48 protein-coding genes and 1 pseudogene are annotated in these 57,259 nt (G+C 69.4%); 19 read left to right on the top strand and 30 right to left on the bottom strand.

Annotated elements, in window-relative coordinates; genetic code table 11:
- Positions 1-231 precede the first annotated feature (231 nt).
- Together ACWD02_RS34325 and ACWD02_RS34320 are read right to left on the bottom strand one after the other, a co-directional pair.
- Positions 232-1,065 carry a PIG-L family deacetylase gene (locus tag ACWD02_RS34325; protein ID WP_451217985.1) on the bottom strand — a complete coding sequence of 278 codons (834 nt, stop codon included), beginning with the start codon at positions 1,063-1,065 and terminating at the stop codon, positions 232-234.
- Between the two features lie 231 nt (positions 1,066-1,296).
- On the bottom strand, positions 1,297-1,965 hold the full coding sequence (locus tag ACWD02_RS34320; protein ID WP_451217982.1) for a class I SAM-dependent methyltransferase: 669 nt from the start codon (positions 1,963-1,965) through the stop codon (positions 1,297-1,299).
- A 197-nt stretch (positions 1,966-2,162) separates the two neighbouring features.
- On the opposite strand from ACWD02_RS34320, the gene ACWD02_RS34315 reads away from it, so the two are divergent.
- Both ACWD02_RS34315 and ACWD02_RS34310 read left to right on the top strand, forming a co-directional pair.
- Positions 2,163-3,605 carry an FG-GAP repeat protein gene (locus ACWD02_RS34315; RefSeq protein ID WP_451217979.1) on the top strand — a complete coding sequence of 481 codons (1,443 nt, stop codon included), beginning with the start codon at positions 2,163-2,165 and terminating at the stop codon, positions 3,603-3,605.
- Positions 3,606-3,662: 57 nt separating this feature from the next.
- Positions 3,663-5,138 carry an FG-GAP-like repeat-containing protein gene (locus ACWD02_RS34310; RefSeq protein ID WP_451217976.1) on the top strand — a complete coding sequence of 492 codons (1,476 nt, stop codon included), beginning with the start codon at positions 3,663-3,665 and terminating at the stop codon, positions 5,136-5,138.
- A 29-nt stretch (positions 5,139-5,167) separates the two neighbouring features.
- Here the strand turns inward: ACWD02_RS34310 and ACWD02_RS34305 are convergent, their stop codons facing one another.
- Both ACWD02_RS34305 and ACWD02_RS34300 read right to left on the bottom strand, forming a co-directional pair.
- Complete coding sequence (locus ACWD02_RS34305; RefSeq protein WP_451217973.1) at positions 5,168-5,833, bottom strand: response regulator; 666 nt, start codon at positions 5,831-5,833, stop codon at positions 5,168-5,170.
- Positions 5,830-7,794, bottom strand: coding sequence for a sensor histidine kinase (locus tag ACWD02_RS34300; RefSeq protein WP_451217970.1), 1,965 nt, complete (start codon positions 7,792-7,794; stop codon positions 5,830-5,832). Before ACWD02_RS34300 ends, ACWD02_RS34305 begins: the two co-directional genes overlap by 4 nt.
- A gap of 259 nt (positions 7,795-8,053) precedes the next feature.
- Here ACWD02_RS34300 and ACWD02_RS34295 point away from each other — a divergent pair, with 259 nt between their 5' ends.
- On the top strand, positions 8,054-8,836 hold the full coding sequence (locus tag ACWD02_RS34295) for a hypothetical protein (RefSeq protein WP_451217967.1): 783 nt from the start codon (positions 8,054-8,056) through the stop codon (positions 8,834-8,836).
- On the opposite strand, the gene ACWD02_RS34290 is transcribed toward ACWD02_RS34295, so the two are convergent.
- Positions 8,827-10,836, bottom strand: coding sequence for a sensor histidine kinase (locus tag ACWD02_RS34290; protein WP_451217964.1), 2,010 nt, complete (start codon positions 10,834-10,836; stop codon positions 8,827-8,829). The genes ACWD02_RS34295 and ACWD02_RS34290 overlap by 10 nt on opposite strands.
- A gap of 197 nt (positions 10,837-11,033) precedes the next feature.
- On the opposite strand from ACWD02_RS34290, the gene ACWD02_RS34285 reads away from it, so the two are divergent.
- Positions 11,034-11,483 carry a hypothetical protein gene (locus ACWD02_RS34285; RefSeq protein ID WP_451217962.1) on the top strand — a complete coding sequence of 150 codons (450 nt, stop codon included), beginning with the start codon at positions 11,034-11,036 and terminating at the stop codon, positions 11,481-11,483.
- Between the two features lie 110 nt (positions 11,484-11,593).
- Here the strand turns inward: ACWD02_RS34285 and ACWD02_RS34280 are convergent, their stop codons facing one another.
- The 3 genes from ACWD02_RS34280 to ACWD02_RS34270 are packed head-to-tail and all read right to left on the bottom strand — an operon-like array spanning position 11,594 to position 16,720.
- Entirely contained in the window at positions 11,594-13,798 is a 2,205-nt protein-coding gene (locus tag ACWD02_RS34280) for a protein kinase domain-containing protein (protein WP_451218482.1), read from the bottom strand.
- A gap of 2 nt (positions 13,799-13,800) precedes the next feature.
- Entirely contained in the window at positions 13,801-16,095 is a 2,295-nt protein-coding gene (locus tag ACWD02_RS34275; protein WP_451217959.1) for a protein kinase domain-containing protein, read from the bottom strand.
- Between the two features lie 13 nt (positions 16,096-16,108).
- On the bottom strand, positions 16,109-16,720 hold the full coding sequence (locus tag ACWD02_RS34270) for a hypothetical protein (RefSeq protein ID WP_451217956.1): 612 nt from the start codon (positions 16,718-16,720) through the stop codon (positions 16,109-16,111).
- Between the two features lie 457 nt (positions 16,721-17,177).
- Between ACWD02_RS34270 and ACWD02_RS34265 the strand changes: the two genes are divergently transcribed.
- The 4 genes from ACWD02_RS34265 (at position 17,178) to ACWD02_RS34250 (ending at position 23,495) form a co-directional block, all read left to right on the top strand.
- A complete protein-coding gene (locus ACWD02_RS34265; protein WP_451217953.1) occupies positions 17,178-20,207 on the top strand; it encodes an AfsR/SARP family transcriptional regulator in 3,030 nt (1,009 codons plus the stop codon).
- A gap of 227 nt (positions 20,208-20,434) precedes the next feature.
- Complete coding sequence (locus tag ACWD02_RS34260) at positions 20,435-21,358, top strand: bile acid:sodium symporter family protein (RefSeq protein WP_451217950.1); 924 nt, start codon at positions 20,435-20,437, stop codon at positions 21,356-21,358.
- Positions 21,359-21,415: 57 nt separating this feature from the next.
- Positions 21,416-22,324 carry a hypothetical protein gene (locus ACWD02_RS34255; protein WP_451217947.1) on the top strand — a complete coding sequence of 303 codons (909 nt, stop codon included), beginning with the start codon at positions 21,416-21,418 and terminating at the stop codon, positions 22,322-22,324.
- Positions 22,325-22,526: 202 nt separating this feature from the next.
- Positions 22,527-23,495, top strand: a complete 969-nt coding sequence (locus ACWD02_RS34250) for an NAD(P)-dependent alcohol dehydrogenase (RefSeq protein WP_451217944.1) — start codon at positions 22,527-22,529, stop codon at positions 23,493-23,495.
- A 142-nt stretch (positions 23,496-23,637) separates the two neighbouring features.
- Here ACWD02_RS34250 and ACWD02_RS34245 read toward each other — a convergent pair whose 3' ends face one another.
- Positions 23,638-23,772: a hypothetical protein gene (locus ACWD02_RS34245; RefSeq protein ID WP_451217941.1), complete on the bottom strand. Its 135-nt coding sequence runs from the start codon at positions 23,770-23,772 to the stop codon at positions 23,638-23,640.
- Positions 23,773-24,086: 314 nt separating this feature from the next.
- Here ACWD02_RS34245 and ACWD02_RS34240 point away from each other — a divergent pair, with 314 nt between their 5' ends.
- Positions 24,087-24,788, top strand: coding sequence for an HNH endonuclease family protein (locus tag ACWD02_RS34240; protein WP_451217938.1), 702 nt, complete (start codon positions 24,087-24,089; stop codon positions 24,786-24,788).
- A 166-nt stretch (positions 24,789-24,954) separates the two neighbouring features.
- Here the strand turns inward: ACWD02_RS34240 and ACWD02_RS34235 are convergent, their stop codons facing one another.
- On the bottom strand, positions 24,955-25,617 hold the full coding sequence (locus ACWD02_RS34235) for an O-methyltransferase (protein WP_451217935.1): 663 nt from the start codon (positions 25,615-25,617) through the stop codon (positions 24,955-24,957).
- 71 nt (positions 25,618-25,688) lie between these two features.
- On the opposite strand from ACWD02_RS34235, the gene ACWD02_RS34230 reads away from it, so the two are divergent.
- Positions 25,689-26,345 carry a TetR/AcrR family transcriptional regulator gene (locus ACWD02_RS34230; RefSeq protein ID WP_451217932.1) on the top strand — a complete coding sequence of 219 codons (657 nt, stop codon included), beginning with the start codon at positions 25,689-25,691 and terminating at the stop codon, positions 26,343-26,345.
- Positions 26,342-26,713 carry a hypothetical protein gene (locus ACWD02_RS34225; protein WP_451217929.1) on the top strand — a complete coding sequence of 124 codons (372 nt, stop codon included), beginning with the start codon at positions 26,342-26,344 and terminating at the stop codon, positions 26,711-26,713. The genes ACWD02_RS34230 and ACWD02_RS34225 overlap by 4 nt, the downstream gene beginning before the upstream one ends.
- Positions 26,714-27,008: 295 nt before the next feature.
- Here the strand turns inward: ACWD02_RS34225 and ACWD02_RS34220 are convergent, their stop codons facing one another.
- The 7 genes from ACWD02_RS34220 to ACWD02_RS34190 form a co-directional block, all read right to left on the bottom strand.
- Positions 27,009-27,191, bottom strand: coding sequence for a hypothetical protein (locus ACWD02_RS34220; RefSeq protein WP_451217926.1), 183 nt, complete (start codon positions 27,189-27,191; stop codon positions 27,009-27,011).
- Positions 27,192-27,450: 259 nt separating this feature from the next.
- Entirely contained in the window at positions 27,451-28,647 is a 1,197-nt protein-coding gene (locus tag ACWD02_RS34215) for an MFS transporter (RefSeq protein ID WP_451218479.1), read from the bottom strand.
- Positions 28,648-28,950: 303 nt separating this feature from the next.
- On the bottom strand, positions 28,951-30,066 hold the full coding sequence (locus ACWD02_RS34210) for an AI-2E family transporter (protein WP_451217923.1): 1,116 nt from the start codon (positions 30,064-30,066) through the stop codon (positions 28,951-28,953).
- A gap of 196 nt (positions 30,067-30,262) precedes the next feature.
- Positions 30,263-31,063: an MBL fold metallo-hydrolase gene (locus ACWD02_RS34205; protein ID WP_451217920.1), complete on the bottom strand. Its 801-nt coding sequence runs from the start codon at positions 31,061-31,063 to the stop codon at positions 30,263-30,265.
- A 59-nt stretch (positions 31,064-31,122) separates the two neighbouring features.
- Entirely contained in the window at positions 31,123-32,217 is a 1,095-nt protein-coding gene (locus ACWD02_RS34200) for a sensor histidine kinase (protein WP_451217918.1), read from the bottom strand.
- Positions 32,210-32,878: a response regulator transcription factor gene (locus ACWD02_RS34195; RefSeq protein WP_451217915.1), complete on the bottom strand. Its 669-nt coding sequence runs from the start codon at positions 32,876-32,878 to the stop codon at positions 32,210-32,212. Before ACWD02_RS34195 ends, ACWD02_RS34200 begins: the two co-directional genes overlap by 8 nt.
- A gap of 72 nt (positions 32,879-32,950) precedes the next feature.
- Positions 32,951-33,409 carry a MarR family winged helix-turn-helix transcriptional regulator gene (locus ACWD02_RS34190; protein WP_451217912.1) on the bottom strand — a complete coding sequence of 153 codons (459 nt, stop codon included), beginning with the start codon at positions 33,407-33,409 and terminating at the stop codon, positions 32,951-32,953.
- A 63-nt stretch (positions 33,410-33,472) separates the two neighbouring features.
- Here ACWD02_RS34190 and ACWD02_RS34185 point away from each other — a divergent pair, with 63 nt between their 5' ends.
- Entirely contained in the window at positions 33,473-33,841 is a 369-nt protein-coding gene (locus ACWD02_RS34185) for a VOC family protein (protein WP_451217909.1), read from the top strand.
- Positions 33,842-33,925: 84 nt separating this feature from the next.
- Here ACWD02_RS34185 and ACWD02_RS34180 read toward each other — a convergent pair whose 3' ends face one another.
- Both ACWD02_RS34180 and ACWD02_RS34175 read right to left on the bottom strand, forming a co-directional pair.
- Positions 33,926-34,384, bottom strand: coding sequence for a DUF6650 family protein (locus ACWD02_RS34180; protein WP_451217906.1), 459 nt, complete (start codon positions 34,382-34,384; stop codon positions 33,926-33,928).
- 158 nt (positions 34,385-34,542) lie between these two features.
- Complete coding sequence (locus ACWD02_RS34175; protein WP_451217903.1) at positions 34,543-37,446, bottom strand: glycoside hydrolase family 48 protein; 2,904 nt, start codon at positions 37,444-37,446, stop codon at positions 34,543-34,545.
- A 279-nt stretch (positions 37,447-37,725) separates the two neighbouring features.
- Between ACWD02_RS34175 and ACWD02_RS34170 the strand changes: the two genes are divergently transcribed.
- The 4 genes from ACWD02_RS34170 to ACWD02_RS34155 all read left to right on the top strand — a co-directional run bounded on the left by ACWD02_RS34170 (position 37,726) and on the right by ACWD02_RS34155 (position 42,752).
- Positions 37,726-39,216, top strand: coding sequence for a cellulase family glycosylhydrolase (locus ACWD02_RS34170; RefSeq protein ID WP_451217900.1), 1,491 nt, complete (start codon positions 37,726-37,728; stop codon positions 39,214-39,216).
- A gap of 70 nt (positions 39,217-39,286) precedes the next feature.
- Positions 39,287-41,011 (top strand): glycoside hydrolase family 6 protein, encoded by a 1,725-nt coding sequence (locus ACWD02_RS34165; protein ID WP_451217897.1) that lies wholly within the window; start codon positions 39,287-39,289, stop codon positions 41,009-41,011.
- Between the two features lie 281 nt (positions 41,012-41,292).
- On the top strand, positions 41,293-42,498 hold the full coding sequence (locus ACWD02_RS34160) for an alpha/beta hydrolase family protein (protein ID WP_451217895.1): 1,206 nt from the start codon (positions 41,293-41,295) through the stop codon (positions 42,496-42,498).
- 20 nt (positions 42,499-42,518) lie between these two features.
- Positions 42,519-42,752 carry a hypothetical protein gene (locus ACWD02_RS34155; protein ID WP_451217892.1) on the top strand — a complete coding sequence of 78 codons (234 nt, stop codon included), beginning with the start codon at positions 42,519-42,521 and terminating at the stop codon, positions 42,750-42,752.
- Positions 42,753-42,767: 15 nt separating this feature from the next.
- On the opposite strand, the gene ACWD02_RS34150 is transcribed toward ACWD02_RS34155, so the two are convergent.
- From ACWD02_RS34150 to ACWD02_RS34140, 3 genes and pseudogenes are all read right to left on the bottom strand, one after another.
- The gene (locus ACWD02_RS34150) at positions 42,768-43,046 is read right to left on the bottom strand and encodes a DUF1905 domain-containing protein (RefSeq protein ID WP_451217889.1); all 279 of its coding nucleotides are present in this window, start codon (positions 43,044-43,046) and stop codon (positions 42,768-42,770) included.
- Between the two features lie 250 nt (positions 43,047-43,296).
- A pseudogene (gvpJ, locus tag ACWD02_RS34145) lies at positions 43,297-43,587 on the bottom strand (gas vesicle protein GvpJ); the annotation flags it as partial.
- Positions 43,588-44,211: 624 nt separating this feature from the next.
- Positions 44,212-44,982 carry a methyltransferase domain-containing protein gene (locus tag ACWD02_RS34140; protein WP_451217886.1) on the bottom strand — a complete coding sequence of 257 codons (771 nt, stop codon included), beginning with the start codon at positions 44,980-44,982 and terminating at the stop codon, positions 44,212-44,214.
- A 225-nt stretch (positions 44,983-45,207) separates the two neighbouring features.
- Here ACWD02_RS34140 and ACWD02_RS34135 point away from each other — a divergent pair, with 225 nt between their 5' ends.
- Positions 45,208-45,954 (top strand): phosphotransferase family protein, encoded by a 747-nt coding sequence (locus ACWD02_RS34135; RefSeq protein WP_451217883.1) that lies wholly within the window; start codon positions 45,208-45,210, stop codon positions 45,952-45,954.
- A gap of 169 nt (positions 45,955-46,123) precedes the next feature.
- Here the strand turns inward: ACWD02_RS34135 and ACWD02_RS34130 are convergent, their stop codons facing one another.
- Positions 46,124-46,609 carry a phospholipase gene (locus ACWD02_RS34130; protein WP_451217881.1) on the bottom strand — a complete coding sequence of 162 codons (486 nt, stop codon included), beginning with the start codon at positions 46,607-46,609 and terminating at the stop codon, positions 46,124-46,126.
- Between the two features lie 267 nt (positions 46,610-46,876).
- A complete protein-coding gene (locus tag ACWD02_RS34125) occupies positions 46,877-48,346 on the bottom strand; it encodes an MFS transporter (protein ID WP_451218477.1) in 1,470 nt (489 codons plus the stop codon).
- Between the two features lie 152 nt (positions 48,347-48,498).
- Between ACWD02_RS34125 and ACWD02_RS34120 the strand changes: the two genes are divergently transcribed.
- Positions 48,499-49,065, top strand: a complete 567-nt coding sequence (locus tag ACWD02_RS34120) for a TetR/AcrR family transcriptional regulator (protein ID WP_451217878.1) — start codon at positions 48,499-48,501, stop codon at positions 49,063-49,065.
- 67 nt (positions 49,066-49,132) lie between these two features.
- Here ACWD02_RS34120 and ACWD02_RS34115 read toward each other — a convergent pair whose 3' ends face one another.
- The 5 genes from ACWD02_RS34115 to ACWD02_RS34095 all read right to left on the bottom strand — a co-directional run bounded on the left by ACWD02_RS34115 (position 49,133) and on the right by ACWD02_RS34095 (position 55,426).
- A complete protein-coding gene (locus ACWD02_RS34115) occupies positions 49,133-50,602 on the bottom strand; it encodes an NAD(P)/FAD-dependent oxidoreductase (protein ID WP_451217875.1) in 1,470 nt (489 codons plus the stop codon).
- A 298-nt stretch (positions 50,603-50,900) separates the two neighbouring features.
- Complete coding sequence (locus ACWD02_RS34110; RefSeq protein ID WP_451218474.1) at positions 50,901-52,040, bottom strand: lipase; 1,140 nt, start codon at positions 52,038-52,040, stop codon at positions 50,901-50,903.
- 259 nt (positions 52,041-52,299) lie between these two features.
- Positions 52,300-52,899, bottom strand: coding sequence for a GOLPH3/VPS74 family protein (locus ACWD02_RS34105; RefSeq protein WP_451217872.1), 600 nt, complete (start codon positions 52,897-52,899; stop codon positions 52,300-52,302).
- 380 nt (positions 52,900-53,279) lie between these two features.
- The gene (locus ACWD02_RS34100) at positions 53,280-53,624 is read right to left on the bottom strand and encodes a hypothetical protein (protein ID WP_451217869.1); all 345 of its coding nucleotides are present in this window, start codon (positions 53,622-53,624) and stop codon (positions 53,280-53,282) included.
- 878 nt (positions 53,625-54,502) lie between these two features.
- Positions 54,503-55,426 (bottom strand): NmrA/HSCARG family protein, encoded by a 924-nt coding sequence (locus ACWD02_RS34095; RefSeq protein ID WP_451217866.1) that lies wholly within the window; start codon positions 55,424-55,426, stop codon positions 54,503-54,505.
- Between the two features lie 202 nt (positions 55,427-55,628).
- On the opposite strand from ACWD02_RS34095, the gene ACWD02_RS34090 reads away from it, so the two are divergent.
- Complete coding sequence (locus tag ACWD02_RS34090) at positions 55,629-56,282, top strand: TetR-like C-terminal domain-containing protein (protein WP_451217863.1); 654 nt, start codon at positions 55,629-55,631, stop codon at positions 56,280-56,282.
- Positions 56,283-56,447: 165 nt separating this feature from the next.
- On the opposite strand, the gene ACWD02_RS34085 is transcribed toward ACWD02_RS34090, so the two are convergent.
- Positions 56,448-57,259 (bottom strand): FG-GAP repeat domain-containing protein (locus tag ACWD02_RS34085; protein ID WP_451217861.1); only part of this gene is annotated, 812 nt, incomplete at its 5' end.

The raw sequence follows: 57,259 nt of genomic DNA, 5'->3' as shown, positions 1-57,259 counted from the left end.
GCGGCGCCAACCCCAGCGGCCGGTAGGGCTACCTGACGAATGGGTGACGAGAGGACTGGTCGGGGTGGTGGTAGCAGGTACCACCACCCCGACCACTGGTTCTCGACCGTCACGAGCGACGCAGACGGGTGGGGACCGACGAACAGCCAACCTTCCGGGCGAACGCCGTTGGGGCCGTGGTCGACTCGTACACCCGGTCCAGGCGATGGGGCACCGGTCAGCCAGGGCGGGTCAGCGCAGGCCCGCGAAGAGGTCGTTCTCGGGTACGGGGGCGCTGGTGGCGTCCTTGACGCGTACGAACGTCTCCATGCCCATGAGCTCGCCGAACCGTTCCTTGCCCATCTTGAGGAAGAAGATGTTCTCGCCCTGGCTGGCGTGCGCGGCCAGGGCGTCGAACTTCTGGCCGCTGAACGGGGTGGTGTCCACCCACGTGGTGATCTCATCGTCGGGGAGGCCGATCTCGGCCAGCGCGGCGGCCTCGGCAGGATCCGGCTCCGGCATGTCCTCACCGAACTCGCGCATGGTCTCCCCGAAGCGCTGCATCGCCGAGCGGGGCATCGTCGTCCAGTACACCTTCGGCGTCAGCGTGACCATCTCCAGCGCCGCCATCGTGATGCGGTGGGCCTGAATGTGGTCGGGGTGGCCGTAGAAGCCGTTCTCGTCGTACGTGACGACCACATCGGGTCGGTAGTGCCGCATCAGCTCCGCGAGCCGGGCGGCGCCCTCCTCCACGGGGGTCTGCCAGAAGGATCCGGGGGCGTCGTTGCTCGGCCAGCCCACCATCCCGGAGTCGGCATAGTCCAGCATCTCCAGATCGCTGATCTTCAGGACCTCACAGCTCTCCTCGAGTTCCCGGCGGCGCATCAGGGCGACGGCCGCCGGATCGTGCCCGGGTTCGCCCGGCTTGACACCCCCCGGCCCATCACCGCAACCGCCGTCGGTACATGTCACGAGGACCGTGCGGATGCCCTCCGCCGCATACCGCGCCAGGACCCCTCCGGTTCCGGTGGCCTCGTCGTCGGGGTGGGCGTGTACTGCCATGAGCGTCAAGGGACGGTCAGTCATGAGGGAATCCTTCGGTAGGAATAGACAGTGAACGAAGTGCGCGGGGGTGTGCCGCGGCCTTGAGGGCCCGGGCCCTGGTGGGGCCGTCTGGCCCTGTGGCCTCCGTGTTCCCCGCCCGTACGGCGCCGGTCCCTCGGTCGATGCAACCGTGCCGACCGGACTGGATGTTCCCGGCACCGCTGATGGGATTGCCGGGCGCAGGCCGGTGACGGCGTCGACGCGGTCCCCGATTCAGGCGGGGCGCTTGGCCATGACGACCACGCCCGGCCCGGTCTGCTCGTGCGCGGGCAGGCGGAGCTCGGCGACGGGGCGCAGTCCGGCCCGGTCGATCAGGTCGAGGAGCTGTTCCGGGCGCCACTGGTGTGTGGTCCAGCGAACGGGTACCCCTCCGTAGGCCTCGGTGCGCACCGTGTCCTGGTCGCCGACGTGTGTGGCGGTGATGAAGTGTCCGCCCGGCTTCAGGGCGCGGGCGAACAGGGCCAGGACCTGCGGGAGGACGGCACGAGGCAGGTTGAACAGTGACCACCATCCGAGCACCCCGCCCAGGGATGCCTCGTCGAGGTCGAGCTCGGTGGCGGAGGCGACGCTGAAGCGGCACTGCGGATACAGCCGGCGCGCGTTCTCGATCATGCGGGGGGAGAGATCCACCCCGGATATGTCGAGTCCGCGTTCGGCGAGATAGCCGGTCACCGTGCCGGGGCCGCAGCCGACGTCCAGGACGGGGCCCAGGTCGCCCACGGAGTCGGCGAAGGCGTCGATGGATGCCTTGAGCCAGGGGTGGCGGCGGATGTCGCCCATGCCTGTCGTTGCCACCATGTGCGCGTAGTTGTCGGCCACCTGGTCATAGGACTCCCGGACGACGTCGAGATCGGCGGGGCGGTCGATACGGCGTGTGTGCATCAGCCAACCATAGGGCGGCCGCCCTGGCGTGTGAGCTGCCCGGTGCATGACTCCGGCGGGCCCCGTGGTGGAACTCGCCCCGCACGGAGTCGTGTTCACCGGGACGCAACCTTCGCACAACCCTTCGTACGCCTCGTGAGTCACATTCCCGCAAGCCCTTCCCCCCGCATTTCCCCTTTGACCAACGGAGTTCCACCGTGCGTGTACGTAACCTGGCCGCCACCGCCGTCGTGGCGGCGCTCACCGCCACCGGTCTGACCCTGCCGCTCGCCGGGAGCGCCGCGGCGGCGGACACGACGACTCCGCGGTTCGACTTCAACGGTGACGGATACGCGGACATCGCCGTCGGCATGCCCAACGCCACGGTGGACGGCAAGGCCAAGGCCGGCTACGTCAGCGTGATCTTTGGCGGGCCGCAGAGCCCCAGCGGGTCCACCGGCGTCATCAGCCAGGCAGAGGCCGGGATACCCGGCACGCCCGAGGCGGGCGACCGCTTCGGCTCCTCCGTGGCACCCGCCGACGTGAACGGCGACGGCGTCTTCGAGCTCGTCGTCGGCGCGAGCGGGGAGTCCCTGACCTCCGAGCAGCTCAGGGACGAGGGCACCATCACCGTCCTGGACGGCTCGGGCTGGAACATCAAGGGCACCACCGTGGCCCGAGGCGCGGGCGAGTTCAGCAGCATCGGCAGCACCATCGCCACGGGCGACTACGACGGCGACGGCGACACCGACCTCGCGTACAACGAGAACGGCGAGGAGCAGGGCTCGCTCCGGTTCAGGCCGGGCCCGCTCACCGCCGACCCGGTGACCCCCACCACCTTGCGCAGCTACAGCATGGGTGGGCGCACCCACGACCTGGCCACCGGCGACTTCGACGGCGACGGCCGGGACGACCTCGCCACCACCTGGCAGGCCATGGAGGACTCGGGCACCTTCATCACGCGCTGGGACGACCAGGCCAAGCCCGCCCAGTGGTGGGCCGACGCCGACCGCGGCAGCGCGCTCGCCGCCGCCGACTTCGACCGGGACGGCACGGACGACCTCGCGGTCGGCCTCGTACAGCCCAACTCCGAGTCGGAGACCACGCATTGCGAGAACCGCCTCGGCGGTGCGGTACTCCTGCTCAAGGGTTCGAAGACCGCGGACTTCGGCACCGAGAACGAGTGCATCACGCAGGACAACCCTGAGGTCGGCGGCACCGCCGAAGAGGGCGACGACTTCGGTGCCGCGCTGTCCGCCGGTGACCTGAACGGCGACAGCCGTCCGGAACTGGTGGTCGGCGTGCCCGGCGAGGACGTGGGCACCGTGAAGGACGCGGGCGGATACGTCACCATGAACGGCACGGAGCACGGCCCCTATGGCGGTCTGGCCCGCAGCCAGAGCACCGCGAACATGCCCGGCACGGCCGAGGCCGGCGACCGCTTCGGTGCCCAGGTGGCCGTCGGGGACTACAACCGCGACGGACTGTGGGACACCGCCATCAGCGCACCCGGGGAGAACGCCGGTGAGCCCCGCTCGGGTGGCGTCTGGTTCGCGCCGAGCAGCACCGAGGAGACGTACCCGGTGGGCAAGTCGCTGACCCCGTTCGGCTTCGCGCTGCCCAACGGCGCCATCAAGTACGGCGAAGAGCTCGGGCTGTAGGTCCGCTTGCCCCGTAGCACCTGAACTGACCTTCCCGCCTTGCGATGTGGAGTACCTGTGCGCAGTAAGAGACTCTCGGCCGCCCTGCTCGGCGCCGCCACCGTCCTCGTGTCGGCTGGGCTCGCCCCCACGGCGGGTGCGGCGCCGGCGGCGGCCGGCCAGGGGCCCGACTTCAACGGAGACGGGTACGCGGACTCCGTGGTCGGCGTGTATCGCGGGGACATCGACGGGCAGAAGTCCGCCGGCTATCTGCACGTGCTCTACGGCGGAGCCGGCGGGGCCGGCACCTCCACCGCCTCTGTCAGCCAGGACAGTCCAGGTGTCCCCGGCACCAGCGAGAAGGACGATCGTTTCGGCCAGGCCGTCGCGACGGCCGACGTGGACGGTGACGGCTTCACCGACGTCGTCGTCGGGGCGCCGGGCGAGGACGTCGGCAGTGACCCGGCGGCGACGGGCCACGGTTCGGTGGTCGTCCTGTACGGCTCCTCCAGCGGCGACTTCGGGCGCGGCCGGACGATCGCGCAGGGCCCGGTGGGCGGCGGTGCCGGTGCCTCGCTCGCCGTGGGTGACTTCACCCAGGACGGTGCCGTGGACGTGGCGGTGGGTCTGCCCCGCGGGGAGTTCGGCGAGGTCGCGCTGCGGCCGGGTCCGCTCACCGAGGACAAGCCGCTGACGTCTTTGCTCCGCACCGGCTTCGGCGGCACCTCGGGCAGGTTGGCGGCCGGGGATTTCGACGGGAACGGCAAGACCGACCTGGCGATCTCCGCGTACTCCAACGACTACTCGCGCACCGCCCTGTGGCGCTGGAACGGCTCGGCACTGCAGGAGTACTGGAAGTCCCCGGCCACCGGCTACGGCATCGCCGCGGGCGATTTCGACGGCGACAGCGTGGATGACCTGGCGCTCGGGCACTGCCTGATCATCGCCGAGGCCGACCGGCCCACCGGAGCCTGCGGACCCGACGAGCTGGCCAAGGGCGGCAAGGTGCGGGTGTTCTACGGAGGTGGGGGCGCCGAGGGCTTCGGCACCCGCACCCACACCGTGAGCCAGGACACCGCGGGCGTCGCGGGCACGGCGGAGGACGCGGACAACTTCGGCATCAAGCTGGCCGCGGGCGATCTCAACGGGGACGGCCGGGACGACCTGGTGGCGGGCACGCCCGCCGAGGCCATCGGGACGGCGGACCGAGCCGGCTCGGCGACCGTGCTGACCTCGGGGCCAGAGGGTCTGCTCGACTCCTCGGGCACCGCCAAGTCGACGGCCTGGCACCAGGACTCCGCCGGGGTCCCGGGAGCGGCGGAGGCCAACGACGAGTTCGGCTCGGCGCTTGCGGTCGGGGACTACGACGGTGACGGGGACGGCGACGTCACGGTCGGCGTCTACCACGAGAACGGCTCGGAGTACGAGGAGGACCTCAGCACGGGCGGTGTCTGGACCCTGCCCAATGGTGCGGGGGCGGGCTCCAAGGCTCTGACACCACGGCTGTTCGGGCTGCGGGGGGCGTTGTACTACGGGCAGATACTCGGGCGTTGAGAGCATGGTCCCCCCGATCACCTGCCCGATCACCCACCGGATGCGCCCAGTCCGGCGTCACGGGCTTTGGCGACCGCGGCTGCCCGATTGGTGACGCCCAGTTTGACGAGGATGGCTGAGACGTAGTTGCGGACGGTTTTTTCCGAAAGGACGAGCCGCCGCGCGATCTCGTAGTTGCCGAGGCCGGTGGCGATGAGTTCCAGGACCTGTCGCTCCCGCTCGGTGAGTTCGGGGAAGATCTGGGCTGCGTAGTCCCGGTGAGCGCCCGTGAAGAAGGCTGTGATCCTTTGGGCGACCGTTTCCCCGTAGACCGCGTTGCCGGCTGCTACGGCCAGGATGGCCCGGACGATTTCCGTCCGGTCAGCTCCCTTGAGGAGATAGCCGCGTGCACCCGCGCGCAGCGCACCGAACAGGGCCTCGTCGTCCTCGTGCATCGTCAGGACCAGCACGCCCACCTGGGGGTGGCGGGCCAGTACCGCCCGGGTGGCGGCCGCACCATCTAGGCCGGGCATGGCCAGGTCGGTCAGCACGACGTGGGGCGTGGTCCGCTCGACGACGGCCAGTAGCTCGTCGCCCCGCGCCGCCTCGCCGACGACCTCGACCTCGTCACTGGTGGAGAGAGCGGCCGTCAGTCCGTACCGGAACACAGGATGGTCCTCGGCGAACACCACGCGGACGGGGGAGGGGAGGGTCATGTCGGCTCCAGGGGAAGGACGGCGGCCAGGACGGTGCCGCTCGTCGTGGAATGAACGGTCAGTGAGCCGGAGAGGGCCTGGGCGCGTCGACGCATGGAGGACAGGCCCACGCCGGCCGGTACGTTCGGGGCGATGCCACCACCGTCGTCCGTGACGGTGATGTGCAGCGCACCGTCGTGGACGGCCAGCGCGACGTGGCAGCGTTGAGCATCCGCGTGGCGCACGGTGTTGGTGATGGCTTCGGTGACGATCCGGTAGGCGGCGGTCTCCACCTCGGGACGCAGCTCGCCCAGGTGGGCGACGGTCACCTCGATGGGCAGGGTGCTGGAGACGGTTCTGGCGTGGCGGTTGACGGCATCGGCCAGGCTCATGGAATCCAGTGCGGCAGGGCGCAGGCCGTCGATGATTCTGCGGATCTCCAGGACGGCAGCGGCGACCTCTTGGCTGATACGGGTGAGCAGCGTGGCACAGGAGGCGTGGTCGCCGGTGTGCAGAGTGTCGTGAGCGGCCTGCAGCCCCAGCCCTATTCCGGACAACGACGGCCCCAACCCGTCGTGCAGGTCGTGTCTGAGCCGGTCGCGTTCCGCGCGCGTGGCGCCGATGACCCGGTCCCGCTCGATCTCCAGGTCTTCGGTGAGTTCCAGCGCGCGCACCAGGACAGCCACCTGCGGGGCCAGCGCGGCGAGCAGCCGGGTCTCGGTATCGCCATAGGACTCGGTGGGTGTCCGGTCGGCCACCTGCAGCGTGCCCACGAAGCGCCCCCCGACGCGCAGCGGGAAGGCCGGGCCGGTCTTCGTCGTGTCACCCGTGGCGCCGATGCGCTGCCCGCCCGCAGCCGTCACGGAGGCCGCGGGCGCCTTGACGGTGTCGGTGACGGCCTGCAGAGCAGTCGGCAACAGGTCCGATTCCTCCGCGACGGCGACCTGATCGCCCAGTTGCGCGAGGGCGCGCAGCGGATCCTTGCGCGCGCCGTACACCAGGCGATCCACCAGGCGCTGCAGCCGGTCCCTGGCCGGCGTGAGCGACACCGCCACCAGCGCCGCGGCAAGGACACCGGGCAGCGGCCGCTCGTCGAGGGCGGCTCCGACCAGGATCGTGACCGCCAGATAGACGACGACCACCGCCCCGGTCAGCGCCCCGTAGACGAGCCCACGCCGCAGCACGATCTCGATCCCCAGCATGCGGTAGCGCAGCACCCCGATCGCCACCACCACCGGAATGAGCGCGACGCACAGGCCGAGCACCTGCTGAGGCAGCAGGTCGACGTAGGCACAGGCGAGGAGCGGGCCCGCGGCACAGACGAACCACACAAGCTGCTGCCGCTCGGGGGACTTGGCATGCAGCAGGCGGACAAGGGTGCCCACCCATATCACCAGGACCGAGACCACCAGCAGCGTGAAATGGCAGCCGATCACCAGGCCCAGCACCCGGGGCGGCAGGGTGGCAGGAGGAGTGTGCCCGGGAGCGACGTCGTCATAAGCCGTCGGATCGAACGGCATCACCAGGACAGGCAGGACCATCGCCACGGCCACACCGATGACCGGCCATCGCCACCATCGGCTCGGCAGCCGACCGTCCGGGTAGAAGGCGAGCACGATCGTGGGTGTGGCCAGTACCGGGGGAATCCACAAGCCGGTACTGGCCGCGGCCGCCCACGCCGAGGCAGGCCACGCCGGTTGTGCCGCCACGACGCCGTAGGCTCCGTATGCGGCCAGGATCACCTGCCCCACGGACAGAGTCCCGGCCCCCAGAAACAACCACCCCAGGACGTTGCGGGGCCGCAACGTGATCAACGCCGCGCCCACGACGGCCCATTCCAGTCCGACGGCTCCGATGAACCCCACAAAACTCCCGAAGTCATCGAGTTGCTCGGAACGGGGCAAGGTCACGATCCATACGGCGCAGCCCAGCGCCGTGGTGCCGCACAGCACCACGCTCCAGGCGACTGCCCGCGCGGCCATGCACTCAGTGTGCTGTGCCGCCGGTCCCGTGCGGCATACAGCGTGTCCCGACTGTTGCGGGAATTTTCTTGGCTCGCCCGGGACCTGAGCCTCAGGCCGGCCGCCACCCGGGCGGTACAGGATGCTCGGCGACTGGATCCCATGTCAGGCGTGATGGCCCGCCGACAGTCGCAGCGGTATGTCCACAGCGCGGCAGGGATATCCGGCCGCCCGTACTCGGTCCGCGGCCGGCAACAGCACGATCTCGGGGGAATCCGCCATGACTTCAGTGCACTCCACGGCCGAGCGGGGCTCGCGCGTCGGTGCGGCCTTCACGGCCCTGATCCCGTTGGTCGCCGGCTCCGGCGCCGCGATCGCCTTGCGCAGGGCGGGTGCGGGCGAGGTCGCTGATGCGGCCGGAGCAGTGACCACCACCCTGGTGGGGCTGCTCTTCTTTCAACAGTCCACCCGCCACGACGGGGAACGTGCCTGTGCTTCCGCGGCCGGGCTCACGGATGCGGCCGCCACCACGGGCAGGCGTATCAATGTCGTCCCGTCATCCACCACCGTGGCGCTGAGTGTCGTCCTGGCCACGGCCGCGTTCTGGCTGACCTATCTGCTGACCACCTGGATGGGCATCGGCAGCCTGGGATATCTGAACGGAGAGATCCCCGATGACCCCTCGGCGGTGGCCCGGCGTGTCGCGCTGCGGGCCTCGCCGGTGTTCATCCCGGTCGTGTTCCTGATCGCAGTGGCCGTCGGTCACCGGCTGCGTGCCCGGGCGGTGATGGCGCTCACTGCCGCGGTCACGTTCTTCACCACCGCGGTTCTGGTGTTCCATCAGCTGTTGCTGCGGCACTGGGAGAGCGTTGCGCCCTGGCAGGTCGTGCGCACCCCCGAGGACTTCTACGTTCCGGTCGTGTGCGGGGTCCTCTCCTGGATTGTCTGCCGTCTGGGGCTGTGGTTCGCGGCCCGCACCCAGGGCCGCTACGACGCCATGCAGGAAGCGCGCCTCAGGGCGCCTGCCCCCAGCCGGACTTCGCGCGCACGCGTTCAGGGCTGAGGGGGTGCTCCGCCGTCGACGGGCAGCTCGACGTGCACCGTGTTGCCCCGCCGACGGGCAACGATACGGAAGGTGCCGTTGAGTTCCTCGGCACGGTGGCGCATGGAGACCAGCCCGACCCTCTCCCCACGCATCCGGTCCGGGTGCAGGCCACGCCCGTCGTCGTGCACTTCGAGGGTCAGGACCCTGCCGAAGGTGAGGCGGACCAGACAGCGGGTGGCCGCGGCATGCTTGACCACGTTGGTCAGGGCCTCCTCGGCTATGCGAAAGGCCGCGTTCTCCACCGGGTCCGGGAGCGGGGGGACGGCGTCGGGTGCCTCCACTTCGATCTGCAATTCCCCGCCGGTCGCCAGGGTCAGGACCAGAGCCCGCTCGCGCAGAGCGGGCACCAGACCGTGCAGGTCCAGGGCCGATGGCCGCAGGGCGTCGATGACGCGTCGTACCTCGTCGACCGCGCGCGTCACCTCCCCGCGCAGGCGGCGCACGAGTTCCTCCAGGGATGGCGCCTGGCCGCTGACGGATGTCTGCATCGCTTCCAGGCCCAGGGCGACCCCCGCGAGTGAGGGCCCAAGACCGTCGTGCAGGTCCTCGCGGAGGCGTGCCCGTTCGGCCGCGGACACGTCCATGGCGTGCCGGCGGGAGGCCCGCAACTCCCGGTTGAGACGGTCGGTGTGGACGATCAGCGCCACGGGAGCCGTCAGGGCTTCGATCATGCGTGCGTCGGCGGGCGGGAACCCGTCCGGATCGGCCGGGCACAGGGCGAGGTCGCCGATGCGGGCACCGGCCACGATGAGCGGTCGTACCGTCGGCGCTGCTGACCTCGTTCCCGTCTCGGCCAGGAGTGTGCCGTCAGGCGCGGTGAGCGCGGCATAGGGGGCGCGCACCGCGGCGGCGACCGAGGCCACCGTGGCCGGCAGTACGTCGCTCAGATCGGCGGAGACGTGGCTGCCCAGCCGCCGGAACAGGCGTAACGGATCGTTCTGCGCACCATAGACGAGCCGGTCCACCCCCTTCTGCAGCCGGTCACGCACCGGGGTGAGCAGTGCGGCCACCGCGGCCGCCGCCGCGACCTCTGAGGCCGGACCCGTCGGCATGGCGACGGTGACCATGGCGGTGACCACGGCGTAGGTGAACAGCACCACGGCGGTGAGTGCGCCGTACAGAAGCGTGCGTCGCAGGACGAGGTCAATGCCCAGCAGCCGGTACCACAGCACTCCCACCAACACCGCGAACGAGACCAGGCCCAGGGCCATCGGCAGCAGCCATTCCCATGCGGGAACGAACGACACGGCAATTAGCAGCCCCAACGCAACGAGAAGCCACAGCAGTTGCTGCCGCTCCGGTCGCGGTGCGCGCCGTACGCGCACGCAGGCGCCTCCCAGCACCACGGCCGTCGCCCCGGCCGCCAGCAGCGCACCGCCCTGCGTCAGCGTGTCGGCCCAGGCGGCCGGCAGCTCGACCGCAGGCCCCTCACCGCGAAAGTACTCCGATGCCGGCTGCGGCGCCGTGGCCAGACCCAGGGCGGCCGACAGCGCGCCGGTGGCCAGGGCGCGATTCACCCAGCGCCACCTGGCGGTGGGCAGCCGCCCCTGCGGGTAGAAGACCACCAGGACGATCAGCAGACAGAACGCCGGGACCCACAGGGAGTTGCCCAGCGAATAGGCCAGGCCGCCCCAGGGCAGATGCTCCCCTGGCCTGGCCTGTGCGCGTACGGCGTAGACGGAGCAGAGGTCCTGGGCCGTTCCGAATACCGGCACCCCCAGCAGCAGCCACCCGATGGGATTACGTGGCCGCGCGAGGATCAATACGACACTCGCCGGAATCGCCATCACGACGCCCACCAACTGGGCGTAGGGCACCGGCTGTTCGCCGGCCTGCGCGGGGAAGCGCAGCCCGCGCCCGACGTAGGGCGTCAGTGCGGCGGCTGCCAGCGCGACGCCGGCCAGCGCACAGCCCGTACGACGCAGGATCGCGTCGGACAGGCGCCGTGGAGAGGGCACGGCCACAGTGTCCGGCAGGGTGCGCGGCCTGTCATCCGTCCGAGACCCGCCTCACGTCCTTTGCCGCCATGCAGCGTTCCCGACGAAGTCAGGACTACGGCCTCAGGCAGCGGGGACGCCGGGCACACCAGCATGAGGCCTTGCCGCATCCGGCGAGAACGGCTCGGGGGAGCGGTTGAGGCAGCACAGGAGAACTCATGAACAAGGGCGTAGCTCACCTCGCACTGGTGGGTCTTGTGGAAGGCGTTGCTCGTTCCATCGGCCTGACGGCCGCTGCGGTCGACTCCGGTCGGGTCTCCGGTTTCCGCCGGGGCGCCGACGGCGAGACGGGGGCCGAGGCGCGTGAGGACAGCGCGACTGCCGACCGGTCGGCAGCGCAGGTGCAGACACGGTCGGCCGCGGTTCAGCTGAACGGCCGGGGAGACAACACCATCTTCCCGACGTGGTTCTTCGGGTCGACGATGCTGGCCGTGCGCAACGACGGCTCGTCGTACGGCGAGGCCCATGTGCAGACGGTTCTGGGCGCGGACCCGGAGTGGCTGCCGTTGTCTCCTGGTGAGACCAAGTCGGTTCGGCGGTGGTGGGGAGCCGTACCGATCCGTGTCACCAACAACGCGGACTCAGCGCTGACCGCATGGACCAGGTGATCTGTCGAACACGGAGGCCTCGTTCGGTTCCCGCAATAGCCGGGAACCGGACGAGGTCTTCCGATGCCGGGCGTCCCGATGCCAGGCCTCCCGGTGTCGCCCGGATTTCGCTAAGCCGCGGGCACCGAGAAGCGGAAGAGTTTCCCGGACCACGTGGCGTACAGGTTGTCGCCGTTGGCTTGTGCGGACCAGGAGCCGGAGCCGCCGGTGGCCCGGTGGTGCCAGACTTGCTTGCCGGTGCCGGCGTGGAAGGCGTACAGGCCCTTGGTGCCCGCGGCGACGAAGAGTCCGGGCAGGGCGCCCAGCAGGTCGAGGTCACCCAGACCCGTTCCTGCCGTCCAGCGTTCGGCGCCGGTCTTGGCGTCGAGCCCGTGCAGGACCTTCTTGTCCAGGTAGCAGACGGTCGCCCCGGCGCGTGCGTAACCGCGGTTGCCGTGGGCGGCGGTCTGCACCGACCACAGGGTCTTGCCCGACGCCGGGTCGAAGGCGGCCAGCAGGCCCCGGGTCGAGCCGCTGAATCCGGTGCTCGGATAGCAGAACAGGATGCCCCCGAGCAGGCTCAGGGATCCCGTGAAGCCGAGGATCTCACTGTTGGTGGGCGGGAGTTGCGTGGACCTGCTCCAGAGCGTGCGCCCGTCGTCGGGGTCCAGGGCCAGCAGCTTCATGTCGGCGTCGATCCCGTAGAGCACCTTGCTCTTCTCCGGTGGGTAGAGGGTGACGAGGTCCTTGCTCCACACACGCTCACCGGACTTGCGGTCGAGGGCGGAGTAGCCCCTGAGCATCGCGGCCGGATTGATCTTGGACGGGCCGCCCCAGGCGAGCAGTGCGCCCGCCGGGGTAGCACCGATGATCATGCTGACGTCCTTCACGTCACGTGAGGTCCACCGCACCTGGCCGCTGGACGTCTCCAGGGCCCGGAACCGCCCGCCGCTTGTCGTCATCAGCAACTCGCCGTCCGAGAAATCCAGCTTGGCCGTGTCGTTGCCTGCCTGGGGCGCCTCCCACACCTCCTTGCCGGAGCGACCGTCGAACGCGTGCACCTTGCCGTCCGTGCGAACCGTGTAGACGCGCTTGTCGTCCGGCAGCGCGTCGGTGTTCTGGCCGCCGAGGTCCTTCCACAGGAGCTTGCCGCTGCCCCGGTCGAAGCAGGCACCGGAGGCCTTCTCGGTGCACAGCAGCGTGGATCGGGTCACCGCGCGCAGCGACATGCCGGGCTGCGGAAGCTCCTTGGTCCAGTCGAGTGCGGGAGCGGCGACCGTGCCCGCGCCGTTCTCGCCGCGGGAGCGAAGGAACCAGGCGGTGCCGCCCGCTGCCGCGCTCACGGCGCCTACACCGCCGCCGGTGAGCAACCTCCGGCGGCTGAGCAGTGGGACGCGGAGGGCGCCCTGCAGCATGCGCTGGTCCTCGGTCACCTGCTGCTCGACCGCGCCGAGCCAGCCGGCGGTGGTCTCCGGGCGCAGCCAGGCCTGGAGCTGCTCGACGGTGGGGCGGCGGGCGGGGTCCTTGTCGAGGCACGCGGTGACGATGCCGAGCAGGCCGTGTGGGACGCCGTCGAGTTGCGGCTCTTCGTAGGCGGCCCGGTAGAGCAGGGCGTGGGCCGCGCCGGTGCCGAAGGGCGGAACGCCGGTGGCGGCGAAGGCGAGCACGGAGCCGAAGGCGAACACATCGCTGGCGGGCGTGAGTTCGCCCCCACGCGACTGCTCGGGCGACATGAAGCCGGGCGAGCCCGCGACCTGTCCCTCGGCGGTGAGCACGGTTCCGTCGACGGCCCGGCTGATGCCGAAATCGATGACCCGGGGGCCGTCGCGGGTGAGCAGGATGTTGGACGGCTTGAGATCGCGGTGGATGAGCCCGGCGCGGTGGATCGCGGCCAGCGCCTCGGCCAGCCCGCCGCCGAGTACGCGCAGGGTGGACTCCGGCATGGGGCCGTGGGCGGCCAGGGCGTCGGTGAGCGAAGGGCCGGGGATGTACGCGGTGGCCAGCCAGGGGTACGGCGCCTCGGGGGCGGCGTCGATGACCGGCGCGGTGAAGGCGCCGGACACCGCGCGGGCGGCGTCGACCTCCGCCTTGAATCGGCGGCGGAAATCAGGGTCGGCGGCCAGCTCGGGACGCACGACCTTGACGGCCACCGCACGGCCGCTGCGCGACGCGGCGAGGTGCACGCGGCCCATGCCGCCCGCACCGAGCTCTCGGATCACCCGGTAGGGGCCGATGTACGTGGCGGGAGCGGGGGAGGCGGCTCGCGGAGGCGGCGTCGGCCCGGACGGCGCCGGTGCGGACGGCGGCACGGGGGGAGTGGGCGGTGTGGGTGGCATGGTCACGGCGCGTCGCTCCGGAAGGCGTGGAGGGTGGTCTCGGATGCGGCGAAGAGGGTGCTGCCGGAGATCTGCAGCCGCCAGTTGCTCTTGCCCCCGGCTTTGGCACCGGTCTTGTCGCCTGATGGCTGGTGTGCCCACAGCGTTTTGCCGTCGGAGGCGCGCAGGACGACGAACCCCGGGACGTCGCCGGAGGCCCACGTGGCGATCGCCAGCACGGACGAGGAGACGGAGGGACCCTCGTCCTGCGCGCCGCCGGTGGTCGTCAGGTGCACCGGGCTCGCGGTGTGCCACACCTGCTCACCGCTGCGCATGTCCAGGGCGAACACGGTGCCCGGACCGTCGTAGAGATAGGCCCGCTCGCCGCGGACCCTGGCCGCGCTGATGGTGGTCGTCTCGTTGACGGCCGTCCACAGCTTCTCGCCGTCGGCGGCGCCATAGGCTTGCACCTTGGTGCTGGTGACGAGCAGGGTCCTGCCGTCGGTGGACAGGTGGGGGTAGGCGCCGGGTTTGATGACGTCGCGCACCTCCCACCGCTCGGTGCCCGAGCGCAGGGCAAGGCCACGGAGTGTGCCGTTGTCCTGGAGGAAGCAGCGGCTTCCCTCGGCGTACGCCTGGAAATCGCTGCCCTTGACCTTGCGCGACCACAGCACCTCGCCCGAGCCGAGATCGACCGCGAGCACCCCGTACCCCTGGTGACCACTGGTGCCCACGACCGCCACTGAACCGGCGACGGACAGGACGCTCTCGACGAAGTCGGCGGACTGAGCGTCGGCGCCCTGCTCGGTGACCGCGTGGGTGAACTTTTGCTTGCCTGTGGCGTCGACGCCGAACAGATAGCCGCGCTCGCCGCTCCAGGCCGAGGCGAAGAGCGTCGGCCCGCGCACGCCCAGCCACTTCGGGTCCCCCGAGACGCCGGAGGGCAGACGCAGCGACCCCGCCCAGCGTTCCTTGCCGGTAGTGGTGTCGTAGGCCGTGGCGCGTCTCTGCTCCCAGTGCACCAACACGTCGCCGTGCAGGTGCAGTTGTCCGCTCGCCAGCTTCTTGAGCGGGACCGACCAGCGCGGCTTCGGGCCGGCCGGGACCTTGGGCCGGGGCCGGCCCGTGGTGCCCGCGTCGGCGCGGGCCGGGGTGGTGCCGGGCTGCGAGCGCCACCCGGCCAGCGCCGCGGCCCCTCCGCCGGCCGCGATGGTGGTGCCGGCCGAAGCGATCCACAGGAACCTGCGGCGGCTGGGCCCCCTGGAGACGGTGGCGAACGGGTCCGCGGGCGGCGCGAGGGACACCAGGGGCACGGGCGGCGCGGACACCAGAACGGCGGCGTGCGCCTCCCGCCGTGCCAGGTCCTGGCGCAGGCCCTGGGTGAGCAACGCGGCAGGATCGGCGCTCCCCACCTCGGACAGCACCGATGCGGCGGACGGTCTGCGGGCGGGGTCCTTGTCCAGGCAGGCACCGACCAGCGCTCTCAAGGCCGAGGGCAGACCGTCGAGTTGGGGCTGGTGATGGACGACCCTGTAGAGGACCTCGGTCGTCCCTCCGGAACCGAAGGGCCCCTGCCCGGTGGCCGCGAAGACCAGCACGCAGCCCAGGGAAAAGATGTCGGCTTCCGGCCCGAGCTTGCGGCTCGACATGATCTGCTCGGGGGCCATGAACCCGGGCGTCCCCATCACGGCGCCGGTCCGCGTCACCTGGGTGGCGTCCACCGCTCTGCTGATGCCGAAGTCGATGACCCGGGGACCGTCCTCGGCGATGAGTACGTTGCCGGGCTTGAGGTCGCGATGGACGATGCCGGCCGCATGGATGGCCAGCAGCGCCTCCGCGAGGCCGGTGCCCAAAGCCCGCAGAGCGGCCTCGGACAGGACACCGAAGCCGCTCACGGCATCGTGCAGCGACGGCGCGGGGACGTAGGCCGTGGCCAGCCAGGGCTGTGGGGCATCGGCGTCCGCGTCGAGCACCGGCGGAGTGAAGAAGCCGCTCACGCGGCGGGCGGCTGCGGCCTCGCGCCGGAAACGACCGCGGAAGTCGGGCGCCTCGGCGTACTCGGGCCGGATGACCTTCAGGGCGACCAGCCGCGACCCCGGCGACCTGGCCAGGAACACCCGGCCCATGCCGCCCTCGCCGAGGAGTTGGAACACCTCGTAGGGGCCGATACGGGTGGGGCTCGGCTGCCGGGCGACCTGACCCGGCAGGCGCGGGAGATCGGTGAGCGGCCGGGTCGGTGTGGCCGGAGGCTGCGGCACGGTCGTGTGCGCGAGCTGTGCGGCCGTAAGGTCGCCGTCTTCGTAGGGATGTGGGTGCACGTCGTCGCGGCGGTCAGCTCAGCGAGCCGAGCACATCACGGGCGGCGGTGATGGCGGCGTCCTCGGCCTGCTTCGGAGTGGTGTCGGTGCTGTCGCGGCTGTAGGTGAAGTCCACGCTGAGCGCGGCATTTCCTTCCATGACGACCACCTCCGCCTGGGCCAGCGTCCCGTCCTGGGCATCGACGGTGTTGACGACGACAGACTCCTCGCCGAGCCCGCTCACCGGCCGGGAACCCTCCACCTTGCGCATGCCCTTGAGATCGCTGAGAGCGCTCGTCTTCTTTACGTCGTACTGGCCCTTGACGCTCGCGCCGACGGTAAGGCTCACACTCAGGCTCTGGTAGACGCCGTAGTCGTCCGGCTGCCACTCCGGCATCCTGGTGATCATCGAGGGCAGATCCTTCTCGTCCATCAGGCCCGGCGTGCACTTGCCTCCGGGCGCGATCTTCTCGATGGTCGACGCCTTGATCAGCTCGCACCCCTTGGGCACCTTGGTGAACGCCTTGCCCCCCGACGGCTCCTTGGGCTTGGAGACGCCTCCCGGCAGGCCGGAGGGCTTGTCCGATGCGGTGCTCTTGTCGTCGTCCCCTGAGGTGGCGACGACCACGCCGATGACCACGGCCACGGCGAGCGCCGCGCTGCCACCGATCAGCCAGACGCGAGAACGGCCGCCGCGAGGGCCTGAGCTGCCAGGACCGCCAGGGCCGCCGGGTGGAGCAGGCTGCGACCAGGCCGAGGGTGTGCCCGGCGCCTGCGGCGGGATGGGTGGCGGCGCATGGCCGGGCATCGGGGGAGGCGCCTGACCGGGTCCCGGAGGGTGTTCGCCAAGGCCCTGTTGCGGGCCGACCTGCGGGTTCTCACTCACGACACAGCTCGCTTTCCTACGGTTCACGCCCTTGGGGCAGGCAGGACCCGTCCCAGGGGAATAGGCCGGAACGGATCGACCGGGACCGGACACGACGCGCCGAACCCTCTCGCGAGACACTGCAATGCCGATGAAATTCTGCTGAAGCAGAGGATTGGGCTGCCGCAGGGAAAACGGGGAACTGCGGTGAACCGCTTAAAGCATGGGGGAGTTCGGAGTGGACACGAACAGAGCGGACGCAGCGGAAACGGCGGACAAGGAAGACACGGCAGACACGGCAGACACGGCCGAGGCGGGCACTACGGCAGCCGCAGGCACGAATGGTGCGGAGGTCACGGCGGAACGACTGCGTCTCGCCCTGCTCGGCCCGCTCGGTGCCCACCGCGGCGAGACACCGCTCGACCTCGGGCCCGTCCGACGTCAGGCGGTGCTGGCCGCACTGATCCTGCGTACGGAGACGCTCGTCACCCATCAACAGCTCCTGGACGACGTATGGGGATGCGAACCACCGGGCACGGGCCGCCGGGTCCTGCCCAGTTACGTCTACCCTCTGCGCAAAGCACTGGACGTGCCCGGCGTCGGCGCCACCGCATCGGTGATCCGCGGCGAACGCGGCGGATACCGCTTCGTACCCGGCCAAGCCCGCACGGACATCAGTGAGTTGAACCAACAGGCCGCAGCCGTACGCGGGGCGAGAGCCGCAAGTGACCTCACCGCCGCCCTCGACTGCTGTACGCGGGCCCTGAACTTCTTCCGCGGAGAGCCGTTGGCCGGCCTGCCCGGCCCGCTCGCCGACGCCGAGCGGCAACGTCTCTCCCGGCAGCGGCGCACCCTCCACCAGGAGCGGGTGGAGTGCCTGGTGCTTCTGGGCCGCCACGCGGAGGCACTGGACGAGTTGCTGGCCGCGCCGATGGCGCAGCCGTACGACGAACCGCTGGCCGCCCTGCGCATGCGGGCGCTGTATGGCAGCGGCCGACAGGCCGAAGCACTCGCCGCCTACCAGGAGACCCGCAATCGGCTGCGCGACGAGCTCGGCGTGGAGCCGGGCGAGGAACTGCGGCGGGTACATCAGGGCGTGCTGCGCCGGGACGATCCGCTGCTGCTCGGCCAGGCCACATCGCCCCGCGCCACCGGCTCCACCGCCGCGCCAGCAAGGCCCCCGGCAGCCGCACCCACCCAACCACCGGTACCCGAGCGCTCCCCGTCCCCGCCCCGACCTCGCCGCAACGAACTCCCTGGCGACACCGCCTGGCTCGTCGGCCGGGAGCCGGAACTCGCCCTGCTCACCGCGCCGGTCCCCGCCGGCTCCGTGTCCGTGGCCGTCGTGGACGGCACGGCAGGCGTCGGCAAGACCTCGCTGCTGGTCCGCGCCGCTTGGACACTGCAGGACCAATACCCGGACGGCTGCCTGTTCGTGGACCTGCACACGCACGGCGCGCCCCACGAGAGCCTGCGTCCGCAGCGCGCACTGCACCAGTTGCTGCGCGCCGTGAACGGCGCCGACGACGAACTCCCCGACGGCTTGAGCGAGTTGGTCACGGCCTGGCGGGCTGCCACCAGCTCCTTGCGGCTGCTGGTGGTGGTGGATGACGCCGGCAGCGCCGAACAAGTACGCCCCTTGCTGCCCGCGGGCCCGGGCAGCCGGGTCCTTGTGGCCGGACGGCGGCGCCTGCCCGGCCTGGACGCCGACCGGCGCCTCACCGTGGAGCCCCTGGGCACCGGCGAGGCGGTCACACTGCTCACGTGCCTGCTCGGCGAGAGGCGCGCCGGACAAGAGCCGAAGGCCGCGCGGGAACTCGCCCACCGCTGCGGCGGGCTCCCGCTGGCGCTGCGGATCGCGGGCGCCCGGCTGCAGAACCGCCCGACCTGGACAGTGGCCCACCTGGTAGGCCGGATGTCCGACGACCAACGCCGCCTGGGCGAACTCAGGGCGGAGGACCGCAGCGTGGAAACCGCCTTCCGGATGTCCTACGACCTGCTCGTCCCCGAACTGCGCCGCTGCTTCCGCGCGTTGAGCCAGGCTCCGACCGCGGAGTTCGACGGGCTCACCCCCGCGGTCATGCTGGGCCGCTCGCTGCAGGACACCGAGGACCTGTTGGAGCGCCTGGTCGACGCGAGCCTGTTGCAGCAGCCACGGCCCAGCCGCTACCGGCTGCACGATCTCGTACGCGACCACACGCGGCGTCTGGCCACCGCCGAACCCGAGGAGGCGGCAGCGGACCGCACCGCCGTGCTGCACCTGTACACGGCCGCCGGACGCATCGCCAGCGACTGGGGACCGGAGGGCTACCCGACCGGCCCCGATGTCTCCCACTCGCCCTTCGCGGACTGGCGGGAAGCCGACGCGTGGCTGGAGGCCGCGGGCGGGCAACTGCTCGACGTGGTCGCGTTCGCGGTGGCCACCGGGCAGCTCGACCACGCCTGCTGGATCGCCGAGTCCCTGGTCGACCCGCTGGTGCGCCAGGGCCGCTTCCACGAGTGCCGCTCGGCCCTGGAACTGGCGCTTCCCGTCGCAGACCTGGCCGACGACCGGCGGATGCCCTCGTCCTTGCGCAACTGCCTGGCCATCGCGGACATCTACCAGGGACGCTTCCAGCAGGCGCACGCCTGGTGCACCGACGCGCTGCGTCTCGCCCGCCACCAGGGAGACCTGCGCGAACAGGCCCGGGCGATCGCCGTCATGGGGGCCGCGGAACGCGCGCTGGGCCGCCTCCCGGAGGCGGCCGCCCACCTGAGCGAGGTCATGGGACAAGCGGCCCGGCTCGACGACGACTGGCTGGCAGGGATGTCGAGCTGCAACCTCGGCGCCCTCCACGACCAGCAGGGACGCCATGAGGAAGCGCTCACGTACTACGCCACCTCCCTCACCTTCGCCGAGAAGATCGGCCGCCCCAGAATGATCAGCAAAACCCTGTGCTTCACCGCCGAGGCCCACCTGGCGCTCGGACGGCACACCGAGGTCAAGGACCTTGCGCGGCGTGCGGCGGACCTGGCCCAGGAGGTCGGTGACCTGCAACTGCGCGCCACGAGCCTGTCCCTGCTCGGCGCCGCCGAACACGGCCACGGAGACCTGCCGTTGGCCATCACTCTCCAGCGGGAAGCACTGGCAACGCTCACCGAGCACACCAGCAGACCGCTGGAGATGGAGGTCCGCCGCCGACTCGGACACACCTACGCGGCAGCGGGCCATCCGGACGAAGCCGAGCAGCAGTTCCACCTCGCGCGGTCCTTGGCCGGCGCGATGTAGCGGCAGCGGCCCTGTCGAAAGGGGGGAGCGGCCTCACCACGGGAGCGGCCTCACCACCGGGATGATCGCGTGGCTGCGTTGCGGGGGATGCGCGTGACGTCCGGGCGGGTGGGGCAGCGGGCCGGTTCGGCGGTAATGAGTGCCCGCACTTCCGCGTACCGGGCTTTCCCCGGGTGTTGTGCGGTGGGAGCGTGTACTTTTCGGTCGGTGTCCCGGACTCTGTTGTGGTGGACTCACCGCTGACCACCTATCTGCTTCCCGCCGTCCTCGCCGTGATCATGTTCGGTCTCGGACTCGGTCTGGCCGTGGCCGACTTCCGCAGGATCGCGGCGTTCCCGCGGCCGGTGGCCTGCGCGCTCTTCTGCCAGCTCGTCCTGCTGCCCGCCGCCTGTCTGGGCCTGGTCCTCGCCTTCGACCTGGGCCCCGCGCTGGCGGTCGGCATGATGCTGCTCGCGGCATCTCCCGGCGGCACCATGGCCAACATCTTCAGCCACCTCTTCGGCGGTGACGTCGCCCTGAACGTGACGCTGACGGCCATCAACTCGGTGATCGCGGTCGTGACGCTGCCAATCGTGGTGAATCTTTCCCTGAACCACTTCATGAGCGGCACGGACGAGGCGCTGGGTCTGCGGTTCGACAAGACACTGCAGGTGTTCCTGGTGGTACTGGTGCCGGTGGCGGCCGGGATGCTGGTGCGACACCGCCGACCGGATTTCGCCGAGCGTTCCACCAGGGTGGTGAAGGTGACGGCGGTGGCCGCCCTCGTCGGGATCATCATCGCGGCGCTCGCCGCCGAGCGGAAGAACGTGCTGGGCTACCTCGCCGACGTGGGCCTGGTGACCTTCCTCTTCGGCGTCATCTCCCTGAGCGTCGGCTACGGCGCGACCCGGCTGGTCCGCGGCGATCACCGGCAATCCGTGGCCACCTGCTTCGAGATCGGCATGCACAACACGACGCTGTCCATGGCGATCGCCCTGAGCCCCTCACTCCTGGACAGCACCCGCATGGCGATCCCCTCGGCGGTGTACGCGGTACTGATGTTCGCCATGGCCCTGGCCACCGGCTTCCTGCTGCGCCGCATGGCTCCGGCAGGAACCGCCCCCACGTCCGCTGCAGCTCCGACGCCGCAAAAGCCGGTCGGCCCGCAATAACTTCTCCGCTTCGCCGCCCCCACCACACACTCCCGCAAGACGCTCTAGTCTGCCCGAATGACCTCAGACGCTATATCAGCGGCGGCTGCGGCTGCGGGCGCGGCTGCGGACACGAACCAGGCCTCGAAGGTCACCTCTCCGGTGATCCTGCCCGGGCGGCGTCGCGGCTCTGTGACCCGGCTGGAGCAGGGTGTTCTGATCGTGCGGTCACGGGGATCCGAGAGGCGTGTACCGGTTGCCGCGATCGAGCGGGTGGACATCAAGGGTCCGAAGGGGCGTCGGCTTGTGGTGGTCCTCACCGCGCCGGAGGCGGGTGATCGGGAGTCCATGACGGTGTTCAGCCGCAGCACTCCTGCTGTGCTCGCCTTTGCCCAGACGCTGAGGCAGGCCCTGCCAGTTCGCGACGCGACACAACCCCGGTCAGACGGAGCCCTGTCGGTGACGCGGTCATCGGTGGCGAAGCCGGCCGGTGACTGGCGTCGCGCCGCCGTGCGTTGCTCGGTGTCGCTCTACGTACTGGCAGCGGCGACGATGCTGATCTCCGGCATTTGTGGTGCGGTCGAGTGGTACGCGGCCCTGGCGTGCTGGTTGATCGGCGCTGTCGCGGTTCCGTTGCGCCACGGCGTGCGCGCGGGGTGGGAGATGATCCGCGAGACGTGGCGGCTCCGTACCTGCGGCATCCTCGTAGAGGGGCGCAAGCTGCACTCCGGCACCTACGAGTTCACCGACATCGACGGCCGGACCCGGCAACTGACGGACCACTACGAGTCCGCGGAGCAGGTGAGGATTCTTTACGATCCGACGGCTGCCGGGCAGATCGCCCAGGTAGGCAGCCGAACTGCCGGAACACTGATCTTCGCCGTCCTCGTCTGCCTTCTGTCCCTCGCCATGACCGTGGCATTGGCGGTCATCGGGGTGGCGGGGCCGCTGGCCGCTCTGGACGTCCTTTCTGTCGGCCTGTTCTGAAGCCAGAGGGTGCGAGCAGGATCGGCGCCGCGCCGCCGGTTTCCGGAACCAGCAGACGCCCAGGTAGCAGTGGATGGACGGTCGTTGATTGTGTGAGGGACGTCAGCTGTGACGACTCTTGGGAGCCATCGGGCCGCTCGGAGGCTGGTCATCAGGTCGACCCGGCGCGATGCTCGGGGCAGTCTCCCCACCAGGAGGGCCCATGAAGGCCATCGCCCAAGACTCCTACGGCACCACGCACGGCCTGGAACTTCGCGACATCGATCGTCCCCTTCCCAAGGACAACGAAGTGCTGGTCCAGGTGCATGCCGCGGGGGTGGACCCGAGCATCCTGCACCTCATGACCGGCAAGCCCTACATCGCCCGCATCGCTCTGGGACTGCGCAGGCCCAAGAACCCGGTCCGCGGCTGGGATCTCGCCGGAGTGATCGAGACGGTCGGTGCGAAGGTGACGCGCTTCAAGCCGGGGCAGGAGGTCTTCGGCAGCGGCGACGGCTCGTTGGCCCAGTACGCCTGCGCCAGGGCCGACAAGCTCGCGCCCAAGCCCGGCAACCTCACCTTCGCACAAGCCGCGGCTCTTCCCGTCTCCGGCGTCACCGCCCACCAGGCCCTGAGCGGCAAGGCGCGCCCGAAACCAGGACAGAGGATCCTGATCATCGGCGCCTCCGGCGGCGTCGGAACCTATGCCGTCCAGCTTGCCGTCTCGTACAAGGCTGAGGTCACCGCCGTCTGCGGCCCGGGCAGGGCGGACTTCGTGCGGGCCCTGGGCGCCACCCACGTCATCGACTACACCAGCGGAGAGATCACCGACGCCCAGCAGCTGTTCGACATCATCCTGGACACCGCCGGCAACCGCCCGCTGTCCTTGCTGCGCCGCGTACTGGCCCCCAGGGGCGTCCTGGTGATGGTCGGGGGCGAAGGCGGCGGGGACTGGGTGGGCGGCCTGGGCCGCCAGCTCGGCGGCTACGCACTCTCACCCTTCCGCGGTCAGACACTGAGCAGCTTGATCGCGAGGGTCCGTCACGAGGATCTGCTGGCCCTCAAGCAGCTCTCCGAGAACGGCACGATCGCACCGGCCATCGACCGCACCTACCCGCTCGCTGAAGCCGTCGCCGCCATCGAGCACCTGGAGACGGGCCACCCCCGGGGCAAGATCGTCGTGACCATGTGAGCTGACGGCAATCGCGGCGAGGGCCGCGATCACGGGGGGGCTGCCGTGGGCCGCGATGGTGCTGCGCGCAGCAGTGAGGATCATCGTCTAGGTACCGGTGTGCGCCACCCTCCTTCCCGCTTCTCCCTCTTTCCCGTCTCTCCTACTTCCCGCGGCCTCGCAAGAGGCTCACCGCGAAGAACACGGCTCCGACGACCACGATCACGCCGAAGGCGATCCCGAGCCATGGGGGACCGTCGGGTCCACCGCCGGGGGCTGCCACGACTCCTGCGTACATCTCTCAGATCCTCTCCGTTGCAAGGTCTCTTCTGTCTTCGCCCAACATCCCGGCCTGGCACTGCGCGCAGGGGGGGCGCCGGCCGAGGTCTCGTCCCGGGTACCCGCCGGCGCACGTTAGTTGCGGACGGAATACGCGACCTCGCCTGCCCGGCTTCACCGTGCACGGCACCACCGCTGGTGGCTGAACGATTTTCTGGCCGCGCGGCCCTGCTTCGGCGGGCGAACGTTTCTGCGGTGAATTTCCTTCTCCACTTGGCTGAGGCTTCGGCGCGCGCCCGCAGGCCGCGCCCGGGAGCGGTGGACGCTGCCAGGGTGATCAAAAACGTTGCCCGCGGTTTCGCCGCGCTCACGCTGTCCCTTGTCCCGCTCCTCGCCCCGGCTTTCGCGCCGACGCAGGCGCGGGCGCAGACCGTTGACCCCCAGACCGTTGACCCCCAGACCACGACCCTGGCCGACGCCGTGCACCGTCTCCCGGTCTCCGACGAGCGCCGTCAGGGCTATGCCCGCGCTGCGTTCAAGCACTGGAATGCCGGGGCGGAGAAGGACGACGGCTGCGACACCCGCGCCGAGGTGCTGATCGCCGAGGCCGCCGAGGCGCCGTCCGTCGGTGCGCGCTGCGAACTCTCCGGCGGTGAGTGGCTGTCGTACTACGACGCCCAAGAAGTCGAGGACACCGGCAAGGTCGCCGTCGACCACATGGTCCCCCTCGCCGAGGCGTGGGATTCGGGCGCATCCCAGTGGAGTGAGGACCGGCGCGAGGCCTACGCCAACGACCTGGGAGCCCCGGCCTCCCTGGTCGCGGTCACCACCCGTACTCACCGTGCCAAGGCGAGCCAGGACCCTGCCCAGTGGCTGCCGCCGTTGCCGGCCGCGCACTGCCGCTACGTCTCGGAGTGGGTGGCCACGAAGCTGCGCTGGGACCTGGCCGCTGATCCGGCCGAGATGGATGCCATCGCCGTCTTCGCCTCCGGCCAGTGCAAGGACACCGCGGTCACGTACACCGCGGCGTCCTAGAGCCTGAGTGATGTCGTGATCAGTCAGCGGTCTTGAGTAGGCCGTCGATCCAGAGTGGGCGGCCATCTCCCGGCACTGGTTGCCTGCGCGCCACGGGCAATGGCTACCGGGTCGCACCCCCCACGACGAAGGCGACACCCGTAACTGATCACGACGTCACACGGGTTCAAAGGCGGCAGCTGATCTCCATTCCGTCCTCCACGGGAAACGTGACGCTCTGGTAGCCGTTCCGGGGGTCGCGGACGTAGTCGAGGTAGGGCGCGAGGTCCTCCAGATCGACGTCGTCGGCGACGACGAGGGTGCCGGGCGCGAGGCGTGGTTCGAGGAGTCGCAGGACGGGCAGGCACAGGTCCTTCCAGCCGTCGAGGAGGACGAAGTCCGCGGAGCCGGCGACTGTGGCGAGGGTGTCGCGGGCGTCTCCTTCGAGGACGGTGATCAGGTCGTCGAGACCCGTCTCGGCGAACGTCCGGCGGGCGGCCGCGGCCTTCGCGGCGCTCAGTTCCGTACTGATCACGCGCCCCGTCCCGTTGTCGCGCACCGCGGCGGCGAGATGGAGCGTGGAGATGCCGAAGGACGTGCCGAACTCGACGACGGTGGCGGGGCGGACGGCCCGGATCAGGTTGTAGAGGAGGCGGCCGCCCTGGGCCGAAATCGGCATGTACACCTCCGCCTTGGCGTCGGCCTGCTCCTGCGGGCCGAGGGGCGCGGAACCCGGGAGCAGTGCCGCCCGGATCCGCCTGCCGGTCTCCTCGTCCTGCTCGGCGTGGCGGAACATCCGGTCGAGGGCGGAGGCGACGCGGGGGTCTTCGAGGGTGTTGGTGGGTGACATGAAACCTAGACTAGACGCACCGTTGCGTAGCGTCTAGCGGTTCTGGCCTACTCTGACCTCAGGAGGCAGACATGGAACGAGGAAGCACGGCCGCTGCGGCGGCCGGGCCAAAACCGGCGGCACGCCACCACGGCAACAGGCACGGCCGCAGCGAACAGGCCCGGCAGGCAGTGCTTGAGGCGGCCGACGACCTCTTGGTCGAGAAGGGCTTCATCGGCGTCACCATCGAGGGCATCGCCGCCCGGGCGGGTGTCGCCAAGCAGACCGTCTACCGCTGGTGGAAGACCAAGACCGACATCCTTCTGGACGCCTTCCTCCAGGACGCGGCCGAAGCCCTGGCACCGCCGGACCACGGCGACCTGGCCCGGGACCTGCGCGACCACCTGCGCCAACTGGCCCTGTTCCTCACCCGGTCCGACGCGGGCGCCGTCTTCAAGGCCCTCGTCGGACACGCCCAGCACGATCCCGCGTTCGCCGCGGCCCTGCGGTCCGGCTACCTCGACGAACAGCGCCGACGCGACCGACTCCCGCTGGAACGCGCGACGGAACGCGGTCAGCTCGCCGCCGGACTCGACATCGCAGCGGAGATCGACCAGCTCGTGGGACCGGTCTACCACCGCGTCCTGGTGACGGCGGAACCCGTCGACCAGGCTTTCACCGACCGCCTCGTCGAGGCGTTCCTGCACCGCGCGGACGCGGCCGACACAGGGGAGATGGGGAGCAGATGACTCTGAAGGAAGGCCAGCGGGTGATGCTGGCAGCGGACACCCGGCTGACCGATTCGGCCGAGGTGTCAGGGGTCGTCATCGGGTTCCTCTCCCTGGCGGCAGGCACCGGCGGGACCGTCGAGCACGTGGTCGGCCTCCAGGACGAGAGCGACGACGTGCGCGAGTACGAGCGGCTCAAGTCGCTGCTCGACGCCTTCGGGCGCGAGATGCCCACGGAGAGCAGGAGGCAGCTCGAAGAGAAGGTCGGCGCCCTGGAACCCGCATGGACTGCCTACCAGGAACGGGGACTTCGCGTGAGCGTGCGGGTCCGCTTCGACAACGGGTTCATCCTCGACGGGGCCCACGAGGACGTCTTCGTCCCTGCCTGAGGGAGCGTCCGGGGCAGACCAGTGGCCCCGGCGGCGGTGTTCGCGCCACCGGGCGCACGGCTCGGCTGGGGTGCGCGGCGTCGGCGTGGGCTCACCCGGGCCACCGTTCGGCCCGGGTGGGCATGCCCGCCGGTATACAGGGAGCACAGGGGTTCACCGCCGGGGATGTCCGCGTGCTCGACGCGAACCGTGAAGGGGCGGCAGCTCACGATCACAGCACTACCGGATCGATCCGGGGGAGCACCTCATCGCTGCTCGAAGGCGCTGAGGCCCGGTCAGGGGCGTCCCCGAAGGCTCAGCGACGACGTCCACGTCTACGTGTGGACCAGCCCGACCCCACGCCGCCGGAGTGCAGAGCGAGAAGGGCAAGACCGACGAGCATGAGGCTTGTCGGGCTGAAGACTGCCTCCGTCGACGTCTCTGTTGCCTGGATGAGGAAGGCAATGACGAACAACACGGCCGCCGCGAATGCCAGCATCTGTCTTCTCCTGTCGACGAACGGCGAACCACCAGCGATTCCGGTGGCTCCGCCGCTCCTCGACGAGTGCCCCGCGCAACGCTGATCACGCGTGGCGGGGTGGTGGCGGGGTGTCCGGGGTCGGCCGCGGGGCGCGGATGACTTCCCGTGCAAGTGCACCCAACTGTGCGAGCGGAGATAGGAGTTGGGATTCAGTACGCCCGCGTTGCTGTCCCCACCCAGGCCCCATTGAGTGGTCTCGGCAGGTGTCGAGGAGGAATCATGGAGCCCCGTTGCGTACGCCCACTGCCGGACGCCGCACCAGATAGGTGCCGGCGGCAGCGGCGAGCAGCACCATGACGCCGATGAAGACCAGCCCGGCCTCCTCGAGGCCGAGTGGCTCGGAGAGCACACCGATGCCGATGACGGGGATCGAGATGCCCGTGTACGCGACCACGAAGAGCGACGAGATGACGCCTGCCCGATGCGCTTGGGGGGCGGCGTCCGCGACACCCTTCACCGCGGCCCGTAGGGCAAGTCCCTGTCCCGCGCCGCCCACCAGCGCGCTGAGCACCACCAGCGGGAGCTTTTCCCAGGCCAACGCCCCCGCCAACAGGCCCAGACCGGCGATCAGCAGGAGGCAGCCGAGCGGCAGCGCCCGTGCCACACCGATCCTGCTGACCAGGAGCTGGCCGATGGTGGATGCGAAGAACGCAAGGAAGACGATCAGTCCGACGAGGGCGAGGTTCGTGACGTCGAGGGTGTGGGTGAGGAAGGCGGGGGACACCGAGGTGAACACCCCGAGCAGGGAGAAGCCGACGAAGGCCGCGAGTGAGGCGGGTACGAAGACCTTGCGCACCTCCGGCGGCAGGCTGGGTCCCTGTGGTCGTGCCGTATGCAGGGGCCGCGGGGCGCGTACGGTCTCGGCCAGGGACCAGATCATGGCGAACGCGAGCCCCACCAGGACAAGATGCACCACGAACGGCAGGGACAGCGGCATCGGGGCGTACTGGGCCAGCAGTCCCGCGAGCAGCGGGCCGCAGCCAAGGCCCCCCATGTTGGCCGCGGTCGACGCGAAGGCGGCCCGCCCCTCCTTGCCGGGCGGGGCACACTCCATCACGTACGCGGTCGCCGCGCCGGTGAACAGCCCGGCGGACAGTCCCGACAGCAGGCGTCCGAGGTAGAGGAGCGGCAGGCCGCCTTCCAACAGGAAGCACACGGCGCTGAGCGCGGCGAGCACCAGTCCGCAGAGCAGGACCGGTCTGCGGCCGACGGTGTCCGAGACGTTGCCGGCGAGCAGCAGGACACCGATCACGCCGAATGCGTAGACGGCGAAGACCACCGTCACGATCAGCTCGGAGAAGCCGAGCTCGTTTTGATACAGGCCGTAGAGCGGGGTGGGGAGCGTGGTGCCGGCCATGCACACGGCGAAGGCCCCGGCGGCCCGGAGATAACCACCCCGGGGACGGGCCGGCACGGTGTTCTGACGATCAGTCACACCCGGAACCGTAGTCGCCGTCGGGTGGAGGCAGGCGTTTTCGGATGCTGACGTGGTGTCGTCCTCCCGCGGACGGAGGCGGCAGCGCCTGCAGGCGGAGGCGGAGGCGGAAGTGCCTGCGCTGCCCCTCGTGCCGCGTCACGCCCGTGGCCCGTTCGGCCAGGGCGCTGCGCCGTGCCATGGCGTGGACGGCCGCCGATCTGGCCTCGAAAGCGCGCCAGGTGTCGCACTCCGATACCTGCCAGACCGGCGGCGGATCACATCCGGCTACGCGAGAAGGAGTTACGAGGTGGCTGTGGCGCCCGGGGGTGTGTCATCGGCGTCGGGCTCCAGTGGTGTGTCGCTGAGCTGTTCGCGCAGGTAGTTCCAGGTCACCGCGATCACGGCGGTTGCCGGTACGGCCAGCAGGCCGCCCACGACGCCGGCGAGATTGGTGCCCAGCGTGACGGCCAGCAGGATCACGGCTGCGTGCAGGCCGAGCCCGCGGCTTTGGATGATCGGTTGGAAGACGTTTCCCTCGAGTTGCTGGACCACGACGATGATGGCGAGCACGATCAGCGCGTCGGTGAGGCCGTTGGAGACCAGGGCGATGAGTACGGCCACCGCACCGGCGAACAGGGCGCCGACGATCGGCACGAATGCCGTGATGAAGGTCAGCACGGCCAGCGGGAGGACGAGGGGCACGTCCAGAATCCACAGGCCCAGGCCGATGAAGACGGCGTCGAGCAGGCCGACGAGTGCTTGGGAGCGCACGAAGGCGCCCAGAGTGTCCCAGCTGCGGGCGGCCACGACAGGGATGTGGGTGGCGAGCCGGCCGGGGAGCTGACGGGTGAGCCAGGGCAGGAAGCGGGGGCCGTCCTTGAGGAAGAAGAACATCAAGAAGAGGGCCAGGATCGCGGTGATCAGTCCGTTCAGCACGGTGCTCACTCCGGTGAACAGCGTGCTGACCATGCTGCCGACGCTGTCCTTGATCCGGTCGGTTGCCGAGTCGACTCCTCCCGAGATCTGGGCGTCGTCGATGTTGAGGGGCGGCCCGGCGGCCCAGTGGCGCAGCTTTTCGATGCCTTCGGCCACGCCATCGCTCAGTTCACCTGACTGGGAGGCCACCGGCACCGCGATCAGCGCCACGATGCCCGCGGCGGCCACGAGGAACAACACGGTCACCACCGAGGCGGCCAGGGCGGGAGGCCATCCGCGCCGGCGCAGGAAGTGGGCGAGGGGCCAGGTCAGAGTGGTGAGCAAGAGGCCCACTATGAGCGGCCAGATCACTGACCACATCCGACCCAGCACCCACAGGGCGGCCGAAGCGGCCACAACGACCAGCAGCAACTCGGCGCTGACCCGGGCCGACCGGCGGAGCGCGGCGGCGGTTTTCGTGGAACTCAGCGTGGCAGGCATGGGGGACACCCTATGGATACTTCCGTCACACGGGTGCACTGCAGTCCCGTAGAGCGATCTCGAAGTAGTCAGCTGCCGAGGGGGCCGAGAGGGGGGGGGGCGACCGGCACGCGCAGCAAGTCCTGGGATGGCCGCAGGGCGTGCGCGTGGCGGGCGGTGAGTGCCGTTGCCGCAGGGTCCGGCCTTGCCGGCGCGGTCAGCGGGTGATGAACGGCTCGGTCAGGTGGGGGGTCGCCAGGTGGAGGGTGGCGGCCGGGCTGTGGAGGACCTGTTCCCTTGAGGACCTTGCCTGGTGCGGGTTCATCTCGTGGGCGTAGGCGAGTTCGGGGTGGAGCAGTTGGATCGCGTGGACGAGCAGGTCACCGGTGACGGCGACCTGCTCGTGTCCGGCCGTGACGAGGACGCTTTGGTGGCCGGGTGTGTGGCCGGGTGTGGCGACGATGCGTTCGCCGCCGGGCAGCGGAACGTCGCCGTCGAGCAGACGGAGCTGGTCGGTCTTCTGGAGTGGGCCGATCAGGTGGGACCGCAGTTGCGGGTTGATTTCTTCGAGCGCGTCGAGTTCGGCCTGCTGCAAGAGGTATTGGGCGTTGGGGAAGAAGGGCCGCGGCTGTTGGCCGCCGAGGACGGCCCAGCCCACGTGGTCGGTGTGCAGGTGGGTGAGCACCACGGTGTCGACGTCGGATGGTTCGATGTCCGCGGCGGCCAGCGCAGCCGGCAGCGCCCCGGGCACGGGCGCCCAGGAGGCCGCCGGGCTGTCGGCCGGGCCGATCCCCGCATCGACCAGCGTCACCCCGTGGTCGCTGCGGATGGCGAACGCGCGGAACTGCAGCCGCCAGCGGCCCTCGGCGTCGAGCGCTCCGGGGTCGAACTGGTCGGCCGCCGCCCACTGCTGGGTGGTGGCGGCGGGAAACGCCTGCGACCTCGGGGAGAAGAAGGGGCCCACGCCGTCGGTCAGCGCGATGACGGTGTAGGGGCCGACCTGTAGAGAAGGGGGCATTTCACAGATGGTGCCACCGGCGGGCCGGCCCAAGACCATTGGGGTGCCCCTGAGTTGATTCACGACCGAGGGGACGTACGCACGGGCAGTTGCACCGTGATGCGCAGGCCGCCGGTGTCGCGCGGCGTGAGGGTAAGGGTGCCGTCGTGTGCGCGAGTGATGCTGGTGACGATGGCCAGGCCGAGGCCGACGCCCGTCTGGTCGGCGTGGATGCGCTCGGTGCCCCTCTGGAAAGGTTCGGTGAGCGTCGGGACCAGGTGTGGGGCCAGTTGCTCGCCGGTGTTCTCCACCGTGAGCATCACAGTGCCGGGTCGGGCGCTGGTGGTGGTGACCCACACCCTGCCCTGTGCGGACAGATTGTGGACGATCGCGTTGTGCACGAGGTTCATGGTCAGTTGCAGCAAAAGCGTCGGCGATCCGCTCGTGGGGGTGAAGTCGCCGCAGGTTTCGATGGTGACGCCGTTCTTCTCGGCGAGGGGCAGCAGTGTCTCGGTGGCTTCTTCCGCCATGAGGGACAGGTCGACCTGTTCTCGGGTGAAGGATCGCTGGTCGGCTCGGCTGAGCAGGAGCAATGCTTCGGTGAGGTCGATCGCGCGGGTATTGACGGCTTGGAGGCGGGCGAGGACTTCGCCGGTGTTGTGAGCTGGATCGGTGCGGGCCACGTCGAGAAGTGATTTCGTGATGGCCAGTGGTGTGCGTAGTTCGTGCGAGGCGTTGGCCGCGAATCTCCGCTGCTCGGCGATGTGTGCTTCAAGCCGTTCGAGCATCGCGTCGAAGGCGTCGGCGAGTTCGCGGAATTCGTCCTGGCGGCCGGGCAGCTGGACGCGGTGTGCGAGTGACCCTGTCGCGGCGGTGCGGGTGGCGTCCGTGATACGGGTCAGAGGGGCGAGCATGCGGCCGGCGAGGACCCATCCTCCGAGGAGGCCGAACACCAGAAGGAACACCATGACCGCGGCCGCGATGGGTGTGAACCCGCGCACGAAGGTGGTGCCCGGGGTCGCTCTCCACGACCCCTCTTCGTTGGTCTGCAACCACCCCTCCTTCAGGAGCCACCAGCTCACGGCGGCGAGCAGCAAGGCACCGGCGAGCATGAGGAACCCGGCGTAGCTGAGGGTGAGCTTGAGGCGGACGCTGAGGCCGGGAGACCTATCCACCGTCGCCTCCGATGCGGTAGCCGACGCCGGGCACGGTGGCGATGATCCAGGGTTCGCCGAGCCGCTTGCGCAGCGCCGAGACGGTGATGCGGACGGCGTTGGTGAACGGGTCGGCGTTCTCGTCCCACGCGCGCTCCAGGAGTTCTTCGGCGCTGACGACACCCCCCTCGGCGGCGATGAGGACCTCGAGTACGGCGAACTGCTTGCGCGTCAGCGCGACGTAGTGGCCGTCGCGGTAGACCTCGCGTCGGAATGGATCCAGCCGCAGCCCCGCGATCTCACGGACCGGAGGCCGGCTGTGGGCACGTCTGCGGTCGAGGGCCCGGAGCCTGAGGACGAGTTCCCGCAGTTCGAATGGTTTCGTGAGGTAGTCGTCGGCGCCGAGTTCGAAGCCGGATGCCTTGTCGTCGAGGCGGTCGGCCGCGGTGAGCATGAGGATCGGCATCCCGCTGCTCGAGGCGACGATGCGTTTGGCGATCTCGTCACCGGAAGGGCCGGGGATGTCGCGGTCGAGGACGGCGATGTCGTAGCTGTTGATGCTCAGCATCTCCAGGGCGCTGTCGCCGTCGCCCGCGAGGTCGGCCGCGATGGCCTCCAGGCGCAGGCCATCGCGGATGGCTTCCGCCATGTAGGGCTCGTCCTCGACGATCAGTACGCGCATGCTCTCGATGGTACGAGCGGGCACATATCGTGCGCGTATCAAAAACCGCCTACGCGCGGACAGCATGGCGGGCTATGTGCCGTCACGGACGTCATGCAGGGAATGGATCATGTTCTGCAGGATCCGGAATGCGCTTCGCTGCTCGGTCTCGCTCAGGCCGCCCAGCATTCTGACCTCGACGGACCGGACCGCTGCGGTGGCCTTCGCAAGGCTTTGCCGCCCGCGGGGGGTGAGCCGGGTGGGGAGGGCCTTTCCGACGGGTGCCTGTGCGGGTCTGCTGACGTAGCCGTCTCGTTCCAGCGCCTGGAGCAGCACGTTCATCGTCTGCCGTGTCACGAACGCGCCGCGCGCGAGCTCGGAGTTCGACAGGCCCGGCCGTTGGGCCAGCAGCTCGAGGCAGGAGTAGTGCGTGACGCTCATTCCCAGTGGGCGCAGCACTTCCTCCATGGCTGTGCGCAGGGCGCTGGAGGCCTCCTTGAGCAGGTAGCCCAGTGACGTTTCCAGGTCGACGCCGACACCTTCTTGGCTCATGTCAGGATTCTGACATACAGTGACCCGTGTCAGAAAACTGACACGAAGAGTAGGAGCATCCTCATGCCCGTCACCGGCCCCGACTTCCTCTCCCTCCAGGTACGCGACCTCGACGCTTCGCAGGCGTTCTACGAGCAGTACCTGGGCCTGGTCCGTGCGCAGACCGGGCCCCCGCACGCGGTGGTCTTCGACACGAAGCCGATCGCGTTCGCCCTCCGGGATGTCGTCCCCGGCACCGATCTCGCATCGGTTGCCCAGCCCGGCATAGGCGCCGCGATCTGGCTCCACGCCACCGATGTCCAGGCCATCCACGACGCCCTGGTCGCCGACGCACACGCCATCGTCTCCCCGCCGGTTGATGGCCCCTTCGGCCGGACCTTCACCTTCGCCGACCCCGACGGCTACCAGGTCACGCTCCACGACCGCCCGTGACCGGCCAGATCACCACCGACCTGGCCGAGCAGACCGTGCACGTCCCCGGCAACCGCCCGCCGCAGCGGCCGGCTACTGCTGCAGCTATTCCTCCCGCCGTTGGTTTCCGGCTGGGAGAATCAGGCCGGTGAGCTTGTACCGGGTGCTCACCGCGGCGGCCTCCTGGCGTACCTGCTCTCGCAGGTCGGACAAGGCCTGGTTGAACACCTCATGGCCGTCGACGTCGCTCGCGAAGCGCCGGCCCTCATGACCGCCGGTCTCGATGAAGTCGGTGAACGCGGTGCGCAGAGCGCGCAGCCAGGTCCGCAGATGGCTCTTGGGCTTGTGGATCTGCTCGAGGAACTCCGAGAGCCGCTGCCTGCACTGGGACGCCGAGGCGAGGCAGGAAGCGGCTTCGATCTCGGGGCGCCCGACCCCGATGGTCAGGACGCGTCGATCGGCCAGGAAATCCATGACCTGCTGCGCGATCAACCTGTCCGACTTGGTGAACTCCCAGTTCGCGCCGATGCCCAGCGCGCTGAACGCGGTCCCTCTGATGCCCATGCCGCAGCCCCCTTTGGCCGATGTCAGTGGTCTATCTCTATCAGGGGGCCGGCGACACCATTTGGCGCAAGCCGATCAGCAGGGGCGAGGGCCGGGCAAGGCCCCGGGGAGGGGGCCCTGCCCGGCCCGGTGTGCACGGAGTTGCCGTCAGCGGGGCGTTACTCGAGCAGCTCCGCGTACGAACCCATGGCGAGCGCGATGTCCGCCTGGGCCCAGAACCGGTGGTAGGTGAACGTCGGCGCCGCCCCGCCCGCCAAGTAGGCCTCGACCTTGGACCAGTTGGGGTCGTCCTTGTAGAAGGAGCGCAGCGAGGAGAAGGTCGACGAGGAGTCGATCTTGTCGCCGTTGGGCATCGTGCCCGTCCAGCCGCTCGGCACGTAGACCGGGTCGTCGAAGCGGCTGTAGTCGGCCCGGGTCTCGGGCACGGCGACGCCGAGTGCGTCCTGGTTGTGCTCCCACATGCCGTCCAGCAGCGCCTTCGCCGTCGTCTTCGCCCGCGTGTCACCGGACTTGGCGGCGTAGTACGTCAGGGTCTTGGCGTAGGCCGCCGCGACACCGACGTCGTTGGTGTAGTCGGCGACCGTGACGTGAAGGCCCGTGTTCGCGCCGGGATTTGAGGCGTTCCAGGTGTCGGGCTTGCCCGACCACTGGAGCGTGGAGGGGATACGGAACGTGCCGTCGGGGTTGATGGTCGTCTTGGACAGGGCCCAGTCGACCCACTTGTCCAGGACCGCCTTGGCGTCGGCGTCGCCCGACTCCTTGTAGTACTCGGCGACGCGTTCCATCGACCACGCCTGGAAGCCGAACCACTGGTTCGACGGCGGGTCGTGGTAGACCGGTGCCTCGTCGTAGTGCATGCCGTAGAACGTCGGCGTGCCGGACGGCGGGGTGCCGTAGCTGCCGCCCCAGCTGTTCGTCGCGCCGCCCGCGATGGCGCCCTCGTCCGACTGCAGCCAGCGGTAGAACTCAAGTTGCCGGTCCAGGGACTTGGCCCAGTCCGCCTGCCCCGTCGCCGACTTGGGCTTCAGGTCGGCGGATGAGGAGAGCGCGTAGGCGGCGAGGGGGTTCTGGTAGCCGCCGTGCGTGTGGCTCGAACCGATGCGCCAGGACCAGCCCGCCGAGGTGTCGGTCGCGCCGCCCCAGGCGTAGTACCAGGACATCAGGTAGTGCGAGGCGTCCTTGCCGGTGCCGGCCGGGCAGGTCGTCGGCCCGGTGCAGTTGCCGACCTTCTTGAAGTATTTGTCGTACATCGAGTACCGCAGGTAGTCGCCCATCTTGGCGGCCTTGCCGACGGTGGCTGAGACGTCGGAGCCCTTGCCCTGCTGCTTGGCCCACACGTTGGCCCAGTAGGCGGCCTGCACCGCACGGGCGTCAGCATCCGGGGCGTTGGTGAACTTCCACTGCTTGGCGTAGGACGCGTCACCGGTGAACAGGTCCAAGTACCCGTTCTTGCCGCCGTACTTGAAGGCATCACAGGTGGGCTGCGGCACCGTCTCCCACACCGATTCCTGCGCGCCGCGCTGGAAGGTGTTGATGTAGGAGGGGCCGGTGGCGCTCGGGCCCGCCTCGCACTTGCCGGGTTCGTTGCCGTAACCGTAGATGTTGTCGACGTCCTGCAGCCAGTGCATGCCGTAGATGTCGTCGGTGCCGTAGGCGCTCTTGAGTTCTGCCGCGATCGGGTCGCTGCCGACGGAGACCGACGGGTCGAGCTTCGCCGGGTACTGGGACGGCAGGTCGTGTTCGGGCGCGTACGTCGCGGGCTTCGAGGCGTTGTAGGAGGAGTTCGTCGGCTGGTCCGCGTGGGTGGGGATCATGAACTTCTCCATGAGGCCCCACGCCCCGTTGAACTTCGACCAGTCGCCGCTGACCTTGCCGTACATCGCCTGGAGCCACAGGAGGTAGCTGTAGGCCTCCGACGTCGTCTCGTGGCCGTGGTCCGGTGCCTCGACGATCAGCGTCTCGACCGAGTGGTAGGGAACGCCCTCCGGCGAGAAGTAGCCGTTCGCCGGGTTGGTGATCTTCCCGTAGAGATCGAGGAAGCGGGCGTCGTACGTCTTGGACGCGGCGAGCTGCGTGACGGTGACCGCGGCCTTGGTGTGGCCCGGGGCCGTCACGCCGAAGGTGGCCGCGCCCGTGCCGGAGGCGTCGGCCGCGATCGTCACCTTCTGTGCCGTGTTCCAGTTCGACGGCGTGAAGGTCAGGCTCGCGCCGGAGGAGACGGACAGGCCCGTGTTGCCGCTCGTGCGGGCCACCGCAACCGTCACGTTCGACGCCGGCTGGGTCGACAGCTTCACATCAAAGGTGCCCGACGTGCCTTGCTGGACGCCGAGGTGGGAGGGGGTGGCGACCAGGGCAGGGCCCGCCGCGACGGTGATGCCGACCGGTGTCGATTCGCCGGACGCGCCCTGACTGTCGTACGCCTTCGCGTACAGGGAGTGCGTTCCGGCCGCCAGGGTGTCCGCGCTGAGCCCGTACGGCGCGGTGGTGTCCGTGCCGAGCAGGGTCGAATCGTCGTAGAACTCGACCTTGTCGACGCTCGCTCCGTCGGCTGCCGCCGCGGTGGCGGCGAGCGGGACGGCGTCGCCGGCCGAGTAGACGGCTCCGGCCTTCGGGCTGGTGAGTACCGTGATCGGCGGCTGATGGGCGCCCGCGCATGTGGTGCCGTTGACCGCGAAATCGGTGGGCGCTGCATTCGCGCCGCTGTAGGTGAATTGCGCGCCCGCGGTGGCGGCGGCGCCGGGCGCGATCTTCGCGTTGTACGCGAGGCTTTTCGCGGTGATCGCTTTTCCGGACTGCGACCAGGTCGCGTTCCAGCCGTTGGCCAATTTCTGATTGCCGCTGTGGGTGTAGGTGAGGGTCCAGCCGTCGATCGCCGTGGCGCCGCGATTGGTGATCGTCAGATCGGCGGTGAAGCCGGAGCCCCAGTCGTTGGTCTTGTAGTCGACGCTGCATTCGACTGCCGCTGCGTCGGCGGTGGTGGGAAGAGCGGTAAGCGTGGCGAGCGGTAGTGCCAGGGTGGCCGCGACAGCGGTCCACAGCCGCCGGGCCCGTCTTTGTGGCATGCCCTGGTTCCTCCTTGCGGTTCGGAGAGCGAGGGGTGGCGTTGTGATGTGGGCGTCACAACCTGTGAACCAGTGGGAGCGCTCCCAAGAATGGGGACGGAGGAAATAGGGGTCAAGAGGCTTGAAGAGTCGAATTAATTCGACAGCAGGGAATTCCCAACGCCTCTGTTGCTTGACGGCAGTTCATTCTCTACAGTCCACCAGCAACCAGTGGGAGCGGTTCCATCAGTCGACGCGACGGCCCTGTGCCGGTCGCGCCAGAGCTGCAAGGAGTCGCTCATGCGCCACCCCCCGCGTCACGCGTTACACGTAATCCTGCTCGCGTGCGCCGTCTCGGCGGCCACGCTCGTCCCCATGACCGACGCCGCGTCCGCGGCCGCCCCCGCATGCTCGGTGGAGTACTCCGTCACCGGCCAGTGGGACGGCGGCTTCCAGGCCGCCGTGAAGGTCACCAACCACGGCGCGGCCAAGGACGGATGGAGCCTGTCCTTCGCCTTCGCCGACGGACAGAAGGTCACCCAGGGCTGGTCCGCGAAGTGGTCCCAGTCCCAGGCGTCGGTGACCGCCGCCAACGAGTCCTGGAACGGTGCGCTTGCCTCCGGCGCAAGCGTCTCGGCCGGGTTCATCGGATCGCGGTCGGGCACCAACTCCGCTCCCGTGGCCTTCAAGCTGAACGGCACGACCTGCAACACCGACGTCACCGACCCGACCGATCCCACCGACCCCACGGACCCGACCGATCCGGGCGGCGAAGGCGAGGCCCCGGCCCTGAAGGTCTCCGGGAACAAGCTCGTCGACGCCTCCGGTGCCACCCGCCGGATCCTCGGCGTGAACCGCTCCGGCGCCGAGTTCATGTGCGTACAGGGCCACGGAATCTTCGACGGCCCGGTCGACGACGCATCCGTCGCAGCCATCGCCGACTGGAAGGCCAACGCCGTCCGCATCCCGCTCAACGAGGAGTGCTGGCTCGGCCTCGACAACATCAAACCCGAATACGCGGGCAGCAACTACCAGTCCGCCATCAAGGAGTTGGTCACCAAGGTCAAGGCCCACGGCATGACGCCGATCCTGGAGATGCACTGGTCCTATGGCCAGTACACCGGGAACTCGGCCGGCTGCGCGGACATCCACGCCACCTGCCAGAAGCCGATGCCGGACGCCCGGTACGCACCCGACTTCTGGACCTCGGTCGCAAGCACCTTCAAGGACGATCCGACGGTCGTCTTCGACCTCTTCAACGAGCCGTATCCGGACCGCGCGACCTCCGACATCAACGATGCGTGGGCCTGCTGGAAGGACGGCGGAACCTGCCCCGGCATCGGCTACGAAGTCGCCGGCATGCAGGACCTCGTCGACTCCGTCCGCGCCACGGGCGCCAAGAACGTGATCCTCGCGGGCGGCCTCGCCTACTCCAACGACCTCGGCCAATGGCTCGCCCACCGGCCGTCCGACCCGGCCGGCAATCTCGCCGCGGCCTGGCACGTCTACAACTTCAACGCCTGCTCCACCGAGAGCTGCTGGGACTCCACACTCGCGCCCGTCGCCGCCCAAGTACCGCTGGTGGCAGGGGAGATCGGTGAGAACACCTGCTCGCACGGGTTCATCGACCGCGTCATGAAGTGGTTCGACGACCGCAAGCAGTCCTACCTCGGCTGGACCTGGAACACCTGGGACTGCTCCTCCGGACCGTCCCTCATCAGCTCCTACGACGGCACACCGACCGCGTTCGGGACCGGCCTGCGCGACCACCTGCGCACCGTGAACGGATGACCGCCCCGCACCGCACGACCACCCCGCCCCGCTTCACCCTCCTCACCTCAGGAAAGGGACACCCCACACCATGAGCCGTATCAGATCGAGAGCAGGCACCGCCGTGCTCACCGCCCTCGCCCTCACCGGCGCTGCCTGCGCCGGCACCGCCGTCGCACAGCCCGACGTCGGGGCCGCGGCCCCGGCCTGCAGCGTCGACTACAAAGTGCAGAACCAGTGGGACAGCGGCTTCACCACCGCCGTCACCGTCACCAACAACGGCGCGGCAATCAACAGTTGGGACCTCACCTGGTCCTACGCGGGCAACCAGAAGGTCACCAACGGCTGGAACGCCGGCATCACCCAGTCCGGCGCCGCCGTCACCGCCAAGAACGCCTCCTACAACGGCACCCTGGCCACCGGCGCCTCCGCCTCCTTCGGCTTCAACGCCTCCTACAGCGGCAGCAACGCGATGCCCACCACCTTCAAACTGAACGGCGTCACCTGTAACGGGGACACCGATCCCACGGACCCGACCGACCCCACCGACCCGACCGAGCCCGGAGACCGCGTCGACAACCCGTACGCCGGAGCCAAGGTGTACGTGAATCCGGAGTGGTCGGCCAAGGCCAAGGCCGAACCCGGCGGATCCCGCATCGCCGACCAGCCCACCGGTGTCTGGCTCGACCGCATCGCCGCCATCAACGGCGTGGGCGACGGCATGGGCCTGCGCGACCACCTGGACGCGGCCCTGGCCCAGAAGGGCAGCGGTGAACAAGTCGTCCAGCTCGTCGTGTACGACCTGCCGGGCCGCGACTGCGCCGCTCTGGCCTCCAACGGCGAACTCGGCCCCACAGAGATCGACAAGTACAAGACGGACTTCATCGACCCCATCGCCGCGATCCTCGCCGACCCCAAGTACGCAGACCTGCGCATCGTCACCACCATCGAGATCGACTCGCTGCCCAACCTCGTCACCAACGTCTCCGGCCGCCCCACGGCCACACCCAACTGCGACGTGATGAAGGCCAACGGCAACTACCAAAAGGGCGTCGGCTACGCCCTCGACAAGCTCGGTGACATCAAGAACGTCTACAACTACATCGACGCGGGCCACCACGGCTGGCTCGGCTGGGACGACAACTTCGGCGCCTCCGCCGACCTGTTCAAGGCGGCCGCCTCCGGCAACGGCGCGAAGCTGTCCGACGTGCACGGCTTCATCGTGAACACGGCCAACTACAGCGCACTCAAGGAGAACAACTTCGCCATCGGCGACAACGTCGCGGGCAAGTCGGTGCGCGAGTCCAAGTGGGTCGACTGGAACCGCTACACCGATGAGCTGTCCTACGCCCAGGCCATGCGCACCAAGCTGGTCTCGCTCGGCTTCGACCAGAACCTCGGCATGCTGATCGACACGTCCCGCAACGGCTGGGGCGGCACCGCCCGGCCCGCCGGACCCGGCGCCACCACGGACGTCGACACCTATGTGAACGGCGGGCGCTACGACCGCCGCATCCACCTCGGCAACTGGTGCAACCAGTCCGGCGCCGGCCTCGGCGAACGGCCGCAGGCCAACCCGGCCACCGGGATCGACGCCTACGTGTGGATGAAGCCGCCGGGGGAGTCGGACGGTTCGAGCAAGGCCATCGACAACGACGAGGGCAAGGGCTTCGACCGCATGTGCGACCCCACGTACACCGGTAACCCGCGCAACAACAACAACATGTCCGGGGCGCTGCCCAACGCACCGGTATCCGGCCACTGGTTCTCCGCACAGTTCCAGGAGCTCATGAAGAACGCCTACCCCGCGCTGTAGGCGCACCGCACCCCGCCGGGGCCCGGCAGCGTACCTCCCCGGGCCCCGGCGGACACCATCGTCCACTCGTGAAGGCATGGCGTGAAGGCGTGTCGCGAAGGCATGCCTTCCGCGTCATGCCGACTGGATCAGCCCCGGGACGTACGCCCGCGGGCTGATGCGATCTGTGTGCAGGTGATCGACGGACCGATGCCGCGGGGGCGGGGCACGTGACAGCGTCGTCCTGTGCCCGCGGGTCGGCCGCGGGGCACGGTTGACGATCCGTCACCAGGGGAGGGCCCATGACCACCACGCCGTTCATCCACCGGAGAGGCTTGACACGCCGCCACATCCTGGGAGCTGCCCTGGCCGCCGGGGCGGCCGTACCACTCGCCGGCGTTGCCGGCTCCGCGTGGGCCGGGCCGGGCGCGAGGCGGTTGGTGCTGCCGGGGCCCAGGGGGCCGTACCCGGTGGGCACGATCCCACTGCACCTCATCGACCGGTCACGCCCGGACGACATCGCGGGCCCCGGCCACTACCGCGAGCTGATGGCCACGGTCTGGTACCCCGCACGGGATGCCCGACGGTATCCGGTGGCGCCCTGGATGCCGGCCGGCGCTCTTCAGGCGTTCCTCACCGACGCCGGGTTCAGCGATCTGGCCCCGCTGGGGCCGCTGACCGCCGGCCGCGTGGGTGCTCCGGTGCACCGAACGAGAACTCCGCTGCCCGTCGTCGTGTTCTCACACGGCGCGCACAGCCACCAGGGCGACCACACCGTCATGGTCCAGGAGCTCGCCAGCCACGGGTACGCGGTGGTGACGGTGGCCCACCAGTACGACACCTACACCCAGTACCCCGACGGCCGTATCGCCGTCCCGCTCGACGACAGGCAGGCGCCGACCCTGCCCGGGGACTTCGCCGCTGACCTGCGGTTCGTCCTGGACTGCGTCGAGCAGCTCGCCGCCGGGCGCAATCCCGACGCCGGCCACAGAAAGCTTCCGGCCGGACTGCGGGGCTCCCTGGACGTGCGGCGCATGGGGGTGTTCGGCTGGTCCAAGGGTGGGACGGCCACCGCCTGCGCCATGCTCGCGGACGAGCGCATCCGGGCCGGGCTGAGCCTGGACGGCCCCATGCAGATGAAGCCGCCGCTGGCCGGCGACCTGCACCGGCCGTTCATGATGATGTCGGCCGAGTTCACCCGGGCCACGGTCCCTGAGGCCGCCGCCTTCTGGTCGCACCTGCGGGGCTGGCGGCTGGACATTCAGGCGCGGGGCGCCGCTCACATCTCCTACGGCGACAACGAGGCACTCTTCCCGCAGGTGGCAAAGCTGTACGGATGGAGCAAGGAACAACTCCAGGACACGATCGGCACCCTCGACCCCGCGCAGGCGATGAAGATCCAGCAGGCGTATCCGCTCGCGTTCTTCGACGAACACCTGCGTCAGCGCCGCAGCCACCTGCTCGACGGCCCGTCCCCGGCCTTCCCGGCAGTGATGTTCCTTCCCTGAGGACCCAAGACGGCAGTTCCGTGGCGCATACGTGGGCCAGCGATGTGTTCACCGAAGATCCGAGTGCCGCCGACCAGCTGCGGTTGACCTTCGGGCTACTGCATCTCCTCGACGACTACTGGGCCACGTGCGAGATCCGGTTCGCGAACGAGCGGCCCGAGGGCCCCCTGTCGGCCGACGTGCTGTGGGACGGCTACGCACTACCGCAGCCCCGGCGCCGGGGACGGTACGGTTCACTCTCTCCGCTGTCGTGACTCTCCGTGATTGTTTCAAGAAGGTGTGGCGTCCATCCGCTCCTTCAGGCGAATGGTCACGGCGTCGCCTTCTTCCTTGCCGATCGCCTTGCGTACGTCCGCCTTCACGGGCAGTTTGTGCGTGCCGTTCCCCAGAGCCATGAACGAGCTCTGGAACGGATGGCCGTCGATCGTGCCCCGCACCTTCACCAGGCCGCGGGTGCCGAAGTACTCAACCGACCGGGGCCACACGACGTAGGTCCAGCCCCCTTTGTTCGGGCTCTTCTGCAGGGTCGCGGTGAACTGCTCGTCCATCTCGGATACCACCTGTTCAGGAGTTTTCGATCAGAAGCGCAGGCGGAATCGCCCATGGCTTGCCTCTGCTTCCCTTGGCGTTCACCAGGTCAGACAGAAGCAGGCGGCAAAACTCATCGCTGGCCCACGAAAACGCCTCACGGGGGTGCTTACGGGGGGGGTGCTCACGTCATTGGAAGCACCGCGCGGGGCAGGGCGGGGCAGGAGCAGTGACCCGTCACCCGCCGTGCCGACGGGTGGAACTGGTGCGCTGCGTCTCGTTCCCGGATCCGCCCCCGGTCATGTCACCGATCAGATCGGGCAGACCTGGACGCTGGGCCGGGCCCCCTTCCAGGTCGAGCCGGTTGCAGGCTTCGGCGAACCGCAGGTAGGTGTCGACGCTGGCGATGACGATCCGCACGTCGATCTTGATGAGCTCGATGCCGATGACCGAGATGCGGATCTCCGCATCGATGACGAGCCCTCGCTCAAGGATGAGCTCCAGGACGTCGTACAGTCCGCTGGATCCCCGTGCGGAGCCACCCTGCTGTGCCGGGAGCATCGCAGCTACCTCCGTATGCCGTCTGAGCCGAGTGGTTCAGGTCCTCGTGCGTGGTTCTGGGTCTCGCTCCCTGGTGCCTGTGACAGGGCTTCGGCTGGCCGGGGGCCGGGTGGGCGAGGCCGCCGACTGACGCGGCACACTGGCACGCTGGGCCGGTACTCGTGTTGCACTGTCTGTGCTCGGCGTGATGTTCCCCCGGCCGGCCCGGGGCAACTCGCCCCGGACCTCCGGGTGTTCGGCGGGGGCGGGCCGGCGGCGCCGGTGACGGCCGCGGGCGCTTGAGGAAGCGTAGCCAGGGTGGCTGCGCCCCCGCCGACAGCACGGACGCCATCTGCCATCGTCTTGAGCACGTCCGGGCCTCCACACTGTTTCTCGGCTGAGCGAGCGAAAGACTTCGCCCCTCGCCGGGTGCTGCCTCTGCCGGTTGCCCTGCGAGGAGAGCCGGAAACAAGTTCACGCAGACTGCATCGCGAGACGCCTTCCTCACGGAGCGGGAAGAGCAGGCCCTCGCAGAGGGTGTCGTCGACAGTCGTGGAGGATGTCGTCGACGGTGCCCCACGGCTGCCCCTGCCGGAATCCGGATGGTTGTGGGGTCGGCAGGGGCTCGTGGCGGGTCGTTTGCGGTCAGGCGTTCTTCCTGAAGACAAGTACCTCGGTCGAGGCGACGCCCATGGGGGCCAGGAATCCGGCCTCCAGGCTGCAGCCGAGGGTCGCGAAGAGGTCCACGCAGGTCCGGCGGGGCATGGCGGCGGGGTAGGAGCCGTGTCCCGCGCCGCCCTTCGTCGCCCAGGTGCGCATCGTGGCCGGGTCCAGGCAGTTCTCCGTCATCACGTCGAAGACGATCAGGCCGCCGGGACGCGTGACGCGTGCCATCTCGAAGTAGTAGCGGGAGGCGCAGAGGAAGGTCACGGTGTTGAAGACCTTATGGGCCTGGACGAGATCGATGCTGCCGTCAGGTGTGGGGGCGAGACTGCAACCTTCGGTCGGTCGGGCGACCACTTTGTATGTGTCCACGAGGTAGTCGGCCCAGGGGGCGGCGGTCTCGTAGATCTCGTACCTGTCGGGTGAACACGCCTTCAGCGTTTTCTCCAGGTATCGCCCGGAGCCGGGCCCGATTTCCAGTACCGTGCCGGGGTTGGCGGCGAATACGCCAAGGGCGCGTAGTTGGTCGATGGTGGACTGGGTGGCACCGGGTGTTCCGTTCATGACCTCGTCGACGTAGTCGCCGACTGACAGATTGGCCGCCCGTGCAGCTCGCATCGTGGCCTCGAACGGAATGAAGTCATCCACTCCGCCACGGCTGTTGGTGCTCCGAACGATGTCGAAGCCGGCACGTCCCAGGAGACGCTTGACCCCTGCCCTTAACACTGACTTTGCAGACCCTGCTGTGCTCATCAGGCGTGACCCCCCGGGTCGTAAGATCGCGAACGCAGACGCGCAGTTGTGACGACGACATACGCCACGCGCGGCTACCTACCCGCGCAAACCGTGCCCGTACACCTGCCGACACCTCCACCGAACATCTCGGCCCCGACGTCGGCTTCCTGTCCCGCGGTCTGCCGCGCAGACCCACGCGATAAATCCGGTGACGCCGACGACGATCTCGCGATACTGGTCGCCATGGATGAAGTCAACGTCATCGTCGCCCACCACGAGTGCGCGACGTTGCGGGTCGGCGACGTGTTCCTGAAGATCGACGCCGACCAGGGGCGCACCGACGTAGAGGTCGAGGCGATGGAGCTGGCGCCGGTCCCGACCCCGGAGGTGCTGTGGCGCAAACCTCCCGTTCTCGCGATCGCCGCGCTCCCGGGAGTGGCGCTCGGCCGCTTGGGCGAGCCGTCGACCGCGTCCCCGGCGGCGTGGGCGGCGGCGGGCGCCGCCCTCCGCAAGCTGCACGATGCGCCGCTGCCTCCCCGGGCCGGCCGGGCCGGCCGGGACCTCGACGAGCTGACGGCGGAACTCGACGGTGAATGCGAGTGGCTCGTATCAAACGGTGTCCTGCCCGCCGACCTGATCACCCGCAACCGTCAGGTCGCCGAGGCAGCGCTCCGTCCGTGGACTCCGGCATTCACGCACGGCGACCTGCAGATCGCCCACCTCTTCGTCGACGGCGACGAGATCACGGGCATCATCGACTGGACCGAGGCAGGTCAGGGTGACGCCCTGTACGACATCGCCACCTTGACGCTCGGACACGAGGAGCACCTGGACGACCTCGTCGCGGGCTACGGCACTGACGTCGACCTCGACGTGATCCGCGCCTGGGGCTCGTTGCGAAGCCTGCTGGGGGTGCGCTGGCTGGTGGAGCACGGCTTCGACCCGTCCGCGCCGGGCTGCGAGGTCGACGTACTGAAATCCCGCATGTGAGGTGCGCGGACCCTACTGTTGCGAATAGGTCTTCGGCTCATCCATCGCAATATTTGTCATGGTCCGGGGGCGCAACGAGTGACGAACGGGCACTGACGAGGCGTTGGCCCGACGGCTAACCTCGCCGGACCAACGCCGCGTCTGCAGTTCCCACCAGGTGCGTGCCCGTTCAGGCAGCGTTCCCGTCGCCCACCACGCGGGTGAAGCCGAGCTTGTCGACGGCTTGGTAGTACGTCCAGGCCGTGCCGTTGCAGGTGCTCTTCGTCGCGCCGCTGTACCTGGCGCACACTCTTTTCAGATCCTCGTAGAAGGCGCTGTCGACGCGGGCTTTGTTGGTGTTGAAGGTGCCCGCTTCCTTGTAGTTGCGGTATCCGAAGTCGTGGCGCGCGCAGGCCGTCTTGAAGGGGAAGCCGAGGGGGTTGTCGGGGGAGCTGGAGCAGTAGTCGGTGGACCAGTTGAACTGATACGCGCTCCAGGCTCCTTGGTTGCCGTTGGCCGACACCCAGGCGTTGTAACTGCCCGCGTCGGTCTGGGTCCACTGGCTGAGGACCTGGGCCTTGTCGGCGGGCACGGCCGATGCGGGGGAGGCGGCTACGCCTATGGCCAGGGTGAGGGAAGCGGTGCTTACGGCGAGAGCGGTGAGTCGACGGCGCATGGGGCCTCCTGTGGGGGATGACACTTCCGTCTCAACAAGCCTCTTCATTCCCGCAGTTGGTACTTCAACAAACAAGACGTTCGCGTGAACTCCGTTGGGCGGGCGGGGGTTTGAGGTGGCTTGCAGCCCACCAGGTCGGTGCATGAGGCGGCCCCGCGCCTCTCACGCGGGGCCATCCGTGCGCGTACTGCCAGCACCCCGGATTGCCGGGAGGCGTCCCGCTGGACGAGCGTTCAGCGGGACGCCTCCCGGCCGGGGCTGTTGTTGTCAACGGCTGTTTACGGGTGCTTCGTTGGATGCGGTGACTACAGCCGGACCAGTGGAATGTTGTGGCGCGGCGGAGTCTTCCGCGGGCTTGGACCGTGCCAGCCACAGGCCGGTGAACACGGCGGTGGCCAGGGTGATGGCACCGGCTGCGATGAAGGCACTGTTGAGACCTGTTTCGAAGGAGGCGCCGCCGCTGTGCCGGGTGCGGACGATGGCTCCGAGGACCGCCACGCCGAGGACCGCGCCGATCTGCCGGGTGGTGCTGCTGATGCCTGAGGCGAGGCCGCCTTCCTGCGGGTTGACTGCTTGGATGGCGGCTCCCGTGAGTGGGGACAGGGTCAGGGCGAAGCCGATGCCGATGACTCCCAGCCGCCACCACACGTTCTCGTAACCGGTGTCGGCGTGCACCGTGCCCAGTGCCAGCAGCCCTCCTCCCGCCATGGCCAGACCGGTCGTGACCACGATGCGGAAGCCGTACCGGGCGGCGAGCCTGCCTGCGAAGGGGCTGACGATCACCATGGCGAGGGAGAGGGGGAGTGTCTGCAGGCCGGCGCGCAGGATCGAGCTGCCTTGGACGTACACGAAGAACTGGGAGAAGAAGAACGACGAACCCATGAGGGCGAACCCGACCACGACCATGGCGGTGTTGGACACGGTGAACAGCCGCTGCCGGAAGAGCCGTAGCGGCAGCATCGGAGCGGAGGCACGCGCTTCGAGAGCGACGAAGGCGGCGAGGAGTATCGCCGCGGCGGCGAAGCTTCCCAGGTTCACCGGCGACGTCCAGCCGCGGGCGCCGCCCTCGATCAGCCCGTAGGTCAGTACCCCCACCCCCAGAACGGACAGGACCGTTCCCGGGATGTCGATTGCGGGAGCGCTGGGGTTGCGGGTCTCTTCAAGGCTGCGCAGACCGACCAGGAGCAGGATCACTCCGATGGGCAGATTGACCAGGAAGATGGCGGGCCAGCCGAAGGCCTCTGTCAGTACGCCGCCGGTCACGGGCCCTGCGGCCAGGCCGATTCCGCTGAATCCGGCCCACAGCCCGATCGCCTTGACGCGTTCTTGCGGCGCGGGGTAGGCGGCGGCGAGCAGGGCCAGCGAGGCTGGGCTCAGTGCCGCGGCCCCGATTCCCTGCAGCACCCGGCCGGCGATCAGCCAGCCGACGGACGGCGAAAGGCTGCACAGCACCGACGCGGCGGTGAACACCACCACGCCGCTCAGGTACACCCGCTTGCGGCCGAACCGGTCGGCGAAGATGCCGCCGGACAGCAGCAGCATCGCGACGAGCAGCACATACGCGTCGACGATCCATTGCAGACCGGTCAGCTCGGTGTGCAGTTGGTGCTGCATGTCGGGCAGTGCCGCTCCAACGATCGTGTTGTCGAGCAGGACCATGAACTGGCCCAGGCAGGTCACCGTGAGCAGCACGGCCCGGTTCGACCGGCTGCCTGCGGCCGCATGCGATGCAGTGATGAGGGTTCCCTCTCAATCGTTGTTTGCGCCCCGCCACGGCCGACGCCGGTGGCAATTCACCCGAGCGCTTTAACGCAGCCAGCGGCTGCGTTAGGCGACTATAGGAAGGCTCTCTCGTAAACGCAAGAACTGACTGCGTTAAGGTGGAGGGCATGAACGAGCGACAGCGAGCCCGACGGCCCGGCGGGCGCAGCGCCCGCGTCGGCGCGGAGGTGCACCAGGCCGTCACCGACCTGATCAGCGAGCGCGGTTACGGCAACTTCACCGTCGGCGAGGTCGCAGCCCGCGCGGGCGTGGCCGACAGCAGCATCTACCGCCGGTGGGGCAACCTGGAAACGCTGCTCACCGATGTGGCGCTCACCCGCCTCAACGCGCAGTCCCCGATGCCCGACACCGGGAGCCTGGCCGGTGACCTGCGCACGTACGCGGCCCAAGTGGCCCGCGAGATCACCGGACCCGACGGTCTGGCGGTGGTGCGCCTGGCCGTCGCCCTGTCCGGCAGCGGTCAGCAGGGCATGCAGGCGCGTGATGACCTCCGCGCCGAACGCACCCGGCAACTGCAGTCCATGCTCGATCGCGCCCGCGAACGGGGCGAGAACGCACCCGACGCGCTCGAGGTGCTCGACCACATCCTGGCCCCGATGTACATCCGCATCCTGTTCGGCATGGGCCCGCTCACCCCGGACTACACCGACGGACTGGTCGACCGATTGCTGTGACCCCAATGCGGCCCCCAGGACCAGCTCTTGGGGGCCGCATGGCGGCCTGCTGTCCCGGTGACTTCCGTCAGGCGCCGGCCCGCTCACGGCGGACCAGATGGGAGGCGGCCAGCTCGGCAAGGGCCGGGCCGGTGCTCTCGTAGGCGAGAGGTGCGAGGTCGGGCGGCGGAATGTAGCCGTCGGGCATGTTGGCATAGGCGCGATCCAGCAGGCCGGCATAGCCGTCGGCCAGTGCCTGGGGCCACGCGCCGGTCAGCGGGGGCCGCATGCGCGCCTCGGCGGCGAGAGCCGCGTGATGTGCGGCGGCCTCGGCGGCCGCCTCTTTGACGGTGAGGTCGGCGATCAGCTCCCGGCATGGCGCGAACTCGCCCAGCAGGCCAGGCAACGGGCCGACCGAGGCGGTCGAGGCAAGGAGCGCGACTGCCAGCGTCGCAGCGATCACGGGGGAGGCGTGCAGACCGTCGCGGTGAGTGCCCGACGCCACCCACAGCCCCTCACGCGGCGTGGGGCCGATGACAGGGTGGCCGTCCAACGTCAAAGGCCGGTTCCCGTGATGGGTGTGCGTAACGCTCGCGGCAGCCAGACGATGGTCGAGCTGACTGAGGGCGGCGTCGAGGAGGAAGCGCAACGCCCCGGCGGTGGGCCCGGCTGTGGGGGCGAGACAAGGGTGCGCGCTGGCGCCGAGGTAGAGCGTGCCATCCGCCTGGGGGACAGTGTGCAGGCCGCAGGCATAGGCACGGTTGGGTGTGCGGATCACGGCGGGCAGCGGCTCGGGGCCGCTCACGCTCAGCGCGGTGCCGGCCGCGGCCAGGACCGGGACGACGGGCAGTTCCGGGTCGAGGGCCTCAAGGGTCGGCGTGGTCCAGGCGCCCGCGGCCACCACCGCGCGCGAAGCAGTGAAGGTGCCCGCGGGGGTCTCCAGGAGATAGCCGCCTCCTCGGGCCGCGGTGAGGGTTCCGGCCGGAGTTCGGGTGATGCCGGGTTGCGCGGCCAGGGCCGCGTCCAGGGTGGCCAGCCATGCCCGGGCGTCGAGAAAGCCCTCGTTGGGCAAGTACCAGGCCCGCAGGGCACGATCGTTGTCCAGCGGCCGGTACCCCGGAATATCCGCCGGGGCAGTCTCCTGACAGGGCAGACCGTACTCCTGGGCGGTACGGGCGACGGCGGTGAACGAGGCCTCGTCCAGAGCGGAGGAGACCGAATTCAAGATCATGAAGGTGCCGGTGCCGTAACCATCGTGCCGCGGAGCATCGGACGCGCAGGCACGGACCTGCTCCCGCCAGGACGGCCAGCGCCCGGCCGCCTCGATCGCAAGTTCCGTACGCAGTCGGCCATGCCGGGTCCGTACTCCAAGGCCAGTGACCTCACCCAGCCCGCTGAGCATCGCCCCCGCGGCACCCGACGCCGCCGGCGTCCCACCGCCCGTGTCACCGGCCAGCACCACCCGAACCGAAGGCTCCGCCGCAGCGAGCGCGAACGCCAGCGAACGACCCACTACGCCCGCCCCCACCACCAACACGTCCGCCTGTCGTGCAGCCACGCCCACACCTCTCGCCACCGGAGCCGCCAGCGCCCCTCCGTCAACCAGCCATCCTTGGACGCCAAGATCAGACCACTGCCGACCCACGCTTTGCCAGCCACCTCGCCGCCCGCAGCCGGTATCCGCATCGGCGGCGACGATCAGGCTCCGGAGGGTGCCGGCGTCGGCCTTGAGGGGCTCGTGCGATGCGGGCACGCGCGGGCTGCTCGGGGCGGGTCTCACGGTGCCGGATATGGAGCGCGCCGGCAGCATGGGCGGGCAGCAAGGGATCATTCCTGCCGAGTTGAAAGCGCGTAGCTCAGCAAAAGGGCCCTTCGCTGCTGAAGGCGTGGGCGGCGAAGCGTTTGCCCATGCGCCGGTATGCGGGCGCGGTGGGGTGAAGGCCGTCGGCGAGATCGTCCGTCTCGTCCGGGCCGAGAAGGCTACGGCCGTCGAGGTAGTGCAGGTTGGGGTCACGTGCCTGGCGCAGCGTCACGATCCGTTCGAGCTCGGCCCGGACGACTGCCAGTGACAATGCGCCCGCGGCCACCCCGGCGGGGTCCGCGGCGGCGGTGATTCTCCCGTTCGCGCCCATGGTGGTGGGCCCGGGAGTGTCTTCGAGTGCCGGGCAGCTGATGGGGGAGATCAGCAGCAGCGGGGTGTCCGGGTGCCCCTCCCTGATGGTGTCCAGGAACCCGTGGACGGCCGGGCCGAATGTCCGCCGCCGGAAGGCGGCGAGGCTGACGATGTTGATGCCCGCCTTGAGGCTGATCAGGTCGGTGCGCATGTCGCGGATGGTCCGGGCGACATAGGGGTCCAGCAGCGCGTTGCCCGGCTGGCTGATGTTGATGACCTCCACTCCTCCGAGCGAGGCCGCCACCACCGGCCAGGTGCCGGTCGGGCCATCGGCCTCGAGGCAGTGGCTGATGGAACTGCCGTGATGAACCCAGCGGCGCCGACCGTCCGCACCTGGCGCCAGCACATCGCCGTCGGCGCGCAAGGCAATCAGTTCCGTGGGGGTCTGCTGCGGCAGCCACAGTTCGATGTCCTTCATGCCGGCCGGCAGGCCGGTGAACCGCACCGTCCCCGGCTCGCCCGGTATCAGGCGCTGTGCGCCGCCGGGGCCCGCCATCCGCATCACATGGCACACCGGCGCTTGCCGACGCTCCATCAGAGCGCCGTTCACCAGCAGTTCGAGCATTCCGGTCGGGCGAGGCTCAGGGTCGTCGTCGAGCTGCCCTGTATAGGTGAGCACCTCGAACTCCAGCACACGGGCGTCGGTGCGAAACACCAGCCGCACGCCCGAAGGCATCACGCTCACCCCGTCGACCGACGGGTCTTGATACTGCTCCTTGGTCCACGCGGGCAACCGGCGCGGCATCACCCCCGCCGAGGTGGTCTCCACATCCAGCGCACCGCGCAACTCCACCGGCCCGCCCGTCAGCGCAACCACCCGCATTGCCACCGTCACCGCTCCCGCCCACGATCAACCTACGTGGAACTCGCGAACGCACCCACCGGCGCCCGCCGTCCCCTGGCCTGCAGGCGCTCGGGCGCCATGGGGCCAACGTAGCCGAGAGCGACCAACGGGGAGAGCCGCACCCTCCCACCCTCCCCTGGGGAGGCAAGTCGCCGTATGCGGGCGCGGATCGCGCGTTCGTTTGGCAAGCGGTCAGTAAGGGGTGCCTGTACGACGTGTCCCCGAAGGTGGCCTCGGCTCACGGTCCGCGCCAGAGGTTGGCGTAGGCGGCGTTTTCGATGGTGCGCCTTTGGCGTACGGCCTCCAGTTCCATCACTGCATCGTGGATGGCGGCCAGCACGGCGGTCACCGCCTCGTCATCGGGGCCGGGTTCGTCGTCGGATTGTTCGTCGCCGATGCCCACGATGGAGGCGAGGGCCGCCAGAACGGGTTCCTTCTCCTTCCAACGGTCGACCGCACGGCGGCGCGCGGGCGTATCGACCGGTTCCAGGCGTTGCCGGCCGAAGGACAGCCGGCCGCTTCGCTGCGGCTTGAGTTCGTCGTTCTCCTCCAGGGCGGCCTGGTAGGCGGCCGCGAGGTCCCGGCCCCGGCGCCACAGCCAGTCCTCGATCTGCTCGTGGGGTGCCTGTGGGGTGAGCTGTGCCGCGGCCTGGCCCAAAAAGCGGTCCTCCGGCGCCGGCCGGCCGGTGGGCACGATGCGGTCGCCGTCCACGGTGATGGCCCCCGCACCGACGAGGTCGATCAGTTCGGCTCCCGCGAGTGCGAGGGACAGATCGCCCTGGCCCACGGAGTGCTTGGGGTCCGTGGCGATGAAGAGCAGGTCTTTCGCCGTGGTCATGAACGGCTCCCCTCGAAGACATCGACAAAGGCGCGTCCCCGCGAACCGGGCCTGTGTCCGAGCCGGTTGGCGGGGCGACTGTTCCCATCAGTATCACCCCGCCCGCCCACGCGGCCCGGCCTATACAGCGATGGCCGTCGTTACCTGCATCGGCGCGCTCGGCCCGCTGCTCTTCTTCCCGCTTCCAGCGGCGCCGAAGAGCTCGCACCCGCCCTCACCATCAGAAGGCCTCGCAGGTGAGGACGCGTGTGGTGGCGACGCCTTTGTCTCCGGCCAGCGCCGCCGCGAGCATCAGTTCGGAGAAGATCATGGCCGGGGCCAAGAAGCTCCAGACCATGCGCCATAGGGCCTATGGCGCATGGGCCTGTTGTTGCACCACATCAAACGTCTACTTCGGGCCCTACGTGGCGAAGGACCGTCTCGTGCTCGCCCGCGGCGACGAGCCCGTCGATGACCTTGACCATCGACGCCACACCCGCGTCGCGGACGATGAGGCCGTCCCAGCACCACCAGTAGTCGCCTTCTGGTTCGCCTGCCCGCCGTTGGCGATCCATGATGCGGTGCACCTCGTCGAGCGTGAATACGGTTGCGGACCAGCGGTCGCCGTCATCGCGGATGATCCACATGTCCACGTTGCAGACTGCGTCGAGGTCCTCTCCCGCACCGGGCACGAAACAGATCTCGTATCCATCACGCCTGACGCGGTAGAAAGGGCCGTCCCACATGCTGGCTCCGTAGCACTCTCTCGCACGCCGTCTCCATGAACCAAGCCATATGGCCGACCTGGTCACCACGCCCCGCCGAAGCGCGAAGTGGGTAGGGCAGGTTGAGGGACGAGGTTATGGGGTGCGGGGTGATCCAGTGGCCGGTTGGCCCTCGGTGCTGTGGGGAAACGAGAGGTCCAGAGCACAATCGGCCGGGATCTCAGCTGCGGAGGTGGCGCACTCGGGACGGGTGGCCGCGTCTGGTCCGTTGGTCGTCGTGGGCGCTGTCGCCCGGCGTTTGCCCGTCGTGATGCCACCCTTGACGTCTTGCGCGGGTGTGGGGTTGGTGGCGGTGTGACCGGGGGGTGACTTGGTCTCTCCTGTATCCGGCGTGGACGAGCAGGCTGTTGTGCCCGCTGTCGCGCACAGGACGACGAGAACGGCGCAGGCGGTGACAGAACGAAGACGCATTGGATCCCCCTGGATTGATGCTCAGCATCCGCATCGTTAGTTGATCCACAATGCCACACTGCTTCACGCGGACGGCAGCCGATGGATGATGAAGGCGACTGTGGGCGGGGCGAGGGATGCGCTGAGGGGTACCTGCGTCACGCGGTCGAGTGCGGGATCGACCGCCTCAAGAGGCGCTGCGCCGTTGCGAGACCGTACGACGAGTCCTCGGTTCGCTACGAGGCGACCGTTCTCGTCACTGTCATCAACCAGTGGCTGTGACATGCCGTCGCGCCGGGGTGGTCTCCGTCGTCACGCCGCGGGCAGAAAGCTGCCGCTAGGGGTTGGGGCATGGTCGTCCTCGCGCGGGAGATGATGCTCCCGGCCGCGGGGCGGGGGGCCGCCGCCGGGAACATCGCTGCACAGCGAAGCTGGAGGGCCGACTGGGTTCAGGCGGCCGGGATGGTCCAGTCCTGCTGTGCTGCCCACTGCTCGAAGGTGGTCGTGGTCAGGCCGTAGCGGGCCGCGTGGTGGGGGCGTGCCGGGTAGCCGACGAGGTCGTTCCAGACCTGGCTGTCCGCCAAGCCACCGTGGCGCTGCTCCTGCTCCTCCCGGGGGACGGAGACGGCGGTGATCTCGCGGCCGGCGGCCTTGGAGAGGGCGTCGGCGATCTCGGGGTGTGTCAGCGCGTCGCCCGCGAACTCGATCTCGGCTTCGTGGAACTTGCCGGGCTCGGCCACGGCGGCGGCGACCGCGGCTCCGAAGTCGTCCGCGCAGATGAGCGCCAGCACCGTCTGCGGGCTCGTCGCGGTGATCAGCTTGCCCTGAGACAGCTCGGGGAACATGAAGTCCTGCCTGGGCGAGAGGAAGTTCTCCATGTAGAAGGCGGGCTTGAAAATGGTCCAGTTCTCCAGGCCCGACTGCCGGACCGCTTCCTCCGCGGCCTCCTTCTCGTCCCAGTACGCCATCGTCGCAGGGGAGAAGCCCTTGATGTCCGGGTGCTGACTGCGCCACCCAGTCGCGGACACGGACGTGTGGATGATCTGCGTGACACCGGCTCGCTTGGCCGCGGTGGCGATATTGCGGGCTTGGCGCTGCTCGGCGCCGGGATCGACCGGGTCGACGCCCGGCATCTGCACGGAGAAGACCACGTCGTGTCCGGCGCCGGCAGCCTCAAGGGATGCGAGGTCGTCCATGTCTCCGGTCGCGAGGGCGACGCCCTGCCGGGCGAGCGCCTGAGCGGGTGCGGAGGAGGGGTTGCGCACGAACGCGGTCACGGGGTGCCCCGCATGGAGGAGTGCCCGGGCGGCGCCGCCGCCCTGCATCCCTGTTGCGCCGGTGACCAGCACCTTCGCCTTGTCGTTGTGCGTCATAGCGGGCCTTGCTTTCGGTTGATCACGTGACGTCGGTATACGGGCACGTAGACCCGCTAACTAGAGACCGTACAGTATCGAGTCACTGATGTACCTAGTTGGTGATCTGCTCGGGCGGAGATGTGAGCGGTGCGTGACCCCGGTCCGCTGACGGGTCGGAAGGGCCCGTGGCAGGGGGAGGGGATGGAGTACGGTCGTGCGTATGACCAGGTCGACCCGCCCCGCTGGACGCCAGCGCCCCAGTGGTGCCTTCGGGCCCGTCCGCGACGAGGCGCGCAATGCCCGCATCATCGAAGCGGTCCTGGATCTGATCGTCGAAAGCGGGTCCGCGGATCTCACCATGGCTGTGGTGGCCGCGCGCGCGGAGGTGGCCAAGGCCACCGTCTACCGTCGCTGGGCCTCGCGCGATGACCTGGTCGCCGACGCCCTGGAAAGCCTCATGCTCCCTGCCGCCGTCCCAGCCGAGGTGGCGGCCGCCGGAACGCTGCGCGAGGACCTCATCGCCACGCTGACCCGCAGTTCCGCATGCCTGCAACCCCAGGGGCGTCGCTTCTCGGCCGTGCTGGCCGCCGCCACGGGCTCTCACCCTCAGATCACCGACACCCTGCGCGAGCGCTACATCGCCGGGCAGCGCGAGGGAATCGCCGCCTGCCTCCACCGCGCTCAGGAACGCGGCGAGATCACGGCGGAGAGGGTCGAGCTTCTGCTGGCACCGGGCAGGCTGGAGATCGCCGCAGTCGTCGGGGTGATGGTCCTGCAGGAGGACCTGCTCGGTGCCATTCTCGACCTCGACGGAATAGCCCGCCTGGTGGACCAAGTGCTGCTGCCCCTCGTCGACGGCACCCCCAGAGGCTGAAGCCCGGCGACACGGTCGGCCGGTCCGCGCATCCGTCCGCACCCGTACGAGATGGCCCGCGTCTGTACGATCCCGTGAGCCGAGTTCGATGGCATCTGCATGGCCCTGACCTTCCTCCGGACCAGCAAGCCGATGCTGCTCGAGCGGGGCAGCCCGTGGAGTTGCCTACCAGTTGGCCGCCAACATCCAGTTCAAGCTGCCGCTCACGCTACCGCGCCACCAGTTGAGGTCGCCGCGATAGTGGAAGAGCAGATCGGTGCGCCCGTCTCCGGTGAAGTCCCCTGCCCAGACCGGGCGGCCGTCAGCAAGTGTCCCGAATCCTGCTGTGTTCCCGATCAGTGACCAGACCAACTGCAGGCCGCCTGGGTTGGGGGTGACCGGGCAAGCGAGCGCTGCCATTTCGGACTGCTTTACCGTGATCGTCTGGCGAATCGTCGTGATCTGCTGATTGATCTCCTTGATTTCCGCCCGATCGAGCCTTGGGTCAAGGCTGTTCCTTGTCTGTTGGAGAGCGCGGATGGCCGCGTAATGTCCGGTGATTTCCGAGCGAAGCACCGCGCACCGAGAGTTCTCGGCAGGCACCAGCTGGATGGTGCCGAGCCACCAGTTCTGGTCGCCCGGATAGTGGAAGACGAGATCGGTCTTTCCGTCACCGGTGAAGTCCCCGGTCCAGAAGGGGTTGCGGGTTACGTCACCGAAACCAGCCGTGTTCCCCACGAACGACCAGCTCAGTTGTCCGTTGGTGATTGAGCCGAGCCACCAGTTCTGGTCGCCGGGGTAGTGGAAGATGAGGTCGGTTTTTCCGTCGCCGGTGAAGTCGCCCGTCCAGAAGGGGTTGTGGGTTACGTCGCCGAAGCCGGCTGTGTTGCCTACCAGGGTCCAGCTCAGTTGTCCGTTGGTGATTGAGCCGAGCCACCAGTTCTGGTCGCCGGGGTAGTGGAAGATGAGGTCGGTTTTTCCGTCGCCGGTGAAGTCGC

It is taken from the genome of Streptomyces sp. NPDC002853 (assembly GCF_053591915.1).
The sequence above is the reverse complement of the archived record's forward strand: the minus strand, read 5'-3'. Positions and strand labels throughout refer to the sequence as shown.

What these genes read in the sequence shown, in the direction of transcription:
- ACWD02_RS34325 (WP_451217985.1), bottom strand. Translation starts at nt 1,065, where the DNA reads ATGACTGACCGTCCCTTGACGCTCATGGCAGTACACGCCCACCCCGAC.
- ACWD02_RS34320 (WP_451217982.1), bottom strand. Translation starts at nt 1,965, where the DNA reads ATGCACACACGCCGTATCGACCGCCCCGCCGATCTCGACGTCGTCCGG.
- ACWD02_RS34305 (WP_451217973.1), bottom strand. Translation starts at nt 5,833, where the DNA reads ATGACCCTCCCCTCCCCCGTCCGCGTGGTGTTCGCCGAGGACCATCCT.
- ACWD02_RS34300 (WP_451217970.1), bottom strand. Translation starts at nt 7,794, where the DNA reads ATGGCCGCGCGGGCAGTCGCCTGGAGCGTGGTGCTGTGCGGCACCACG.
- ACWD02_RS34295 (WP_451217967.1), top strand. Translation starts at nt 8,054, where the DNA reads ATGACTTCAGTGCACTCCACGGCCGAGCGGGGCTCGCGCGTCGGTGCG.
- ACWD02_RS34285 (WP_451217962.1), top strand. Translation starts at nt 11,034, where the DNA reads ATGAACAAGGGCGTAGCTCACCTCGCACTGGTGGGTCTTGTGGAAGGC.
- ACWD02_RS34280 (WP_451218482.1), bottom strand. Translation starts at nt 13,798, where the DNA reads ATGCCACCCACACCGCCCACTCCCCCCGTGCCGCCGTCCGCACCGGCG.
- ACWD02_RS34255 (WP_451217947.1), top strand. Translation starts at nt 21,416, where the DNA reads ATGACCTCAGACGCTATATCAGCGGCGGCTGCGGCTGCGGGCGCGGCT.
- ACWD02_RS34250 (WP_451217944.1), top strand. Translation starts at nt 22,527, where the DNA reads ATGAAGGCCATCGCCCAAGACTCCTACGGCACCACGCACGGCCTGGAA.
- ACWD02_RS34245 (WP_451217941.1), bottom strand. Translation starts at nt 23,772, where the DNA reads ATGTACGCAGGAGTCGTGGCAGCCCCCGGCGGTGGACCCGACGGTCCC.
- ACWD02_RS34235 (WP_451217935.1), bottom strand. Translation starts at nt 25,617, where the DNA reads ATGTCACCCACCAACACCCTCGAAGACCCCCGCGTCGCCTCCGCCCTC.
- ACWD02_RS34230 (WP_451217932.1), top strand. Translation starts at nt 25,689, where the DNA reads ATGGAACGAGGAAGCACGGCCGCTGCGGCGGCCGGGCCAAAACCGGCG.
- ACWD02_RS34225 (WP_451217929.1), top strand. Translation starts at nt 26,342, where the DNA reads ATGACTCTGAAGGAAGGCCAGCGGGTGATGCTGGCAGCGGACACCCGG.
- ACWD02_RS34220 (WP_451217926.1), bottom strand. Translation starts at nt 27,191, where the DNA reads ATGCTGGCATTCGCGGCGGCCGTGTTGTTCGTCATTGCCTTCCTCATC.
- ACWD02_RS34210 (WP_451217923.1), bottom strand. Translation starts at nt 30,066, where the DNA reads ATGCCTGCCACGCTGAGTTCCACGAAAACCGCCGCCGCGCTCCGCCGG.
- ACWD02_RS34205 (WP_451217920.1), bottom strand. Translation starts at nt 31,063, where the DNA reads ATGCCCCCTTCTCTACAGGTCGGCCCCTACACCGTCATCGCGCTGACC.
- ACWD02_RS34195 (WP_451217915.1), bottom strand. Translation starts at nt 32,878, where the DNA reads ATGCGCGTACTGATCGTCGAGGACGAGCCCTACATGGCGGAAGCCATC.
- ACWD02_RS34190 (WP_451217912.1), bottom strand. Translation starts at nt 33,409, where the DNA reads ATGAGCCAAGAAGGTGTCGGCGTCGACCTGGAAACGTCACTGGGCTAC.
- ACWD02_RS34185 (WP_451217909.1), top strand. Translation starts at nt 33,473, where the DNA reads ATGCCCGTCACCGGCCCCGACTTCCTCTCCCTCCAGGTACGCGACCTC.
- ACWD02_RS34180 (WP_451217906.1), bottom strand. Translation starts at nt 34,384, where the DNA reads ATGGGCATCAGAGGGACCGCGTTCAGCGCGCTGGGCATCGGCGCGAAC.
- ACWD02_RS34175 (WP_451217903.1), bottom strand. Translation starts at nt 37,446, where the DNA reads ATGCCACAAAGACGGGCCCGGCGGCTGTGGACCGCTGTCGCGGCCACC.
- ACWD02_RS34170 (WP_451217900.1), top strand. Translation starts at nt 37,726, where the DNA reads ATGCGCCACCCCCCGCGTCACGCGTTACACGTAATCCTGCTCGCGTGC.
- ACWD02_RS34165 (WP_451217897.1), top strand. Translation starts at nt 39,287, where the DNA reads ATGAGCCGTATCAGATCGAGAGCAGGCACCGCCGTGCTCACCGCCCTC.
- ACWD02_RS34160 (WP_451217895.1), top strand. Translation starts at nt 41,293, where the DNA reads ATGACCACCACGCCGTTCATCCACCGGAGAGGCTTGACACGCCGCCAC.
- ACWD02_RS34150 (WP_451217889.1), bottom strand. Translation starts at nt 43,046, where the DNA reads ATGGACGAGCAGTTCACCGCGACCCTGCAGAAGAGCCCGAACAAAGGG.
- ACWD02_RS34140 (WP_451217886.1), bottom strand. Translation starts at nt 44,982, where the DNA reads ATGAGCACAGCAGGGTCTGCAAAGTCAGTGTTAAGGGCAGGGGTCAAG.
- ACWD02_RS34135 (WP_451217883.1), top strand. Translation starts at nt 45,208, where the DNA reads ATGGATGAAGTCAACGTCATCGTCGCCCACCACGAGTGCGCGACGTTG.
- ACWD02_RS34130 (WP_451217881.1), bottom strand. Translation starts at nt 46,609, where the DNA reads ATGCGCCGTCGACTCACCGCTCTCGCCGTAAGCACCGCTTCCCTCACC.
- ACWD02_RS34120 (WP_451217878.1), top strand. Translation starts at nt 48,499, where the DNA reads ATGAACGAGCGACAGCGAGCCCGACGGCCCGGCGGGCGCAGCGCCCGC.
- ACWD02_RS34110 (WP_451218474.1), bottom strand. Translation starts at nt 52,040, where the DNA reads ATGCGGGTGGTTGCGCTGACGGGCGGGCCGGTGGAGTTGCGCGGTGCG.
- ACWD02_RS34105 (WP_451217872.1), bottom strand. Translation starts at nt 52,899, where the DNA reads ATGACCACGGCGAAAGACCTGCTCTTCATCGCCACGGACCCCAAGCAC.
- ACWD02_RS34100 (WP_451217869.1), bottom strand. Translation starts at nt 53,624, where the DNA reads ATGTGGGACGGCCCTTTCTACCGCGTCAGGCGTGATGGATACGAGATC.
- ACWD02_RS34095 (WP_451217866.1), bottom strand. Translation starts at nt 55,426, where the DNA reads ATGACGCACAACGACAAGGCGAAGGTGCTGGTCACCGGCGCAACAGGG.
- ACWD02_RS34090 (WP_451217863.1), top strand. Translation starts at nt 55,629, where the DNA reads ATGACCAGGTCGACCCGCCCCGCTGGACGCCAGCGCCCCAGTGGTGCC.